Source organism: Microbacterium sp. UBA7513 (assembly GCF_002478345.1).
Lineage (GTDB): Bacteria > Actinomycetota > Actinomycetes > Actinomycetales > Microbacteriaceae > Microbacterium.
Genome location: NZ_DLNJ01000007.1, coordinates 248,521 through 303,789 on the forward strand (window position 1 = coordinate 248,521; position 55,269 = coordinate 303,789).

A 55,269-nucleotide genomic window follows, 5' to 3' on the forward strand; every position below is an offset into this window, starting at 1 on the left:
CGATCGCGACGCGCTGCTGCTGCCCGCCCGAGAGCTGGTGCGGCCGGTGGCCGAGGCGCTTGCCGAGGCCGAGCGTCTCGATGAGCCCGTCGATCCGTGCCCGCTCGATGGCGCTGGGGCGGCGGCCGTCGAGCTCGAACGGCAGCAGGATGTTGCCGAGGGCGTCGAGCGTGGGGACGAGGTTGAACGCCTGGAAGATGAACCCGACCCGGCGGCGGCGCAGGATGGTCAGGTCCAGGTCGCCGAGGCCCGTGATCTCGGTGTCGCCGATCCACGCCCGCCCCTCCGTCGGGCTGTCGAGGCCGGCCATGATGTGCATGAGGGTGGACTTGCCGGATCCGGACGGACCCATGATGGCGGTGAACTGTCCGCGGCGGATGCCGACGCTCACGTCGTCGAGCGCGCGGACGGTGCCCTCGCCCGAGCCGTAGGTCTTCTTCAGGTGCTGGACGCGGGCGGCGAGCCCGAGGTCGGTGGTCGTGATCTCCATGATGACGACGCTATTCCCGCGCTCCCGCTCGTCGCGTCGCCCGCCGGGAGCATCCCGCTACATCGGGAGGATGATCCCGCGTCCTCCCGACCCACCCCTTTGCGTTCCTCCCACCCCTCTGCGGACCGCCGCAAGGGGCCGGGGCGAACGGAAGGGGGTGGGTCGGCGTCAGGCGAGGCCGTGTTCGAAAGCGAACACGACGAGCTGCACGCGGTCGCGGAGCGCGAGCTTCGTGAGGATGCGGCTGATGTGGGTCTTCACGGTGGCCTCGCTGAGGAACTCCCGCGCGGCGATCTCGGCATTCGAGAGACCCCGGGCGGCGAGCGCGAAGATCTCCCGCTCCCGCTCCGTCAGCTCGGCGTACTGCGGCGGCACGGGCTTCGGAGCCTCCGCGAAGTGCTCGAACAGCTCGCGGGTCGCGGAGGCCGCGATCACACTCGACCCCGCGTGCACGGTCCGGATCGCGGCGAGCAGGAACTCCGGATCGGCGTCCTTGAGGAGGAAGCCGCTCGCCCCCTGCCGGATCGCCCGCGCCGCCGCCTCGTCGAGGTCGAACGTCGTGAGCATGACGATGCGCGGGGGTTCCGGGCGGGACAGGATCTCGGCGGTCGCGGTCAGCCCGTCCATCACCGGCATCCGGATGTCCATGAGCACCACGTCCGGCCGAGTCGCCGCGATCACGTCGAGAGCCTCCCGGCCGTTGCCCGCCTCCCCCACGACCTCGAGGTCCGGCTGGGAGGCCACGAGCATGCGGATCCCGGCCCGGAACAGCGCCTGGTCGTCCACCAGCGCAACTCTGATCACTGCGGGGCTCCGATCGGAAGGCTGCTCTGGACGACGAACTGCGCACCACGGCGCTCGGCTTGCAGACTACCTCCCACGAGCTGCGCCCGCTCGCGCATGCCGATGAGGCCGTGCCCTCCGGGGGTCCCCGGCATCGACTCCGGCGAGACGGTGTTGCGCACCTCGATGTCGACGCGATGCGGGAGCCACGCGAGGTGCACGTCCACCGCGCCGTCGCCGTGGCGGATCGCGTTGGTCAGTGCCTCCTGGAGGATCCGGTAGACGGCGAGCTGGATGGCGCCCGGCGGCTCCCCGGGGGGCATGGGGTCGACCGTGACCCGCGGCTCGATGCCAGCCTGGCGCACCTGGGCGAACAGGGTCTCGAGATCGGCGAGCGTCGGCTGCGGACCGTCGCCCTGACGATGACGGAGCTGGGTGAGGAGCATCCGCACGTCGCTCAGGGCCCCGCGGGCGGTCTGCGCGATCGTGCCGAGGGCCTCTGTCGCGATCTCCGGCTTCACCGCTGCGGCATAGCGGGCACCGTCGGCCTGGGCGATGACGACCGCGAGCGAGTGCGCCACGACGTCATGCATGTCCCGCGCGATGCGCACCCGTTCCTGCTCCTCGGCGGCCAGGGCCTCGGCCTGCAGCTGCGCCGAACGCGTGCGCCGGTTGCGCAGCACGACCCGCCAGAGGAGCCCGCACACCCACGCGAACCCCAGCGCCATGATGGAGGCCGCGACGAGCAGAGTGCCGCCGGTCACGAGCTCCCATCCGCTGCCGGAGCCGAGCATGGCGCCCCCGATGACCACGACCATGTACAGCGCAGCGACGATGCCGCCCACGATCACCGACCCGAACCCCCACCAGAGCACGCGGCGGGTGCCCCACGCGGAGGTCGCGTACAGCACGAGGAGGATCGCGACGTCGGTCGGCAGCGGCCCGAAGCCGGCGAGCATCTGCACGATGGCTCCGGCCCAGGCCGCGGCGAGCGCGAGACCGGGGGCCAGACGACCGATCGCCACCCCGCCGAACAGGAAGACCGACGACGAGATCAGACCGATGACGTTGACCGCGGATGACCCGGCCACGTCTGGTTGGGGCGCATAGAACACCACCCCGAGCGGCGTCAGGAGCGCGAACAGCAGCACCGCCCCGACGATGTCGAGGACGAGGCCGGTGCGGGACAGCGGACGGATCACTCCCCCACGCTACGCGAGCCCGTCGGGGGCGGCATCCGTCGCGGGATGTATCCCTCAGGCGCGGGCGAGGATCTCCCCGTGCGGCACGAGGAACCAGCCGTCGCCGTCGTCGGCCCAGCGCTTCCAGGCGTCGCTGATCTCCTGCAGGTCGGCCGCGGATGCCATCTCCTGGTCCACGAGCTGCTTGGCGAGTGCCGATTCCAGGATGCGGTCGGCCCACATCCCGCCCCACCAGGCGCGCTCGGACGGCGTCGCGTAGCACCAGGTCGACGCCGTCGCCGTCACGTCCGCGAAGCCCGCGGCGCGTGCCCAGGCCAGAAGGCGGCGGCCGGCATCCGGCTCTCCGCCGTTCGCCCGGGCGGCGGCGCGGTACAGCGCGAGCCAGCGGTCGAGCTCCGGGAGCACCGGGAACCACAGGAAGCCCGCGTAGTCGGCGTCGCGCGCGGCGACGAGTCCGCCAGGCTTCGCGACCCGGCGCATCTCCCGCAACGCCTGCACCGGATCGGCGACGTGCTGCAGCACCTGGTGCGCGTGCACGATGTCGAACGAATCGTCGGCGAAGCTCAGCGCGTGCACGTCCTCGACGGAGAAGGCGATGTTCGTGACGCCCCGCGCGGCGGCGAGGTCGCGGGAGAGGGACAGTGCGGCGTCGTCGATCTCGGTCGCCGTGACGTGCGCGACCACTCCCGCGAAGTCCACCGTGATCGACCCGGGTCCCGCCCCCACGTCGAGGAGCCGGGTCTCTGCCGTGAGGTGCGGTCGAAGGTAGGCCGCCGAGTTCGCGATGTCCCGCACGCTGTGCGAGCGGAGGACGGATTCGTGGTGTCCATGCGTGTACGAGGCCATGCCCTCAGTCTGGCACTCCCGCCGAGCCACCCCTTTCCGTGGGTCCCGGCCCCTTCCGTACGGCCGCAAGGGGCCGGGGCGGCGCGAAAGGGGTGGGTCGACGGGCTAGAGCGAGGCGACCATGCGGCGGATCGCCTCGCGGTCGGGCTTGCCGGAGGAGAGGACGTCGAGTTCGTCAACGACGATCAGGCGGGACGGACGCGCGTGGGCGCCGATCTCCCCGGCCACCGCCTCCCTGGCCTGGGCGAGCTGTTCGGACTCGCTGCGCCGCAGGGCCTCGCCGCGCGCCGCGACGATGACCGAGGCCTCCCCCCAGCGCTCGTCGTCGACTGCCACGACCACAGCCTGATGCAGCCCTGGCACGGCGCGGACGATGCGCTCCACCCGGTCGAGCGAGATGTTGATGCCGCCCGACACGATCACGTTGTCCGCACGACCGTGCACGCGCACCACGCCGTCCTCAAGGAGACCGAGGTCGCCCGTCCGGTACCAGCGGATGCCGTGCTCGTCCCGCGCGAAGGTGCGCGCGGTCAGCGCTGGGTCGCCCAGATACCCCTCCGCGAGCATGGGGCCGGCGATCCGCAGCTCGCCGTCGACCGCCCGGACGTTCACGGTGTCGAGCGGGACGCCGTCGTACACACAGCCGCCACTGGTCTCCGTCGAGCCGTAGGTCCGCACGAGACGCACCCCGAGGTCGGCCGCCCGCTCCCGCAACGGCTCCGGGAGCGCCTGGCCCCCGACGAGGATGGCCTCATACGCCTGCAGCGCCGCGAGCACCCCCGGTTCCCCTGTCGCGTCCAAGAGCGTCGCGATCTGCGCCGGGACGAGGGAGGTGTAGAGGGTGGGGAGGACGCCCGCGGTCGTGGCGTGCAGCATGCTCCGCGAGGCCTCGGCGAACGCCCGTGGCGTGAACCGCCCCTCGATCCGGGTCGGCTCGGTTCCCGCGAGGATCGACCGCACCATCACCTGCAGCCCCGCGACGTAGCCGGCCGGTAGGGCGAGAAGCCAGCGGCCGCTGCCGATGCGGGCGGCGGTGGACGCCGCGCTCGCCCGCAGGGCCTCGCCGCTCAGCGCCACCCGCTTCGGGACACCGCTGGATCCGGACGTCGCGATCACCGCGGCGATGCCGTCGTCCACCTCCGCCGGGGCGTCGGCGAGCATGCCGAAGCCGAGGGCCGGTCCCTCGTCGAGCGCCCGGAGCAGCGCCTCCCGCAGAAGCCCGGTGTCTTCGGCGTCGGTCGGGATCAGCGCGGTCACGGTCGGCTCCGTCTCTCGTGCGGACTCAGTAGTGCCAGGGGAAGGAGGACCAGTCGGGGGCGCGCTTCTCGAGGAACGAATCCCGCCCCTCCACGGCCTCGTCCGTGCCGTAGGCGAGACGGGTGGCCTCGCCCGCGAACACCTGCTGCCCCGCGAGCCCGTCGTCGACAGCGTTGAAGGCGAACTTGAGCATCCGGATCGCCGTCGGCGACTTCGTCAGCACGGTGCGCGCCATCTTCAGCGCCTCGCGCTCGAGCTCGGCGTGCGGCACCACGCGGTTCACGGCGCCCGCCTCGTAGGCCCGCTGCGCCGAGTACTCCTCGGCGAGGAAGAACACCTCCCGCGCGAACTTCTGTCCCGTCTGCCGGGCCATATAGGCGGAGCCGTACCCCGCGTCGAAGCTGCCGACGTCGGCGTCCGTCTGCTTGAAGCGCGCGTGCTCGGCCGACGCGATGGTCAGGTCGCAGACCACGTGCAGCGAGTGCCCGCCACCGGCCGCCCACCCGGGGACCACGGCGATGACGACCTTCGGCATGAAGCGGATGAGCCGCTGCACCTCGAGGATGTGCAGCCGCCCGACAGCCGCCGCGGACGCTCCGCTGACGACGGCGGTCTCCGCGTCCGAGTATTTGTATCCGTCGCGGCCGCGGATGCGCTGATCGCCGCCGGAGCAGAACGCCCACCCGCCGTCCTTCGGGCTCGGTCCGTTGCCGGTCAGCAGCACCGCCCCGATACGCGCGTCCTGCCGCGCGATGTCGAGCGCACGGTAGAGCTCGTCGACCGTGTGCGGGCGGAAGGCGTTGCGCACCTCCGGCCGGTGGAAGGCGATGCGGGCGACCCCGCCGTCGCGGCTCACGTGCGCCGTGATGTCGGTGTAGTGCTCGGCGCCGGGCGCCAGCTCCCACTCGGCGGGATCGAACAGGTCGGAGACGAAGGCATCGGTCACGGTCTTCAGCCTATTCCCCGGGCACGCGCCGTCTTCATCCACCCGTCGATGATGTCCCAGGCCGGGAAGGCCACGAGGCAGACGCCGGTGATCACCGTGAGCACGCGCATCGTCTCGGCCTCCACCCCGTTGTCCGTGAACACGAACTCCAGGAAGGCCGGGTTCAGCAGCTCCCCCTGCAGGAGCAGGGTGAGGGCCCACACCGCGAAGGCGACGGCGAGCACGGTGTTCACGACGGCCGCGGCGACGGTCCACCGCCGACGCGCGTACACGGCGACGGCCAGGACGGCCTCCGCGATCATGAGCGCGAGGAGGATGCCGATGCCCACCGGCCAGAGCGCGGGCGCCAGGATCGGGATGGGGTCGCCGCCGGTCGGGAAGAATCCGAGCGTCGCGTCCCACACGATCGCGCCGATGCCGGCGAGGAGGAACACGAGCGAGGCGATCACGTCGGTACGGGCGGCCCCGTGCTCCGTGGGCTCGGGGAGTTGGTCCACGTTCCAGCGCACGCCGGTGTCGGCGCCGGTGCGCTCCAGCACGACGAAGACGAGCGTGACCCAGAAGCACAGGTGCACGATGACGGACAGGGTGACCGAGACGACCGCGCCGATGACCTCTCCGGGTCCGCCGCCGTTGATGAGCTGCCCGATCGCGACGCCCACCGCGGCGAACGGCGGCACGATGAACAGAAGCAGCTTCAGCAGCCGCCACCAGGTGAGGTAGTAGCGCGGACCGATGAGGTGCAGCGGGCGGTCGGCGTATCCGGCGGCGAGGATGCCCGGGTCGCCGAGGTCGGTGAGGACGGCGCGCTCCGCCTCCTCCGGGCTCTCGCCCTGTTCCCGCCGCGCGTCGACGGCGTCGGCGATGGCGGCTTCGAGTTCGGCGCGGACCTCGTCCTGCGTATCCGGCGCGAGGCTGCGGATCGTGGCGCTGATGTAGCGCTCGGTGAGGGTGCTCGCGGTCATGTCAGTTCTCCTCGGGGGTGAGGGAGGCGATCGCGGTGGTGAGCGCGCGCCATTCGTCGGTGAGGGTGTCGGCCAGCCGGGTCCCGGCTTCCGAGGTGCGGTAGAACTTGCGGGGCCGGGCCTCGTCGGTGTTCCACTCGCTCGTCAGGTACTCCTGCTTCTCCAGACGACGCAGCAGCGGGTAGAGCGTGTTCGCATCGGTGGCGAAGCCCCGACTCTCGAGCTGCTCGAGCAGCGCGTACCCGTACTCCGGCGTACGCAGCAGCTGCAGGCAGGCGAGCACCACGGTGCCGCGGCGCAATTCCTGCAGATGCGTGTCGAGTGCCTCGTTCATGTCGATCACAGTAGTGTGCGTCACACACCATTGTCAACGGCACACCTTCGTGCGACATGCTGCCGAGGGTCGTGGCGCACAATGGGGTCATGATCCCCGCCGTCACGGAGCTCCTCGATTCCGCCCGCGTCGTCGCCCTGCCGATGCAGACCCGCTTCCGCGGCGTCGACACCCGCGAGGCCCTGCTGTTCGAAGGACCGGAGGGCTGGGCGGAGTTCTCGCCGTTCGTCGAGTACGACGACGCCGAGGCCGCAACCTGGCTGGCGGCGGCGATCGACTACGCGTACGCACCCCAGCCCGCACCGCTGCGTGACCGCGTCGCCGTCAACGCCACCGTGCCCGCCGTCGGCGCCGACCGCGTGCCCGAGGTCCTCGGGCGTTTCGCCGGCTGCCGGACCGCGAAGGTCAAGGTCGCCGAGCCCGGCCAGGCGCTGGCGGACGACGTCGCCCGGGTCCGGGCCGTCCGCGAGGCGCTCGGGCCGGAGGGCCGCATCCGGGTCGACGCGAACGGCCTGTGGAACGTCGACGAGGCCGAGCACGCAGTGCACGCCCTCGCCCCGTTCGACCTGGAGTACGTCGAGCAGCCGTGCGCGTCGGTGCCCGAGCTCGTCGAGCTGCGCCGGCGCATCGCCTACATGGGCATCCCGATCGCGGCGGACGAGAGCATCCGGAAGTCCGGCGACCCCCTCGCCGTCGCACGCGCGGGCGCGGCGGACATCGTCGTCATCAAGGCGCAGCCCCTGGGCGGCCTGACCCACGCCCTGCAGATCGTCACCGCCGCCGGCCTGCCCGCGGTCGTCTCCAGCGCGCTGGACACCGCGATCGGGCTCTCCCAGGGGGCCGCCCTGGCCGCCGCCCTCCCGACCCTCGACTATGATTGCGGTCTCGGCACGGCCTCCCTGTTCCAGGACGACGTCGCCGACCTCCGCCCTGCGGACGGAGCGATCCCGGTGGGACGCCTGACCCCCGACCCGGCAGCGCTCACCCGGCTCGCCGCCGCGGACGAACGCCGTGAGTGGTGGCTGGCCCGGCTGGCCCGCTGCCACCACGAGCTGCTCGCAGCCCGCAGCGCCTAGGACTCGACGAGGAGTTCCACGAGCCGCCCGAGCTCCTCGCCGCCGGAGTGCCGCAGGGCCGCGTCGTCACGACCGGCCATGGCACCGCGGACGGTCATGCCCTCCCAGAGGATCATGAGCATGCGCGCCGCATCGGTCGCGGGCAGCCGGAGACGCAGCGTGCCCGCCGCCTCCACGATGTCCTCCACGATGCGCGCGATGCTCGCGACCATCTCGCGCTCCTGGGCGAGGTAGGCCTCGCCGAACTGCGGGTCGCGCAGGGCGCGGATCCGGATCTCGCTCATCAGCATCACGCCCAGGCGGTCGTCGCTGCCGAGCTCCATGATCTGCTGGACGAGATCCTTCGGGTCGCAGTCGTCGGCGAGCTCGCCGTCCGCCCGCATCTGCTCCACGCGGGTCCGCACGGCTGCCACCCTCGCGTCGGCGACACCGGCCGCGAGGGTCAGGAACAGCTCGTCCTTCGAGTCGAAGTTGGAGTAGAACGCCCCGCGCGTGAAGCCGGCGCGCTCGCAGACGGCCTCGACCGAGGCACCGTCCAGGCCGGCCTCGGCGAACACCTGCGCGGCGGCCTCCAGCAGGCGCGCCTTCGTGTTCTCCCGGCTGCGGGTGGCGGGTGACGACATCGGAACCTCCTGGCCTTCCCTCTCGACGATTCACACCCGGTGCACAGACTCCGGATGGCGGATGACCTTACGATACATCTATGTATCGGATACACCTGTGTATCCACCCGGCACCCCACGGAGAATCGCGTGTCCACACTCCTCTCGTCCCTCGGACGCTGGTCCTTCCGCCACCCGTGGCGCGTCCTCGTCTCCTGGCTCCTCGCGCTCGGCATCGCCGGAGCCGGAGCCGTGGTCCTCGGTGCCGGCACCGACAACACGTTCTCCATCCCCGGGACCGAGTCCCAAGCCGGCCTCGAGCAGCTCTCCCGCTCCTTCCCGCAGGTGAGCGGCACGAATGCGCAGTTCATCGTCGTGGCCGCCGACGGCGACGAGATCACCGATGACGAGTACCGCGAGCCGATCGAGGACGCCGTGTCGGAGCTCGGCGACCTCGACGAGGTCCTCGCCGCCACCTCGCCGTACGACGAGATGGTCAACGGCATGATCAACGACGACGACACGGCGGCCATCGTGCGCCTGCAGTTCGACGGCGAGTCCACCGACGTCTCCGAGGAGACGAAGGACGCGCTGCGCTCCGCCGTCGACGAGCTCGCGGCAGAGCTCCCCGACGGTGCGCAGGCCTCTCTCGGCGGCGACCTCTTCGCGATCTCGATCCCCGGCGTCACACTCACCGAGGCCGTGGGCCTGCTCATCGCACTGCTCGTGCTCATCGTCACTTTCCGCTCGTTCGTCGTCGCCGGACTCCCCCTGCTCACCGCGATCCTCGGCGTCGGCATCTCCATGGCCGGGATCTTCACGGCGACCGCCTTCGCGACCGTCTCGTCCACCACGCCGCTGCTCGCCCTGATGCTCGGGCTCGCGGTCGGGATCGACTACGCGCTCTTCATCGTCGCGCGCCACCAGGACCAGGTCCGGGACGGCGTGGAACCCGAGGAGTCGGCCGCCCGCGCGGTCGGCACGGCCGGATCGGCGGTGGTCTTCGCCGGCGTCACCGTGCTCATCGCGCTGATCGGCCTCGGCTTCGCGGGGATCCCGTTCCTCACCACCATGGGCGTCGCGGCGTCCGTGGCCGTCGCGGTCGCCGTGGCGATCGCAGTGACCCTGACCCCCGCCCTGCTCGGATTCCTCAAGGGCCGCGTGGCCGGACGACCGAAGCGCGCGAAGACCCCGAAGAAGGCGGCCGCGGAGGACGCCGCCACGAAGCCCCGCGGCAGCCGTCGGTGGGTGGAGGGCGTGACGAAGCACCCCGTCCTCGTCTCCCTCGCGGTCGTCCTCGGCCTCGGCATCGTGGCCGTCCCCGCTCTCAGCCTCGACCTCGCCCTGCCCAACGCCGGCGTCCTGCCGAAGGACTCCGAGGCGCGACAGAACTACGACCTCGTCGGCGAGCAGTTCGGTCCCGGCTTCAACGGCCCGCTCATCCTCACCGGCACCATCGTCACCTCCACCGATCCGCTCGGTCTCATGGAAGACCTCGGAGACGCGGTGGCCGAGGTGCCCGGTGTGAAGGAGGTCGCCCTCGCGACGCCGAACGAGACAGCCGACACCGGCATCGTCCAGATCATCCCGGAGACGGCTCCGGACGACCCCGCGACGGCCGACCTCGTGCGCGAGCTCCGCAGCCACCACGACGAGTGGCTGGACGAGTTCGGCATCGACCTGAAGGTCACCGGCTTCACCGCCGTCGGCATCGACATCTCGGATCAGCTCGGGGCGGCTCTGCTGCCGTTCGGGATCTTCGTGATCGGCCTCTCGCTGATCCTCCTCACCATCGTGTTCCGCTCCCTCTGGGTGCCGATCACCGCCGCGGCGGGCTACCTGCTGTCGATCGTCGCCGCCTTCGGCGTCGTCGGGGCGGTCTTCGAGTGGGGATGGTTCGCCGACCTCCTGCACGTCGCGAAGGTCGGCCCGATCATCAGCTTCATGCCGATCATCCTCATGGGCGTGCTCTTCGGCCTCGCGATGGACTACCAGGTGTTCCTCGTGTCGCGGATGCGCGAGGACTTCGTGCACGATCCCGACCTCCGCCAGGGGGCGGGAGCGGTGAACCGCGCCACCCGACGGGCCGCGGCTCTGCGCGCCGTACGGAGCGGCTTCACCGGGTCGGCGAAGGTCGTCACGGCGGCCGGTCTCATCATGTTCGCGGTGTTCGTCGCCTTCGTCCCCGAGGGCGACTCGTCCCTCAAGCCCATCGCCCTCGGACTCGCCGCCGGCATCGCCTTCGACGCCTTCCTCGTGCGCATGACGCTGATCCCGGCGCTCATGGCGATCCTCGGCGAGCGCGCCTGGGAGATCCCGTCGTGGCTCGAGCGGATCCTCCCCCGCGTGGACATCGAGGGTGAGGCGGTGGAACGCGAACGGCACCTCGAGGCGTGGCCGGGCGACGGGTCGCTCGTCGCGGCCGATGACCTGGAGCTCGGCACGGGACTCCCCGCGGCGCAGGGACTGTCCCTGCGGCTCGCGCCCGGCGCAGCCCTGGTCGCGACTGGCGCAGATGCCGGAACGCTGCGGGCCCTCGCGCTCACCGTCGGCGCCCGCATCGCCCCGGCCGACGGACGCCTCCGCGTCGCCGGGCACCTGCTCCCCGGTCGTGCGGCCTGGGTCCGTTCCCACGTGGGCTGCGTGCTCGCGGGAGACGACGCCCCGGTGCTCGCCGACCTCCGCGAAGCCCTCCGCGGTCGTTCCGAGCTCGTGGTGATCGACGGCGCGGACCGGCTCCGCGGCGGCGAGCGCGACCAGGTCGCCGCGATGCTGCGCGATGCGAGGTCGCGCCGAGAGCTCGCCGTCTTCGCCACCGCCGTCGATCCCGACGCGGCCCGTTCCCTCCTCACGGACGCCGGATGGCCGTCCGCCGACGTACTCGACACGCGCGCGCCCCGCCCGAGCGCCGCAGAAACGACCGAGGTGCCCGCATGACCCTCCCCCTCGAGCGCGCCCGCTCACGCAAGCCCATCACCTGGCTCACGATCCTCGGCGTCCTGCTGCTGCCCGCCGCGATCGGCGGCATCCTCATGGCGGCGCTCTACAACCCGACCGAGCGCCTCGACTCCATGACCGCGGCGATCGTGAACCTCGACGAGCCCGTCGAGATCGACGGCCAGACCGCGCCTCTCGGGCGGCAGCTCGCGTCCGGGCTCGTCGAGGGCTCGGACGATCTCGACTCGAACCTCACGTGGGTCATCTCCAACGAGGAGGACGCCGCCGACGGGCTCGCCGACGGCACCTACCAGGCCGTCATCACGATCCCCGAGGACTTCTCGGCCGCGGCGACCTCCGCAGGTCAGGCGGTCGCGGACGGCGGCGGGGACGCGGAGCAGGCGACGATCCAGGTGACGACGCCCGACGACGGCCTCGTGGCGGACGACCTCATCACCGGGCAGATCGCCGACGTGGCGGCCTCGACGCTCGGCACCACGCTGTCCGAGGCCACGACCGAGAACATCCTCGTCGGCTTCACCACCATCGGCGACCAGATCGGCGACGCGGCGCACGGGGCCCTGGAGCTGGCGAACGGGGCGCGTGACGCGGCGACCGGCGCCGCGGCCCTCCCGGAGGGTGCGACGCAACTCGCCGCGGGCGCCGGAGAGCTGGGCACCGGGGCCTCGACCCTCGCGTCCGGCCTCGACACGATCGCGGGGCAGACGCGGCAGGCGGCAACCGGCGCAGGGACGATCGGCGCGGGACTCACCTCCGCGGCGACTGAGCTGCAGGGCCGGGTCGCCGGCGTCCAGAAGCTCACCGGTAGCATCCAGTCGGCGGGCGCGTCGGCGAAGTCGGCCGCGACGGACTCGGCCACGGTCGCACAGGGTCTCGGGACGATGGCGGCCACGGCGTGCGCTGCCGACCCGGACTCGGCGGAGTGCGGGCAGCTCTCGGACCTCGCCGCGAAGGCGGCGGCAGCGGCGAAGTCGGCGGGGACCGCCTCCGGCATCCTCAACAGCCCCCAGGTCGCGGGCGGAATCGCCGCGCTTCCGCGGTCCTTCTCCACGCTCGCCACCCAGCTCGGCGAGGCGGGCGCCGGGGCGACCGAGCTCGCCGGCGGGCTCAACCGCCTCGCTACAGAGGGTGTGGATCAGTCGGCCGCGGGAGCGCGGGCGCTGTCGTCGGGCGCGACGCAGCTCGCCGACGGCGCGACCCAGCTCGCCGACGGCAGCACGGAGCTCGCCACCGGTCTCGACACCCTCGCGACCGGCACCGGCGATCTCGCGGGCGGACTGCGCACCGCGGCCGACTCCCTCCCGTCCTTCAGCGACGAGGAGTCGACGTCGCTGGCGTCGGTGATCGCCGACCCCGTGGCGACCGACTCCTCGATGGGCTCGCTCTTCGGCCCCACCGCGATCCCGCTGCTCACCACGGTGGTGCTGTGGTTCGGCGGCCTCGCGTCCTTCCTCGTGCTCCGTGCCCAGACGGCGCGCACCCTCACCTCACGACGCTCCTCCGCCTCCCTCACCTTCCGCGCGTTCTGGCCGGCCGCAGCGATCGGCGCGGCACAGGGTCTGCTCGTCTCGCTCATCGTGCAGATCGTGGCCGACTACGACGTCGCGGAGTGGTGGGCGTTCGCGGGGACCGCCGTCCTCGCCGGGGTGGTGTTCGCCGCGGTGAACCAGGCCCTCGTGGCGGTGTTCGGCGGCGTCGGACGCTGGATCGCCGCACTGATCGGTGTCATCGCCGTGGCGACGGGACTCATCTCGACCGTGCCCGACTGGCTCGCGAGCATCGGGGCCGCCCTCCCGACCGCACCGGCCTTCGCGGGTCTCGTGGAGGCGAGCGGGGCCGCCGTCGCCGCCCTCGTCGTCTGGGGCGTGCTCTCGCTCGTCGCCACGACGGTGGTCGTCGCGGTCCGCCGCACGACCACGGCCCGCGCCGTCGTCACCGCCTGACCCCGGGCACAACTTCGGAGATCACGCACGACACGCCGCCGGGCACCCCGCTCCGGCGGCGTGTCGTGTGGCGATCTCCGAAACAGTGCACGGACGCGACGGCGACACCCCGTACCCTCGTGCCATGCGCCGACCGTTCATGGACACTCCGGACCAACTCGCGAGTCTCGACGGGCAGCAGTATCTCGTCCTCCGGCCGACCGGGGCCGTCGCCGTGGAATACCGGGCCATCCAGGAGGCCGCGCTCGGTCGTCTGGACACGCCGCTCCGGCATCCGCACACGGAGCACGTGACCCTTCGCGGCTTCTTCGAGCCGGAGCGTCGCGAGGAGCTGCGGGCCGTGATCCGGGCCTGGGCCGCGGAGCAGGGTCCTCTCGAACTCACCGCCGACGCCGTGGACGTCTTCCCCGCGCCGTGGCAGATCGTGATTCTGCGCCTCGCCCGCACGCCCGCGCTCGTGCACGCGTACGCCTCGCTGACGGAGGTGCTCCGGCCGACGGACCTCCGCCGCCTCGACGAGCTCTCCGTCGAGGACTGGACCTTCCACCTCTCGGTGCTCTACGGCACGACGCTGGATCCCGAGACATGGCAGCAGCTCGCCGCCACCGAGGTCCGTCCGCTCCTCCCCGCGCCGACGGAGGTCGTCACCGAGGCCGAGTTCGTCTGGTACGAGGGCGGCGTCGAGCACGCCGAGGTCATCCCCCTCGGCAGCTGAGCCCCGCTCCGGCGGGCACGACTTCGGAGATGGCGGACGACTCACCGACACCGAGCCCCGCCCGGCGGCGTGTCCCTCGCGACCTCCGAAGCTGTGCTCGGTGGGATCAGCTCAGGCCGGAGTAGGCGTGCAGGCCCTTGAAGAAGACGTTGACGATGGTGAAGTTGAAGATCACCGCGGTGAAGCCGACGATCGAGAGCCAGGCCGAGGGGTTGCCGCGCCAGCCACGGGTCGCCCTGGCGTGGATGTATCCGGCGTAGAGCACCCAGATCACGAAGGTCCATGTCTCCTTCACGTCGAAGCCCCAGAAGCGGCTCCAGGCGTAGTACGCCCAGATGGACCCGGCGATGAGGGTGAAGGTCCAGAGGATGAAGCCGATGATCGTGAACAGGTATGCCAGGCTCTCCAGGCGCTCCGCCGGCGGGAAGGTGCGCAGGAACCCGGGGCCGGTCTTCGCCGCCCCCTCGCCGAGCAGCCGCTCGCGTCGGGCCTGCATGAGCTGGATCACCGAGAGCGCGAAGGCGAGGGCGAAGAACGCCGTGGCGAGCGAGGCCACGAACACGTGGATGATGAGCCAGACGCTCTTCAGCGGGTCCATCAGCGGGGAGACCTCGACGTAGAAGTTCGTCGCGCCGAGGCCCAGGAGCACGACCACGAGGCCCGTGATGAAGGTGCCGAGGAAGCGCAGGTCGAGGCGGGTCAGCACCACGAGGTAGACGGCGATGATGAGGAGCGTGCCCACCATCGCGAACTCGTACAGGTTCGCCCAGGGCACCCGTCCCGCAGCGATACCGCGGGTGAGGGTCGCCGCAAGGTGGAACACGAAGCCGAGCACCGTGAGCGAGGTGCCGATGCGGGCCATGACGAACCGCTGCGGCGCCGCCGTCGGGGCTCCGGTCGCATCGAGCGGAGCGGAGACGGCACCACCGGAACGACCGGCGGCCACGAGCTCGCCCTCACGGACGGTGTGGGCGTCGGCGGTCGCCTGCGAGCGACGCGCGAGATCGAAGGCATAGGCCACGAAGGCCGCCGCGTAGATCGCGATCGCCGTCCAGAGCAGGACCGGCGAGATCACGGTGAGCTCGAGCATGGTGTCAGTCTACTTTCCGGGTGCCGGGGCCGCGGGGTCCGCGGCGGCGTCCGCGGCGTCCTCGTCGGCGTCTTCAGGGGTGCGGGCGGTCGTGCCGCCCGCGGCGTCGAGCAGCCGGGCGTGACCGGCGCGGAGGTCGTCCACGGCGCGGGCGAGCGTGGGGTCTTCCCCTCGGGCCAGGGCCGCGTACTCGAGGTCGACCGCGCCGTCCGCCGCGGTGGCCTTCACCCACACGCGCCGACGCGGCACGAACAGGGCGAGCATGAGGCCGCCGAGCGCCAGCAGTGCGAACCCGAGCACGAACACCCCGGACTCGTCGCGGTGGATCTGCAGGGAGGCGAAGCGCTTGACGGACTCCGAGGAGTCGGTGGCGCCCTCCGGCGACTCGTCGTCGAAGGTGACCGAGCCCAGGCCGTTCGGCAGCTGCGCGGTCTCACCCGGTGACAGCTCGATCGACTCGACGTCGGTGCTGCGTCCGGTGAGCTTGGTCATGTCGGAGGTGTCGAGCACGTACACCGAGCGCGGCACGCCGTCGTTGATCCCGAGGTCGCCCGTGTACACGTCGAGCGTGAGCGTCGGGTTGGTGAGGTCGGGGTAGGCGGAGAAGAAGGCGCCCGTGTCGAGCACGCCGGTGGTCGGGTAGAAGAAGCCGACGAGGCCCACCTGCTCGGCCAGGCCGTCCGGCACCTTGAGCACGCCGAGCGAGGTCATGTTGTTGTCCTGCGGGAGGAACGGCGTGCTGTTGTGGAACACCACGTTGCCCTCGGGGTCGCGCACGGTGACCGTCGGAGCGTACCCGTTGCCGAGCAGGAACACGTCGTCGTCGGCCACGCCCAGCGGCTCGTTGACCTTGACGGCGCCCTCGCGCTCCTCGCCGTTCTCCTGGATGGTCATGTTCGCGGAGAAGTTCCCGGCCTGGCCGGAGCCGGGCTCGCCGAACGGCTGATACGTGACGTCGAAGGAGTCCAGCCGCATCGAGTACGGCGCGAAGGAGTCGTCGGCCACGAAGCGCCCGCGGTTCATGGAGTCGTAGTCGAGCAGCGTGTTGGCGAAGGTCTCCCCCTCGACGAGCACGCGCTGGCCGGTGTAGGCGAAGCCGCCGCCGACGCCGATCGTCACGAGCACGCCGACGAGGGCGAGGTGGAAGAGCAGGTTGCCCGTCTCCCGCCAGTAGCCGCGCTCGGCCGACACCGAGTACGTGCGGCCGCGGTCATAGCGCTCCACGCGGTAGCCGAGCACCTTGAGCTGCTTCGTGGCGACGTCGATCGAGGCGGCGGCCTCCGCGTCGGCGTCCCCCGTCCGCGTGCCGGAGTCGGCGACCGTGTCGCGGGTGACGGCGCGGTAGTCCTCCAGGCGCCGCAGCCGCGCGGGCGTGCGCGGCGGGCGGGCCTGCAGCGCCTTGGCGTGGTGCTTGATGCGCGGGATGACGCAGCCGACGAGCGAGGTGAACAGCAGCAGGTAGATCGCCGAGAACCAGGGCGACAGGTACACGTCGAAGAGCTTGAGCGCGTCGAGCACCGGGAACAGGTCGGGGTTGTCGCGCTCCCACTGCGTCACGCCGTTCGGGTCGGCCATCCGCTGCGGGAAGATCGATCCGGGGATGGCCGCGATCGCCAGGACGAGCAGCAGGACGAGCGCCGTGCGCATCGAGGTGAGCTGACGCCACCCCCACCGCAGCCAGCCGACGAAGCCGAGGCGCGGCTGGGTGATGGTGTCGTCGCCGTCGACGTGGTCGGACGGGCGGAGCGGATCGCTGGAGTCGTTGGTCACGGCACCCTTGTTCTTCGTCATGGTCTTCTCGGAGCGGTCAGAGCGGGAGGACGACACTGCCGATCACCGCCGTCAGCCGCGACATGATGTCGGTCCACAGTCCGGTGACCATCAGCACGCCGAGCAGGATCAGCAGCACGCCGCCGAGGATGTTCACGACCCGGATGTGGCGGCGCAGGAACCCGATGGCCTTGGTCGCCCAGCCGAAGCCGAGGGCGACGAGCAGGAACGGGATGCCGAGGCCGAGGGAGTACGCGAGGCCGAGGAAGCCTGCGCGGACGGGATCGCCCGCGTTGAAGGAGAGGGCGAGGATGGCGGCGAGCGTGGGGCCCATGCAGGGCGCCCAGCCGATGCCGAGTGCGACGCCGAGGAGCGGAGCACCGACCATCCCGGCCTTCGAGTCGACGTGGAAACGGAGCTCCTTCTGCGCGAACCCGAAGAGCCCGAGGAAGACCAGGCCCATCGCGATGATGACGACGCCGAGGATGCGGGTGATGAGGTCGCCCCACTGGAGCAGGAACACGCCGGCGGTGCCGCCGAGCACCGTGTAGAGGATGAAGACCACGGTGAAGCCGAGGATGAACAGCAGCACGCCGAGGACGAGGCGGCTGCGCGTCGCCGTCTGCGTGGTGCCGCCGCCGGTCGTCGAGGTGTTCCGCGGCGTGACGGCTCCCCCGAGGAAGCCGAGGTACCCCGGAACGAGCGGGAGCACGCACGGCGAGAGGAACGAGACGAGTCCGGCGAGCATCGCCACCGGGACCGCGATCCAGAGGGCTCCGGATCCGATGATCGCGTCGGGGTTCACGACGACCTCGCGCACATCAGGAGTCCTCCGCCAGGGCGTCCTTGACGAGCGTGGAGAGCACGGAGGTGCCGTCGATCGGACCGATGATCTTCGCGGCGACGCGGCCCTGCTTGTCGAGCACGAGCGTGGTGGGGGTGGCCGAGATCGGCACGACCTTCGCGAAGGCGAGCTTGGCCTGGGCGGTGTCCACGTCGATGAGGCTCGGGTAGGTGATCCCGAACTCGTCGGCGAACGCGACAGCCGTGTCCGCCTGGTCGCGCGTGTTGATACCGATGAACTGCACGTCCGCGTCCTGGTGCTCCTGCCAGACGGCCTCCAGGTCGGGGGCCTCGACGCGGCACGGGGCGCAGCCGGCGTACCAGAAGTTCACGACCGCGACCTTCCCGGCGATGTCGGCGCTGTCGAAGTCCTCGCCGTGCTCGGTGACCCCGGCGAACTCGACCGGCTCTCCGCGTTCGGCGACGGGGATCTCGACGATCGCGCCGTCGGCGGCGACGTAGCCGGTGTTCTCGCCGTTCAGGAACGACTCGCTCACGGCGTCGGGGGCGCAGGCGCTCAGACCGACGGCGAGCACCGCAGCGAGCGCGGCTCCGCCTAGGCGGCCGAGGGGCCGAAGACGGGAGGGGCGGCCGTTGCGGATCGGGTGAATCCTGAAAGCGCGGGACACGTCTCCGAGTTTACGCAGAGCTTCCTATGCATCGGCCGGGTACCCCCGGGGGGAGTCAGAAGCGCGCGAGGACGTCGTCCACCCCGGCGCGGAACCGGGGACAGGTAGGTCGATACGACGCTCATAGACCTGCATCATCATCTGCCAGACGTCGCTCGGCACTCCGAATACCTCGGCATCGGTGCTGTGCCCGGTCTGTGCTGCGATGCGGCCGTCCGAGGACAGGTGAATGGTCGGGAAGAGACTCGTTACGCTGCCCCGAAGTGCCGCCTCGACGGCCTCTCGGATGTCCTCATAGTTCGCCAAGGATGTGGGACGGAGAAGGATGTGAACAGCCTCCCCGATGGGGCGTCCGCGGACGAGGTCGCGGACTCGATTGGCCTCCTCGGTCAGGTCTGTTTCCTCAGCAGGCAGAGCCGTGAGCATGCGTGACGCTTGTGCGGTGGCGGCGTCAATGCCGGTCTTGATCTTCGCATCGAGGTGAAGGAGCCGTCGAGCCGCGCGTTCCGGCTTCGGAATGGTACGCAGTGTTTTCAGCGCGTTCTCGAGCGCGTCCTGCGCATGCAGCGGCGCTTCGCGACAGCCGCTATCCAGCAACGCTGTGGCTTCGGCAATCAGGCTTTCGACGATCCAGACAGTCTCGTCGAACGCACCGCTCTGGTCGCCCGCTAGATACCGCCAGTTTGCCGACGCCTCGCGTAGGGTTCGCGCAGTTCCGGCGTCCGCTGTCTCGGACAGCTGTCGGAACCGGCCAGCACTATCGACGGCTCGGCTGCGGGCACGTCCATGAGCCAGAAACAGGTCCGAGATCGCGACAGCATCCGACACCGCCTCCGACCAAAGCATCCGAGTGAGCAGCGCGTCTTCGATCCGCTGCCCCTGCGCACCGACCGGCCCGCCGAACCGCAGGGCAACCATGATTGCCCTCTCGCACTGTTCGATGTCCAGACCTTCGAGCTCGATGACGTCGAGGTCATCGGCGACCGCGGTAGCCATCGCGAGGAAGCTGCCGAACCTGTCCTTCCTTTCTGCGCGAAGCGCCAACACATCGAGGGCCTGGATGCGAGCCTGCCGCGTCGGGAGAGCCGCAGCGATGGCTCGAAGGACGAGAAGCTCCTCTTCGGCAAGATCGTCCGGAACCTTGGACCGACGGTTGCCGATGGTGAACATGGGTCCGTATGGGTCTTGCCAGTCGTCGGGGCGAAGGTAGCACCCTTGGAGGAACGCGAGCATCTCTCGGACGGCGACCTCGTCGGCGCTTGGCTTATTGGTCTCCGGAGCAAGCGCCGCAGCGAGTGCGAGCCCCCAGCGTTGGTCCTGCGCTTCGGCGTCAGCGTCACTCATAGCAATCTCGGCCCCTCACCGCTTCCGCACTCTCTAGTCGTCGTTCGCGTAGTTCAAGAAGGTGCGGTGCGATCGACGGTTGACATTCCACACCCCCGTGAAGCCTGCCGGCCTGGGACGCTGGCGCGCGAGTGTAAGCACGAGTTCGGTTTTTGCCCTCGAGATGCCGACGAAGAAGATACAGCGCAGCTCCCGCTTGTTCTTTCCCCAGTAGGTCTCTTCTTCGACCCCGAGCATCACGACCTTGTCGAACTCCAAGCCCTTGGATTTGTGGATGGTGAGGACGCGCACCGCGTCGAGACCGGACAAGCGTGCGAGAGCATCTTTCTCGCTCCCTGTTTCTGCAATCGCTTCTTGGAGGGCCCTCGTCGCCCCAGCGATATCTTTCTGCAGCTTCTCGCCATGCTGGTATGCCGGCGACAAGCTCACGAGGACGGGCTCAGTCACGAGATCAAGGAACTGTTGGATGAGTTGAGGCCAGGAGTCGATATCCCACGAAGCCTCGCGGACGGCCGCGGATGCGTCGGCAAGAAACTGCTTGACGGCGCGATCTTGGCGAAGGCCGGTTTCAGCATCGTCGTCCCGCGAGTCGAAGACTTGCATCAACTCCGCATAGGCTCCGGGCTGGCGTTCTCCGACCACGACGCGCACGAAGTTGAGGATCAATGCTGACGCTGGCTCCGCGGCGAGATCCTGATGATCGGTGTCGATGCGAGCTGGGATCTCGCGAATCGCGAGAGCGTCGAGCAAAGGCGCCGCGAAGAACTCGGGCTGCTGACGCACCAGGACGACGATCTCAGATGGAGGCACTCCTTCGTCTATCCAACGCTGGATGATGTCAGCGAGCTCGTCGGCTTCATCGGCGTCGTCAGCAAATGCCAGTGTATTGACGGAGCCTTCGTCGCCAATCAGTTCATCGTCAGGTACCTCCGCGCCCGGCTCCATCACCGCGATCATGCGGTTCTGCATGCGTCGCAGCCGAGGCGCGCTGCGGAAGTTCAATCGCAGCTCGAGGATCTCTGCATCGAAGTCTTGGGCCGCATCCTGCATGATGCCTTCAACGGCGCCGGCCCATGCCATGATGCGCTGTTTGCCGTCACCCACGGCGGTGACCAACGCGTCCGAGTCCAGGAACGCGGCTTTCACAAGCGCATATTGCGACTTGGTGGAGTCCTGGAATTCGTCGAGAAAGACGTGACTGTACGTCTGCCGCAGCGCTTGCAGCGCGTACGGCGCCGCCTCCAGAACTTGCAGCCCGAAAGGGACGAGATCCGAGAAAGTGATCTGCGTGCGTGCGACGCGTATGTCTCGGTCTAGCTTGTAGTCGGCATCGAGGGCGAACTCCCCTGTCAGCGAGCTCCGATAGTTGTCGATGAGGCGCTTGGCGAACGCGTGGAAGGTGAAGCTGTCGAACCGGGACGCGAGTTGCGGACCGACTCGCGTGCGCACTCGCTCTCGGAGGTTTCGCGCCGCGTCGACCTTGAAGGAGATCGCGAGTATTCGTCGAGGGTATGGGCAGCTCCCCGTGCGCAGGAGAAAGTCTGCTCGTTGGGCGAGAAGTTCGGTCTTCCCCGCTCCGGGGCCCGCCGTCACGATGACGTGGCGGTCTTGTTTGGTTGCAGCCTCAAGGGCATTGGTCTCGAGCGTGATCCCGTCCGCGGGCGCCCACATCGGTTCGCCGGTCACTCCGGGATCCCTTCGAGCTCAACACGCACGCGGTCGAGCAGGCGCCCCAAGACCGGTGGCAATCCGTCGATGAGTCCTTGATCGTCGAGGAGCGCGAGGGCTGACAGGTGAGCGACTGGCTTGCTGCTGAGCTTGAAGTGTTGGTGGTAGCTGCCAAAGAGGTCCGCAGAATCCTCCGGTAGGAATTCGACGTTACGACGAGACTTCCCGAGAACTGACCGAAGCTGACTGGCGGTCGGTTCGGCGGGGGTTCCCACATACGCCTCCGGGTACGCCTCCATCATCATGAGGTCAAGGTCGAGCGGCGTTGAGTAGAAGACCCCGTGTTGTTCAAGTTCGGCGACCGGAGAAGCACCGAAGCCCTCTAGCTGTTCTGAGAAGGTCGGGAACTCTCTCGCCTCCCTCCAAGAGGGCACCGCATCGAGCTGTGCTTGGGTGACACTATCTGCCCGTACCTTCCTGAGTTGCTTGAGCGCGTAGCTGACTCGGCCCCATCCGCCCTGATATCGGGCGCAATCCAAGTCCAGCAGCGTCACATGGGGGATGTCGAGACCGTTCAGTAGCCGCCAGAAGTGATTGACGTGGCGGCCGCCTAGCGGGACGACCGTCACGGATGCGTCGTCCTCTGCGATCCCCGCTGCCGCAAGAATCCTCGGCAGTACGATCTGTTCGCTATCTCCTTCCCCCAAAACAACCAGACGCGCGAAGTAGAGCTCTGGGTAGGCTTCGACCGCTTCTCGAACAAACTTGGCAGCGTCACTATCACCCTGGGGCATGATGATGCTCCGCACCGTCGTCTCGCGTCGCTCGTTAAGCCGCAGGTAGCGGATCGACTCGGGTCGCGTGCGGCGGAGCATCGCAGGCGCGTGAGTGGCGACAACACCCTGCGCGTCACCGAACTCGCAAGCCGACTTGATACTCCGCATGATGCGGCCGAGGTACTGCGGCGCGAGACTGTTCTCCGGCTCCTCGATAGCGAAGATCGTGTGGACAGGCGGTCGCAGACGATTGATGTCCACCGACTTGTCCTCACCTCGCAACACCTTCCTTCCCATTGCCTGCCAGGCGAGGACAAGGGAGATGTAGAGCAGCGACTTCTGGCCGTCGCTGAGTCGTTCGAACTGCAGTGAGTCTGCCCCATGCCCTGGGCTGAAGCGAAGCGTCAACTGCCTCAGTGCGCTCTCAATGTCTTTCGAACCGAAGGCGAGCGTGGGGTCCTTGAAGAAGTCACCGCGATGAAGCTTCACCCAGTCTTCTGCAAGCTGAACCCCGATGTTCGCGACCGCAGCGTTGCTCGCGAGCGTCGTGGTCATCTGCTCGGTGAGGTCGGCGAGAAGCTCTTCCTCTGCTGTCCATGTCGCGGCCCTGAGCGTGCGCCCCAGGAGCGACGCCGAGGCATAGGAGATCTGTTCGGAAGGATCGCGCCGAGCCGGCAAGTAGTGCACTTCGATGTGAGCGCGGTCGGTTCGTGACATCCGTGCGGTACGAAGCGGAACGCCGCTCTCATCCGCATCGAGGACGTAGTCGATCTGCTCGGTGACGTTTCCGTCTGGCTCCAGTACGGCTGTGAGCCGGATGCGCATCGATGGCGGCCCCGCGGCAGTGGCGAGCGACATGTGCGCAAAGAAAGGCGGCACCGCGGGACGAACGTCGGTTTCCCCCGCCTCGGGGAACTCGAAGTCCGCCTCGATCCACAATGTCGGGGAATTGAGCGGATCCTCCTCAGGCTTCGCTATCGGCACGTGAAAGTCGAGGGCTTCGATCCGGCGCTGCGCTGCGATGGGAGAGAACAACCGAGAAAGCGCCTCGAGCACGGTCGTCTTCCCCGCCCCGTTGGGACCAAGGATGTAGGTGATCTCCTCAAACGTGATCTCTTCAGGTGTCGGCCCGAAGGCTTGGAAGTTCGATAGACGGATCGTCTTCAGGTGCACCGCATCCCCCTGCGCTGTTTCTTTGCTGTTGTCGAAACAGTATCGCGAGCAGGATGCCGGAACGCCGCTGGACAATCATCAGGCGGCAGAATTCGGCCGCATCCCGAGCGGCCCGGTACTTCAGCGATACGGTCGGCCTATGTCTGGACTTCCGTCGCGTGACCTCACCGCCCCGTGGGTGCTCAAGTTCATCCAGGACCGTCATCATCGCGATGGCATTCATCTTGATGCCGGCAGCGACTGGGAATTTCGCGTTCTTGGCGGTCTCATCGAACGAGTTCGGCGGGCCGCAAAGGCCTACCTCCTCCTTGAGAAGAACGGCTATGCCGCAGAAGGGCGCGTGATAGTCCGAAGCGCGCTTGAACACGCCGTCACCGCGCAATGGGCGTACCTGATGGTCGGTGGGATAGAGCGACTCGAGGTTTCTCTACGAGCCAAGCGACACGAGTACACCCGGAGCTCCCGTCCTGGCGATGAGGACTGGGATGATCTCCTCGCGGACCTCGAGAAGCGGATCCCTCGGCACCAGGATGACCCGAAGAGACGCGCTCCTGGCCTTCCAAAGTTCACCGGCGAGCGTGGGATTCTCGCCGACCTGGACAAGACCGGTTACTTGATGAGAGCGTTCGTCGTTCTGTCTCGCGTCAACCACGTGAGCGATGAAGCGGTCAGCGACTACTTCGTGGAGGTCGACGGTCAGACCCATGTTGCGGATTCGCCTGCATCCATCTTTGACGACGATGTCTTTCACACTCTCGCGACCGCATGCTGTCTCGCATCCTGGGTGATGGCGCGGCTGGAGAAAAATGAGTACGAGATCCGCGGGGCCCGCAGCCAGCATCTACTGTGGCGCTTGGACACTCACCTTCCCGCAGAACGGCGACGCTTCCCGGCGGAGGCGGAGTAGTCGGCTCCAGTCGCCATCCTGATTTTGCTCGATGAGCGCACTACTTGGTCGCGGCCTCGAGCATCTCCCGTAGTCCCGGATACGCCGCGTCATCCGCAAGCACCCGCTCATAGTCTTTGCGGGCCATCGCCTTCTTGCCCTCAGCGAGGTAAGTATCGCCGCGCGCGACCAGCGCGAGGTGCCGCAACTCGACCGGGCGTGAGCGAGGTCGAAGGGCTTCCTTCAACGAGTCACGTGCCGCTTCGAAGTAACCCTGCTCCCGCAAGGCAGTCCCGCGCTGTATCAGCAGGAACGTCGAAGCGACGTCCTCGTTGGTAAGCCCATTCGTGATGTCCACCACGTCCGCCCAACGGCCCGCTTCCGCATACAGCTCGGCCAGCGAGACTGCGGCGACCGTCGTCGGTTCGAGACCTTCGACGACCGTAGTCGCGCGCTCCTGATTGCCGGCAGCCTGCTCCAGCTCGGCGACGAACAGCCCCATCGCTTGGCGACCCCACGGCATCTCGGCGGTGACGCCGGTCGCAATTGGGATGCTGATCTCCGGGCGCTCCATGTACTTGATGATGAACGGGTCGGCTGAGGGGTCGTATCCCGTGTCGTAGAGCCAGCCGAGCAGGACACGAGCGCGCTCCCCATCTTTGGCGGGCCCCACCACCCGGAGAATTTCGACCATTGCCGCCGTCGCGGCGGCCACCGGGTACTGCTGACCGATGGCATGAATCGCGGCAGCGTCCGCGTTCCCCGAAACGTGCTTGAAGAGTTGCTTCTCCCACGCAGGAGCCGTAAGTCCCGGCTTGACCTTCTTGGGCGCGGGCGTGCGGACGGACTGCGCCTGTGGCTTCGAACGAGTCGACGACGACGCCGCCCGTCTGCCGGCTGTGGTCGTCGAGGTGTGCGAGATTCCGGTGCCGGGGATTCCCACCGTCCGTGTCGTACGCCCATTCGTGTTCACGCTGACACGCGCGCCGCGCACGCCCGCGGACAGACCGAGGTTCTTGTTGGAGACGTTGAGTCGAACGCCCGGGGCGATCTTGATGGACTTGCGAACCTTGAAACCCATGACTGCCTCACACGCTTGACGGACCGATCTTCTTAAGCAGAACCCTAGTGGCGTCGCATTCATTGCCGCGCACAGCGACTCTCTAATCCGTGACTGCTCCCTCAGGCACCTGAAGGTGCGTGCGATGGTTGGCGGCCGCCGGAAGACGGCATGCCCAGAGGGCCGAACTGTGTCGCAGTCTGACGGGACAGAGCAACCCGGAGTGCGAGACGACCGTGGTGTGCGGTTCCGGCTTGTCCCCCACGATGAGGCTGTGCACATCCTCAAGATCGTCGTAGTAGCCGACGGCACGCAAGACGTTGTTAAGCGAGGACGCGACTCGAACCCTCACGTCGTTGACACCTCCACGCAGATCCTGAGTGATGTCGACCGACGGGCAGGTCGTATCGAAACCGCGCGCCGGACCGTCGTTGACGTAGACCGCACCGATCCCGCTTGCGGTCGAACCAAGGTCGAGAACGTAGCGCCCCGCTCTCACTGCATCCACATTCACCACTGCTCGATACTCACCGACACCAGAGACGGAGTCACCAACAGCCGGGCGCCAGCTCCACGGAAGAAGGGGCGTTAGCCCTACCGCGAGACTCGTGACATCAGTCGTTGGGCGCGCCTCCGTCGCTACATATCCCATGCCCCGATCCTCAGTGATGAGTTCCATGGGACCGGGGCCCCAGCTCTCGACCTCGAGTTCCCAGAGGTTCAGTTCGGCCACCACCGCGGGGGCGCTTTCTGGCGCGACACCAGCACTGTGGCTCCGGTCGAGCACGAACAGTGCGCGTTCACCGGGGAGGAGCGTGATCCCGAATTCAGTGCGGCCGTCCACAACGTCCGATGCCACCCCCCCCCTGAGTGTTCCTGCGTGATCGTCGACGAGGCCAACCGTGCCGGATTGGCGAAGCACGGATCCGGAATCGCCGTCGTAGCGATCTGCATCGGGGTCGGTCAGGGCCTCGCGCTGGTGCTTGAGCGCTGACCCCGGGCACATCTCCCATCAACTCGTGACTCGGCCCGATAGCCTGACCCTGTGAGCGTCCCCGAGTCCTTGCCCCAAGTCGTGGTGTTCATCGCCATGCTCGTCCCGGGCGTGAGCTTCGTGACGGTGCGCACATGGTTCGTGGGCTGGCGATCCCCGGACTATGGGGCTGGTTCTCGGATTCTCGAAGCTCTGTACGTCAGCGCGATCTTCGTCATCGTCTATGCCGGGCTCGCGCTCGCGGGGTTGGGACTGTTCAGCGAAAAGCCGGACATGAGCACCCTGGGCAGATTCGAGCTGTGGATCACCGCGGGATGGCGCGAAGCAACATCATGGTGGACAGGCCTCCTTGCGGTGCTACTTCTCGTTGTGGTGCCCGCCGCTGTTGCTGCGTTGCTCAGCTGGAGCCGACTTATTGTCGAAGTCGACGAAAGCGGCGTCGGCAGGTTCGTTCGAAAGAAGGTCAACCGCAACCGTGCCACGCCCCGGGCATGGGACTATATGGCGTACGGCGCGGATACTCCGCGGTTCGTTCGGATCAAGACAGCGGACGGCATCTACATCGGCGGCTGGTTTGATGCGGGCGGTTACGTCAGCACCTATCCGTATGACCGCGACATCTTCATAACCCATCAGTGGCGGATGAGCCCGCAAGGTGCGTTCATGGAGCCCATAGAGGATTCGCTGGGAGTCTGGGTACCGATTGCCGACGGGTGCCACGTCGAATGGATCGCTCAACCGCCGCAGACCACCAACAATCAGGAGGTAGACAATGTCGAATGATTCACGTGATAGCGACCAGCTGTCCCACGGAGCGTCGCCCCGGAGAACGAGCGAAGGCGCTCAGCCGAAGGCCGGCAGTAAGCCGAAATTCACCGTAAAGCCGCCGAGTAGCGGCCCGTCCGGCGGCGCGGGCGACTCCGGTGCCAACAAGGGGTAACGCGGTGCCGAACGAATCAGAACTCGATAAGGCGCAGCGCTCCTCAGGCTCTACAGGCCACTTCGGCGCCAGCCCTACGATGATGAACCCGAAGACGAACCCCAAGCCGCCCGCTCAAGGACCCAAAGGCGGTGCTGGTGATTCTGGCGCGGCAGAGAAGACATCGGCCGAGTGACATGGCCACGCGCTGTCTTGCGTGTCATGACCTCCAGGCGGCGGCTTCGCGTCGGGCATCGCGGAGGACGTCTTGCAACCGTCCAGCCCGGAGGCCCTGAATCTGGGCCTCCCCGCCAGCGAGTCTGACGTTCAGGAACTGCGCCCACGTCCAGTGGCCAGCTGTTCCTGTGGCCAGGACGCGAAGGACCTCCTGCAGACCGCCGACGACTCGACCGTTGAACAGCTGAAACGCGGGGTAAAGGAGCACGCCGTCCGAGGTCCGCACCGCTAGCAAGCGAAGATCCTCACTCGCCTGAAGGACCTGAGCTTCGGTCCAACCGAGCGCCCGGGCCATGCTCGACGCGGTGTGGCAGGGGCCGACGATCTCCGCCCATCCGCCCGAGGCGCCATCTTCGTTCATAACGCGCTCCCCTTCCCTGTCGTGTCGATTCGTTCACTCAGGCTCTCCATGCCCGGGCGTCCTGTTGGGCGTCGCGGATCACTTCGGTGATGCGTCCCTCGCAGAGCATCTCGATACCGCTGGGTAAGCCTGAGTCGGGGGGCGAGGTGTTCAACCATTGCGCCCAGGTCCATGGATCAGCGACGCCCGTGTTGAGGGCCCGAAGAACTTCGGTCAGTCCGTCGACGACAGCGCCATCCTTGAGCTGAAAGGCGGGGAAAAGCAGCACGCCCTCGTCAGTGGTGAGCATGAGCAACTGAAATGACTCCCCGCCAGCGGCGACCGCCGCCTCCGTCCAACCGAGTGCCCGCGCCATACTCGAGAGCGTGTAACAGGGTCCGATGATCTTCGCCCAGGGGCTCGCTTCAGCGTCATCGACCATGACTGCCTCTGGTGTGCCGTCGAACCACATCCTCGATGATCTCGTCGAGGGTCCGTCGCCCCTCGATGTAGTCCCAGCCATCACAGATAGCGGCGCGCGATGGTTGTAAGCCATCGAGCCGACATGAGTGGAAGGCCTCAAGAACGCCGTTGAGCCGTTCCTCTCTCGAACGGGTTACGCGACCATCACCCATCAGGGAACGCCGCCGCCCGCATCTGGCGGATGCTCGGCGTCTCCAACCGCAGCGTGCGCAGGTTCAGGAAGGCGAGGCTCCCCTCCTGCGTGTCGCGCCCGAAGCTCGCCACTCGCCGGCCATCGTCCGTCGCCCCACCGCCGGCTACATGCATGTGCCCGTGCATGAGGAGCTCCGGTTTCACGGCGTCCCACACCTGCGCCACGCGTGCACGCGACTCCTTCGACTCCGCCAGAGTCTCGTCGGGGAACCCCATGGGGTTCGAGCGCAGCACCTCCCGCACAGCGCGCACAGGGGTGCGGGCCGGTGATTCGTGTGTCAGCATCAGGTCTGCAGGCACACCTGCAATGGCCGCAGCGACGTGGTTCTCTGTGATCGTCTCGTCCGGCCACCATCCCGCGCCATTGATTCGCCACAGCCGGTCGACGGAGGCAGCTCCACCGAGCGAGACGACCGTGCGTCCCGCGATGGTGAGTCTCGCTGGACGAGACAAGAGCCAGGTGACGGTGGAGACGCGCACAGCTGAGGCAGGGTTTGCGTCGAACAGCGGCGTGATATCGGACCATGGCTCGTGATTGCCGAGCGTGACGTAGATCCGGTCAATGTTGGTGTCGGCGAAGATCTCGTCCGTGACAGCCGGGTCCAGCCACCAGTCTCCGAGTTGAAGGATGGTCGTCACATCGGGCGCGAGCGCCGAAATCACTCGCGCCAGCGTTCTCAGCCAGCCAACGTTGCCGTGCCAGTCGCCACACACCGCGACGCGCGAGTCGTCCAGCGCAATGTGTTCTTCGTACTCGAGCGCCTTCATTGCTCCCCTGTCGTGGTCGTCGCCCGAGCCTAGCAATAATACGGACTAAATTCCGCATAATCGGCACATCGCAGGAGAAAGGGCCGGCCGTTACGGCCGACCCTCCTCCCGACACTCAGCCCTTGCCGAGTGTCGACCCGGCCTTCGACTTGGCCGCCTTGCTCGACGAGTCAGTCCCGAGGACTCGACCCGCCTTGCTCAGCTGCCCCTTCGAAGGCTTTCCGGACGACCGTGACGATGACTTCGCCATGATGCGCTCCTTCCTGCTCGAGGCGGAGGCAAGCCGCGCATGTCGCGAAGCGCTACACGAGCGTCTAGAGTCAAGAAGTCCTACCAAGACAACTCAGCCCCGGCTTGCCGCTTTGAGAGCTCCTCTCCGAACTGGCAGATCGGGGCTCTGTTTGTAGATCTAGGCGAATCAGCGAACGAGGCTGAGCTTAGGCTCCTCCAGGTCGATGCTTGCGAGCAGACGGACGTGCCGCGGCGTCATCTGAACCTCACGGGCGATGTCCACCAACGAGATGTCAATCGTCGCCAGCAGCTCAATGGCATTACGAAGAAGCTCCGGCTTCTCTCCAGGGAAATCATCGATGGTCAATGGCGTACGCGGCAACGAATTGAGCGTGATGTACCCGCGGCGCGCGGTCGACTCCGAGATTCGCTCGAGGTCGCGCGAACGTCGGATGAGCATCTTCACGGATACGCCCCACAGCGAACTCAGCTCCTCAAGTGCTCCAATATTCAGCCGGGTGGGAAGTGCGTCTCGGATGACGTCGCGCGGGGTCAGGAACTCCGAGGCAAACAGGTCCGCCTGACGTTCCATCTCGACATCCGACCCCAGACGCCCGTGGTGAAGAACGATATGCCCGAGCTCGTGAGCTGCTGTGAATCGGTGACGAAGGACATCGTTGGCCTTGTCGGGCGTCAGGATAATCATCGGTCGGGGAAGTGCCCTGGTAGAGAAGGCATCAATCTTGCTCTTCTCCTCCAGCGTCGGGTCCTGCTTCATGGAGAAGTAGACAGTGAGGATGCCGTGCTGCTCGATCTCATATACGAGGTGCGGAATCGGGCCGGAGCCCAGCTCCCAATGTTCACGCAGCTGCTGCGCGGCCGTGATGGGGTCGGGAATGTACTTCGCGTCTGGAGACGCCCAGGCTGGCAAGTCCAGCTCAGGGAACTCGACCCGGGATTCGAGGTACCGACTCAGCTCCCACGCCTGTTCCACGTACGCAGTGGCCTGCTGCTGTTGCGCGACGCTCGTGGAGCGTAGCCGCCGGAACGACGCCTCCGCGATCTCCACCTTCGCGCGTGGTCGCCCGTAGGCGAAGAACCCCACCGGAACCCCGAGCGCCGTGGCCAGCGCAGAGACTGTGTCCGGCCTCGGGCGCTTCTCCCCTCTTTCGTACTGACCAATCGCAGCAGCAGAGACGCCGACGAGGCGGTGGAGTTCGGTCTTCGTTATCCCTCGAACTCGTCGCGCCTGAGTGAGGCGTCCGGGGTCGAACGCGCGAGCTATGGCGAGAGGATCGCTATCTTCACTCATCGCGGAGCTTCGCAGTCGTACGCGGCCGCTTTCCCGCAGCGAACTTGCGTGCGTCACTGGACGTGTCCCGCGACGCCGTAGAGGTCGTGTCGCCGGTACGACGGAAGTGGAGAGTCTCCGGGTCGAAGAACTCGAGGTAGTTGCCGGAAAGCTGTGCGGGGGCGAGATAGATGCTGCCGACCGCCTGCGGAGTACTACTGAAGTACGCCACGAACAGACTGACGGTTCGCAAGTCCGCAGCCGCCTGCTCGACATCGTCCCACGTCGCGACCTTCGGCTCGTCGTGATCCGCCATGTCGAACAGAGTGGCCTCTTGCGCCGGAGCGTACTTCTTGCTGCTCGCTTGGTCGAAGCTTTCGCGCCGCGACTCAGAGATGTAGCTCAGACGGACTCGCAGGTGGTTCTGCGGCATGCGCGGTCCCACTCGCTGAACGTGAATGAGATGCTTCCCCAGATGCATCGTCACTCTCGATGATCTCGGCACGGGACGTTCCGAGTAGCCATCCAGCTGCTGCAACTGCGCACGGCAGTCCTTGGCAGCCGCCCGCGACATGCCACTGCCATAGAGGTGCATGTCGTCCGGATCCTCGTATGCCACATGCGCACGTGCCGACCGCACCTGTGCCGAGTCGATTCCTAGAGGTACTCCCGTCCGCAGAATCGTCAGTTCCCCCGCCGTGAACTCAGAGCGCCAGTCCTTGCGCTCGTTCTCAGTGTCAGCCATCCCAGTCCCCTTTCGCTGTCATCACGATACCCCCGGGTTCAGAAAAGATCAAGGATCATTCACTTTAGAACTCAGCCAGATCGCAGAATCGGCAGAAAAGAGGGGTAGTCCAGGTCTCTCTCATCAGTATGCGCGGTACCACGGACATCTCGGGCAGCTACAGCCGTGAGCGGTATCGGCGTTCGCAGCCGCCGCGCATAGAAGGTGCATGACCATCCTGAACAGCACGCCTTTCCCCTCTTCCTCACTTACGAGGAGGTGGCCGCGTACCTTCCTGACGTTCCGCTCGACGAGACGCTCCGCATCGGCGGTCAGCGCATCCTCCCTATCCGAGTGCTGGCACCTGACCTCGGATACGACGAGATCCACGAGGCGGTCCACCTCACGGAGCGAGACAACGTCGACGCGCTGCGCACCACCGACGGCGAGCTTCGTTTCGAGTACGCCTGCACCCAGCTCGAAGTCATCCTCGCGCTGGCCGAGGAGCAGGGAGTCCGTGCGTGGGACGCGGTGGCGTTCATCGCCCAGCAGGTCTTCCCCGAGCTCACCGTTCTGGATTCAACCAAAGCCCCCATCACCACGCTCGATGCTCTGCCCCACCACGATGGCGTCGACCAGCGCTCGTTCCACGGCATCTCCAACTTCCCGCTGAGCGTTGCGCCGCCGGCGTGGTTCCCCAGGGGCGGGATGCCGAACGTGGTGTTCAGCTTCGCGTAGACAGCGTTGGCCATGGGGCGCACCGCTGCCCGGGACCGCCCCCCCTAGAACATCGCATAGCCGCTCTGCAATGTCATCACCACAAGAGCGACCTGGGCCGCAATCAGCAACGAGATGACGACGATGGATCGCGCTCCAATCGCGCCGCTATCGACGGCTTTCAAGAGGTCAGGGCGCTCTTCATCGCCAGCTTCACGTACTCGTTGATACGCAGACAGGAGCTCTGGCGTCCGCGACGCCGCGTACGTGATGCCGAGCGGTGACCCCTGAGCCAAGATCAGTTCGTTCGCGTAGATCACGTATCCGACTGGGACCAGGTGACGATGGATGCTGACCGAGCTCACAAGTAGTGCTACGAGCACGAGAATGCCAAACGCTAGCGGGCCTGCGAGCCTGATGTATAGCCCGTAGGCAACCAGCAGCACGTCCGTTGCCGCGAACACCGACCACGCCTGCCGTTCGAGACTTACGAGCGCCCGAAACGTCTCGAGCGCTTCGCGGTGATGCACCATAGCGACTTCAACCTGGTCTCGGTTCCTGCTGCGCATGCCGACATGCTATCCACGCACAGCGTCTCGCCTCGGTCAGGCAGTTAGCGCGAATCGTGCACGCCAGTGCGCGATTGTCCGCATCGACCTAGAATCGTGCCATCACATCTGCCACACCGTCGCGGAAACGCGGGCATGTCGCTATGTCGTGCGACCGACAGTTCATCGCGTGCTCTGTCATCGCACGAGAGCGACGCATGTCTTCCATGCGGCGGTCGATGTCGTCGAAGTGCTGCTGCAGCACTTCGTGACGCTCTCTGGCCCCGTCGTCGAGCATCACACCGATCTGTGCCAGCGTCATCCCCGCGCCCTTACTGCGCTGGATGACCGCGATACGAACAATCTGGTCCTCGTCGTAGCGGCGTCGGCCCGCCGTTTCCCTTTCCGGGGACAGAAGCCCCTCGGTCTCCCAGTGCCGGAGGACGTTGGTGGGCAGCCCCATCACATGAGCGACGTCGCCGATGCTCTTGGGGTTCATAGGCGTGCGCCATCATCCGAGCGCGAAGGCCACAGCGCGACGCCTAGAGCTTCCTCCAGCCGGACAATCGTTCGTAGATCGGGCCACCGCGAACCCGACACGATGTTGCGGATCGTTCCCTCATCGACGCCCGCAATGTCGGCGACCTTCCGTACGCTTCGATAAGGAATCGCCGCGTCCAACCGGAGAGCCAACAGCCGTGCGACCTCCCCATCTGGCTCGGCAGACGGGGAATCGGGCCAGGAAGGGGACAGATCTGCGGGCGTAGCTCGCTGCGACTTAGGCATGACACTTTCCAGTGGAGAGTGTCGAATCCCCGAGATTCCGGGGGTCAACTAGGTTCTTTTCGGTCATGTCACTTCCACCGGTGCAGGTTGAAGGTACAAAAACACCGGGTCGTATGACGAATGACAGGTCGAACCGCGCGGCGACCTCGCCGACGGACCAGGGATGCGGGTCGCTTGACTTCATGTTGACATGAAGTCACAGACTGGTGCCGAACGCAAGACGCGAGAAGGGAACCCCCATGTACGACGCGATCGTGATCGGTGCCGGTCCGGCCGGACTCCAGGCGGCGCTGACCCTCGGACGGATGCATCGGCCCGTGCTCCTGCTCGACTCCGGCGAGTACCGCAACGGCACCGTGCAGCACATGCACAACATGATCGGCGCCGACGGGAAGGCTCCGGCCGACCTCCGCGCGCAGGCCCGCACCGAGCTCACCGCGTATCCGGACGTCGAGGTGCGAGATGTCGCGGCGCAGCGGATCTCGGGCGACGCGGAGACGGGCTTCTCGGTGGACCTCGCCGACGGGTCGGTGACCGACGCCCGACGGGTGATCCTGGCGACCGGCGTCGCGGACGACCTCCCGCCGGTGCCGGGTCTCGCCGAGCTCTGGGGCGTCCGGGTCTTCAGCTGCCCGTTCTGCGACGGACACGAGCACGCCGGGAAGCCCATCGCGATCGTCGGGGCGGCTCCCCGGGCGGCCCATCTGATCGGGCTGCTCGGCCGTATCGTCGGCGAGATCACGGTGGTCCCGGTGGGCGAGCCGTTCGCCGCGGAGGACCGTGTCGCGCTGGAGGAGCTCGGGGTGCGGGTGGCCTCCGCTCCGGTCGAGGCTGTCGCCGCGCACGGAGACGGGGTGCGGGTGCGCAGCGCCGAGGGCGACCTCGACGTCGCGGGGGTGTTCGTGGCCTCCGGCACGATGCGGCACCGGGCGCCGTTCGCCGCGGACCTCGGGCTGCGGCTCCTGGAGTCGGGGTCCATCGAGATCGACGAGTTCGGGAGGACGTCGCTTCCGGGGGTCTTCGCGGCGGGCGACCTCGCCCATCGCGCGACCCTCCCCGGCCCGATGGCCTCGGTCCTCCTCGCCGCCTCCGCGGGACAGCTCGCCGCGGTGGGGGTGCTCCAGTCCCTCTGACTTCGAATCGCCCGATTGGTCCCATCTCCCGGCGGGATGGGGCCATTCAGGCGATTCGAAAGGGAGTCAGACAGCCCCGACGTCGACAGCACCGCCGGTCGCGGCGGGCTCGGCGTACGAGACCTCGCGCCAGACGTCGCCGACGCGCGCGAACGAGGTCACACTCGACAGGGCGCAGCGACGGGTCCGCGGGTCGTGCTGCAGCGGGAGGCCGGCGACGCGGAGGTGCGTGATCCAGATCGGCGCCTGATGCGACACCATCACGATGTCCCCCGCGGTCGGGATCTCGGCCGCGGCCGTCCACGCCTCGTCCATCACCCCGAGCATGCGCTCCGCGATCGACGCGTACGGCTCCCCCCAGCTCGGCAGCGACGGCTGACGCAGGTGCCACCAGTTCATCGGGTTCATCAGCGACCGCCGCATCCGGGTGCCCTCGAACACGTTCGTCGGCTCGATCAGACGGATGTCGGTCTCGGGTTCGAGGTCGAACACCTCCGCGAACGGGGCGGCCGACTCCTGCGCACGCTCCAGCGGCGACGCGAACAGGGCGGTCACCGGATCGCCGAGCCCCGCCACGTGCTCCGCCGCCGCCTGCGCCATCTCCTCCCCCGCAGTGCTGAGGTGATAGTCGGGCAGCCGTCCGTAGAGCACGCGGGACGGGTTGTGCACCTCACCGTGGCGAACGAGGTGCAGAAGTGATGCCGCCACGTCAGACCTCGCGGTAGCGGGAGTCGCCGAACCCGAGGATCAGATAGCCGATGTAGGGGAAAAGGAACAGCAGGAAGAAGGAGAACACCCCGCCCTTGCCGAAGCGCGCGCCGAGCTTGAACGCGACGATGACCCCGAGGATGAAGTTCGCGATCGGCACGAGGTAGAGCAGGGCGAACCAGCCCGACATCCCGGCGATCTTCACGAGGAACACGACATTCACGATCGGGATGATCGCGAGGATGCCGGGGCACCCCGCCTTCGTGAAGACCTTCCACAGTCCCACCACGACGAGGATGTAGAAGATGAGGGCGATGAGTCCCGTCGTGCCCGAGAAGATCGCGCCGAACAGGTCGGGAAGGCCGTTGCCGTCCGAGATGGAGAGGTGCATGGGGGTCCGCCTTTCGTCGTGGCGATCCTACTGAGGTGCCGCTGCTCCGCGCTGGTGACCCGGCCGGGAAGGGCCGGGACGCCCGCGTAGACTGGGCGGGTTCATCTTTTCCCCGGATCAGGAGGAATCCTCCGTGCTGCGCACCCACTCCGCAGGCTCCCTGCGCGCCGAGAACATCGGTCAGACCGTCACCCTCACCGGGTGGGTCGATCGTCGTCGTGACCACGGAGGCGTCGCTTTCATCGATCTGCGGGACGCGTCGGGCATCGCCCAGGTCGTCATCCGCGACGAGGAGATCGCCCACCCGCTGCGCAACGAGTTCGTCCTCAAGGTCACCGGCGAGGTGTCGCGACGCCCCGAGGGCAACGCCAACCCGAACCTCCCCTCCGGCGAGATCGAGGTCATCGCGGCCGACGTCGAGGTGCTGAACGAGTCGGCCCCGCTGCCGTTCCAGGTCTCGACCGCTCTGGCCGACACCGAGACCGTCGGCGAGGAGGCGCGCCTGAAGTACCGCTACCTCGACCTCCGCCGCCCGGCCGCCGCCTCCGCGCTGCGCCTGCGGTCCGACGTCTACAAGGCGATCCGCGACGTGCTGCACGCCGAGGACTTCACCGAGGTCGAGACCCCGACCCTCACCCGTTCCACACCGGAGGGCGCCCGTGACTTCGTCGTCCCCGCCCGCCTGCACCCGGGCAGCTGGTACGCCCTGCCCCAGTCGCCGCAGCTCTTCAAGCAGCTGCTCATGGTCGGCGGCGTGGAGAAGTACTTCCAGATCGCCCGCTGCTACCGCGACGAGGACTTCCGCGCCGACCGTCAGCCCGAGTTCACGCAGCTCGACATCGAGATGAGCTTCGTCGACCAGGAGGACGTGATCGCCCTCATGGAGTCGCTCATCGTGGCGATGTGGAAGACGATCGGCGTCGAGGTGCAGACCCCGCTGCCGCGGATGACGTACGCCGACGCCATGGCGAAGTACGGCTCCGACAAGCCCGACCTCCGCTTCGGGCTCCAGCTCGTCGAGGCGACCGAGTACTTCAAGGACACCCCGTTCCGCGTGTTCCAGGCCGAGTACGTCGGTGCGGTGCGCATGCCCGGCGGTGCGAGCCAGCCGCGCAAGCAGCTCGACGCGTGGCAGGACTGGGCCAAGCAGCGCGGCGCGCGCGGTCTCGCCTACGTGCTGTTCAACGAGGACGGCCCCCTGGGCGGCCCCGCCGCGAAGAACCTGTCCGAGGCCGAGCAGGCGGGCCTGGCGGAGTTCGTCGGCGCCGAGCCGGGCGACTGCGTGTTCTTCGCCGCCGGTGCCACCAAGGAGAGCCGGGCGCTGCTCGGCGCCGCACGGGTCGAGATCGGCCGTCGCCTCGGCTACCTGAACCCGGACGAGTTCGCCTTCACCTGGGTCGTCGACGCTCCCATGTTCGAGCCGGCCGCCGACGCGGTCGCCTCCGGAGACGTGGCGGTGGGCGCTGGTGCCTGGACGGCGGTGCACCACGCGTTCACGGGCCCGAAGCCCGAGTTCGAGGACACGTTCGACACCGACCCCGGATCGGCCCTCGCCTACGCGTACGACATCGTGTGCAACGGCTCGGAGCTCGGCGGCGGGTCCATCCGCATCCACCGCGAGGACATCCAGAAGCGGGTCTTCGAGGTCATGGGCATCAGCGACGAGGTGGCGCAGGAGCAGTTCGGCTTCCTCCTCGATGCGTTCAAGTTCGGCGCTCCCCCGCACGGCGGCATCGCGCTCGGCATGGACCGCGTGCTCCAGCACCTGACGAAGACCGAGTCGATCCGCGACGTCATCGCCTTCCCGAAGTCCGGGAACGGCTTCGATCCCCTCACCTCCGCTCCCGCGCCGATCACCCCCGAGCAGCGCGCCGAGGCCGGTGTGGACTTCACCCCCGAGGACGAGGCCTGACCCGCCGAGACCCCGTCTTACCGACGAGACCCCGGGACGCTGCCGCTGGCAGCCCGGGGTCTCGTCGCGTATCCGGGGTCTCGGCGAAGAATCAGGCGAAGAGGGGGGCGAGGTTCTCGTTCCACACGTCGACGCCGAGCTTCGCGATGAGAGCCACCACGACGACGAGGAACACCACGCGGATGAACGTCGTACCGCGGGAGATGGCCATCCGCGAGCCCAGGTAGCTGCCGCCGACGTTCGCGACCGCGAGGATGCCCCCGAGCAGCCACAGCACTGAGCCGTGCGGGATGAAGAGGAGCAGCGCCCCCGCGTTCGTCGCGAGATTGACGATCTTCGCCTTCGCGCTCGCCTGCAGGAAGTCGTAGCCCAGCAGCGCGACGAGAGTGATCACGAGGAAGGTGCCCGTCCCCGGGCCGATCATCCCGTCGTAGAACCCGATGCCGAGCCCGGCGAGCCCGGCCATGATGTGGTGCTTGTGCCCGTGGAACCGCAGCTGCGTCGCCGCCCCGAGCTGCGGCCGGAGCGCCGTGAACAGGGCCACCGCCAGCAGCGCGATCACGATGATGGGCTTGAAGGCGGCCGGGGGCAGCACCGTGGCGACCGCCGCACCCCCGAACGAGCCGATCAACGCGATCACCGCCATCGGCAGAGCTGTGCGGAGGTCGGGCTTGGCCCGGCGGTAGTAGGTGATGCTGCTGGTCGCGGTCCCGAACACGGAGGCGAGCTTGTTCGTCGCGAGCGCCTGGACCGGGGCGATGCCGGGGATGAGGAGCAGCGCCGGGAGCTGCAGCAGCCCTCCGCCGCCGACGACCGCGTCGATCCACCCGGCGCTGAACGCCGCCACGATGATGAGGATCAGCATCCCCCAGGTGAGCTGCTCGAGACCGAGGAGGCTGCCGATATCCACTCCGCCATGATTCCAGACCCGCGGGCGCCGTCCCGCATCCACCGCTGGCAGACTGGGCTCATGCTCGCCGCTCTCCCGCTTCCGCATCCGTTCGCATCGAGGAGCGGGGACGCCGTGCTGCGGCGGGCGACCGAGGCCGACGCCGACGCCGTCATCGCGCTGCTCGCCGACGACCCGATCAGCGCCGCCCGCGGCGATGTGGCCTCCGACGAGGACCGCCCGGCGTACGAGCGCGGCCTCCGCGAGATCCTGGCCGACCCGTCGAACGACCTCCTCGTGATCGAGCTCGACGGCGCGGTGGTCGGCACCCTCCAGCTCACCTCGATCCCCGGGATGGCACGCCGCGGCGCCCGGCGGCTGCTCGTCGAGGCGGTCCGGGTCCGCAGCGACCTGCGGTCCTCGGGCATCGGCTCCGCGGTCATGCGCTGGGTCGGCGACACGGCGGCGCCCGCCCTCGGTGCGGCCATGGTGCAGCTCACCTCCGACGCCGCCCGCGCCGACGCCCACCGCTTCTACGAGCGCCTCGGCTACGTGGGCTCGCACCGCGGCTTCAAGTACACCGTCCCGCAGCGCTGAATCGCGGCGCATCCCCGCGCCACCCGCGCGACACCGAGCGTTCACCGGAGCCGCTCCCTGCGGCTACCTCCCCCTCGTAGTGTCCTCTCGCAACCCGACACCGGCGCACAGCGCCGGACACCGAGAGGACACTCATGGCACGCTCCATCCGCCGCGCACGCATCGGCGCCGGCATCGCCCTGGCCACCACGGCCGTCATCGCTCTGACCTCCTGCGCCTCCGCGACCGACTCCCCGGCCGCCGGTGACGACGCCGTGGACGCGGCGAGCGCGACCTCCGTCGAGGACTTCGGCTCGTTCGCCGACCTGGAGGCGGCCGCGAAGGAGGAGGGTCAGCTCAACGTCATCGCCCTCCCCCGCGACTGGGCGAACTACGGCGAGATCCTCGACCTGTTCACGGAGAAGTACCCCGAGATCACCGTCAACGAGGCCTCGCCCGACGTCTCCAGCGCCGAGGAGATCCAGGCGGCCGAGACGAACAAGGGCCTCGACACCGCCCCCGACGTCTTCGACCTCGGCCTGACCGTCGCCCTGCAGAACACCGACGCCTTCGCCCCGTACAAGGTCCAGACCTGGGACGACATCCCCGACGAGCTGAAGGAGCCCACCGGCCTCTTCGTCGGCGACTACGGCGGCTACATGTCGATCGGCTACGACTCCTCCGCCTTCGAGGCGCCGGCGGAGCTGTCCGACCTCCTCTCCGCCGACTACAAGGGCGCCATCGCCATCAACGGCGACCCGACGCAGGCCGGCGCGGCTTTCGCCGCCGTCGGCCTGGCGACCGTGCAGTCGGACGGCACGCTGGACGACTTCCAGCCGGGCATCGACTTCTTCGCCGACCTGCAGAAGGCCGGGAACCTCCTCAAGGTCGACGTCACGACCGCGACCGTCGCCAGCGGCGAGACCCCCGTCGTCTTCGACTGGGACTACCTGAACGCGGCGCACACGGCCGACAACCCGGACTGGAAGGTCGTGGTCTTCGACGGCACCGGCTACGCGGGCTACTACAACCAGGCCATCAACGTCGACGCTCCGAACCCGGCGGCCGCGCGTCTGTGGCAGGAGTTCCTCTACAGCGACGAGGTGCAGAACCTGTGGCTGAAGGGCGGCGCCCGTCCGGTGCGCATGGAGGCGATGACCGAGGCCGGCACGATCGACGAGAAGCTCGCGGCCGCTCTCCCCGACGCTCCGGAGCAGACCGTCGTGCCGACCGAGGAGCAGTCCGAGAACGCCGGCACGCTGCTCGGCGAGAAGTGGGCAGCGGCGGTCCAGTGACCTCCGTCGTCGCACCGGGGGTGGATGCCGCGGCGTCCGCCCCCGCCACCGCCGCCGGACCCGCGTCGCACACGCGGGCCCGACGGTCGGCGCCGTCCGTGGCGTGGCTGGGACTCGTACCGTTCGCCGCCTACGTGCTGCTCTTCCTCGCCGTGCCGACCGTGCTCGCGATCGGCTCCGGGTTCTTCGACGGCGACGGCGCTTTCACCTGGACGAACGTCGCCGCCCTCGGCGACCCGGTGGTGCTCACGACCTTCGCGAACTCGGCGGGGCTGTCGCTGCTCACCGCGGCGGTCGGCGCCCTCGTCGGCGCCCTCGTCGCCTACGCTCTCCTCGGCATGAACCCGGACGGCGTCGTGCGGCGCTCCGTGGACGCGGCCGCCGGGGTCCTCGCGCAGTTCGGCGGGGTCATGCTCGCCTTCGCCTTCATCGCCACGATCGGAATCCAGGGCGTGGTCACGGTCTTCCTCCGTGACACGTTCGGCGTCGACATCTTCGCCGAGGGCACGTGGCTGTACGAGCTGCCCGGCCTCATCCTTCCGTACATCTACTTCCAGGTGCCGCTCATGGTCATCACCTTCCTACCCGCCCTCGCCGCCCTGAAGCCGCAGTGGGTCGAGGCGAACCTCACCCTCGGGGGCAGCAGGGCGAGCTTCTGGCTGCGGATCGGCCTCCCGGTGCTGGCGCCGTCGTTCCTCGCCAGCCTGCTGCTGCTCTTCGCGAACGCGTTCTCCTCGTACGCCACGGCCGCGGCGCTCGCGAGTCAGGGCTCCCAGATCGTCCCGTTGCAGATCCGTACCGCGCTCACGAGCGAGACCCTGCTCGGCCGGGAGAACCTCGCCGGCGCTCTCGCCCTCGGCATGATCATCGTGGTCGGGGTCGTGATGGCGCTGTACTCGCTCATCCAGCGACGTGCCGCGCGGTGGCAGGCATGAACGGCCTCGCCCCGTCGCGCGCGACCCGTGCGGTGATCGGCATCGTCGTCGGGGCGTTCTTCGCGGTGCCCCTCGTGTCGACGTTCCTCTTCACGCTCCGAGGCACGGACGGGCTCTCCTTCGCGCACTGGACCGCCCTCTTCGACCCCGCGGCGTCGGCAGCCCTGAAGCCCCTCTGGACGGGTCTCGGGAACTCGCTGGTCCTCGCGGTCGTCACCGTGGCGATCGTGCTGTTCCTCCTGGCCCCCACGATGATCCTCGTGAACCTCCGCTTCCCCCGGCTCACGGCAGCCTTCGAGTTCGTCGCGCTTCTGCCGATCTCGATCCCCGCGATCGTGCTCGTGGTGGGGCTCGCGCCGATCTACCTGCAGATCGGTCGGACCGTGGGCACCGGCACCTGGACCCTCGCCTTCGCCTACGGCGTCACCGTCCTCCCCTTCGCCTTCCGCTCGATCCAGGCCTCGATCGATGCCGCCGATCTGCGCACGCTGTCCGAAGCGGCGCGCTCGCTCGGGGCGGGCTGGCCGACGGTCGTGCTCCACGTTGTCGCGCCGAACCTCCGACAGGGCCTGCTCGCCGCCTCGCTGATCTCCATCGCGGTGGTGCTCGGAGAGTTCACGATCGCGTCCCTCCTCAACCGGCAGGTCTTCCAGACGGCGATGGTCGTGGTGCAGAAGCAGGACCCGTATGCGCCCGCGATCTTCACACTGCTCGCCCTGTCGTTCGTCTTCCTCCTGCTCCTGCTCATCGGCCGCGTCGCCCGCGGTCCGCGAAAGGCCCGCTCATGACCCTCGATCACGCACTCCCGCGCACCAAGGACAACCTGCTGCTCGCCCAGGCCGGCGACGGCACGCGGGTCGAGCTCCACGGCATCGTCAAGAGCTACGGCGGTACGAGGGTGCTGCACGGCGTGGACCTCGACATCGCCCCCGGGGAGTTCGTCTCGCTGCTCGGTCCCTCCGGCTGCGGCAAGACGACGCTGCTCCGTGTGCTCGCGGGACTGGAAGGCGCCGACGAGGGAACCGTCCTCCTCGGCGGCGGGGACGTCTCGCGAGTGCCGACGAACCGGCGCGACATCGGGATGGTGTTCCAGTCGTACTCGCTCTTCCCGCACCTCCGCGTCGTCGACAACACGGCCTTCGGGCTCCGTCGTCGAGGTGTCGGCAAGACCGAGGCGGCGCGGCGTGCCCTTGATGCGCTCGCCCTCGTGGGCCTCGCCGACCTTGCCGACCGGTTCCCGCATCAGCTCTCCGGCGGACAGCAGCAGCGGGTCGCCCTGGCTCGCGCCCTCGTCACGGAACCCCGGGTGCTTCTGCTCGACGAACCCCTGTCGGCTCTCGACGCCAAGGTGCGCGTGCAGCTCCGCGACGAGATCCGGCGCATCCAGCTGCGGCTCGGCATCACGACCGTCTTCGTCACGCACGACCAAGAGGAGGCCCTCGCGGTGTCGGACCGGATCGCGGTCATGAACGCCGGTCGCATCGAGCAGATCGGCTCCCCGGAAGAGCTGTACACGACTCCCGCGACCGCCGAGGTCGCCGCGTTCGTGGGCCTCTCCAGCGTCGTTTCCGGCGTCGCGGACGGCGAGCACGTCGTCGTGTGGGGGCAACGTCTCCCCTTGCAGACCCCCGCCGACGGCCCCGTCGACGTGTACCTCCGTCCGGAGAACGTGCGCTTCACCACCGCGGAGGACGCCGCCACCGATGCCCTCGTGGAGGAGAGCACGTTCCTCGGCAGCATGCGGCGGACCCTCGTGCGCACGGAGTCGGGCGAGCTCGTCCGCGTGCAGCACGATCCCGCCCTGCACCCGTCGTTCGGTGACCGCGTCCGCATCGCGGTGACCCCTGTCCCGGTGGTCGCGCGCCCCCGCGGCTGACGAGACCCCGGGTTGACGTCGAGACCCCCGGCTGCAGACGTCTGCAGCCGGGGGTCTCGGCGAATGCCCGGGGTCTCGGCGACACCCGAGGCGAGAACTACAGGACGCGGGAGAGGAAGTCCTTCGTGCGCTGGTGCTGCGGATTCGCCAGCACCTCGCGGGGGTCGCCCTCCTCGACGATGTGTCCGCCGTCCATGAAGATCAGCCGCGAACCGACCTCGCGCGCGAAGCCCATCTCATGCGTGACGACGAGCATCGTCATGCCCTCGTCGGCCAGCGACCGCATGACCTGCAGCACCTCGCCGACGAGCTCGGGGTCGAGGGCCGATGTGGGCTCGTCGAACAGCATCATGTCGGGGTTCATGCACAGCGCCCGGGCGATGGCCACCCGCTGCTGCTGCCCACCCGAGAGGTGCCCGGGGTACGCGTCGGCCTTCTCCGCGAGGCCGACGCGCTCGAGCATGGCGCGGGCGACCTTCTCCGCCTCGGCCTTCGAGCGCTTCTTCACCCGCTGCTGCGCGATCGTGAGGTTGCCGAGCACGCTGAGGTGCGGGAAGAGGTTGAAGCTCTGGAACACCATCCCGATACGGGTGCGCACGCGGTCGATGTCGATGTCGGGATCGGTGATGTCGATGCCCTCGATGAGCACCTTGCCGCCCGTGGGCTCCTCCAACAGGTTCACCGAGCGGAGCAGCGTCGACTTCCCGGAACCGGACGGGCCGATCACGCAGACGACCTCGCCCGCCAGAACCGTCAGATCGATGCCCTTGAGCACCTCGTTGTCGCCGAAGCTCTTGTGCAGGTCCTGGATCGCGATCGCCGGGGCCTGTACGTCGATCAGGTCGGTGCTCATCGTGTCCTCGCCATCCGACGCTCCAGCCACGCGCTGAGACGCGTGAGCGGGATCGTCACGATCAGGTAGAGGATCGCCGCCATGATCAGCGGCGTTCCGTTGGCGTTCTGCGTCGCTGCGTCGCGGGCGAAGTTCGTGAGCTCCTTCGACCAGATGAAGGAGCCCGCGACGAACAGCAGCGACGTGTCCTTCAGCAGCAGCACGAACTCGTTCGTCAGCGGCGGGATGATGATCCGGAAGCCCTGCGGGACCACGATCCAGAAGGTCGTCTTCATGGGCGACATGCCGAGCGAACGCGCCGCTTCGGTCTGTCCCTTCGGCACTGCCTGGATTCCGGCCCGAATGGTCTCTGCCATATAGGCGGAGGCCACGAGGATCAGACCGATCAGGCCCAGGACGACCGGCCCGCCGAGGCGGGTCGCCGGCACACCGAGGCCGATCGGCAGGATGAACGCGATCGCGAAGATCGTGAGGATCGCGGGCAGACCGCGGAACAGCTCGATCCACGCCGTCGCGATCCACCGGAACGGCGCGATCACCGAGAGCTTCATCAGCGCCAGCAGGATGCCGAGCAGCAAGCCGCCTGCGAACGCCACCGCCGTGAACCACAGGGTGTTGACGAGCGCCGTGGTGATGATGCCCGGAAGCATCTTCGCCGCGACCTCGGGGTTGAAGTAAAGCTGCGCGATCCGCGCCCAGTCGGTGCTGACGATCGCCCAGACGACGATCGCGAGCAGCACCGCGTAGATCGAGTACCGGTACAGCTTCTGTTTCGTGGTGCGCCTCAACGCCATTGTCAAGGTCCTCCCGACCGACTCAGCTCTCGACTCAGTTGGCCGTGAAGTACTCGTTGTAGATGGTGTCGTACTCGCCGTTGTCCCGGAGCTCCTGCAGAGCCTCGTTCACGGCCTCGCGGAGTTCGTCCTTCTCCCCCTTGGCGAACGCGAAGCCGTAGGACTCGTCGGTCTCGTAGGTCTCGACGATCTTGTAGGCGGAGTCAGCCTTCTCGTGCTCGAGGTTTACGGGCTGATCCTGCAGGATGGCGTCGATCTGCCCGGCCTGCATCGCGGGCCACAGTTCGCCGTCCGACGGGTACTGCACGAGCTGCGCGCCCTTCGCGTTCTCCGTGGCGTAGGCCTCGCCGGTCGTGCCCTGCTGCACGCCGACGTTCTTGCCATCGAGGTCGTCGATGGACTCGATGCCCGAGTCGGTGCGCACGAGCAGCGACTGCAGCGAATCGTAGTACGGGTCCGAGAAGTCGATGTTGGCTTTGCGCTCGTCGGTGATCGTCATGGCCGAGGCACCGATGTCGCACTGGCCGGCGGCGAGAGTCGTGCCGGACTGCAGCGCATCGAAGCCCACATCCTGCACCGAGAGCTCGAGGTCGAGCTGCTCGGCGATCGCACCGAGGAGGTCGATGTCGAAGCCGGTGTACTCACCGTTGTCACCCTCGAACTCGAACGGCGGGTAGGGGATGTCGGAGCAGACAGTGAGCTTGCCCGCCTCGATGAGTCCGTAGTCGTCACCGGCAGCGGACTCGCCGCCACTGCCCGCGTCGGAAGAGCCGGTGGCGCATCCGGCGAGCGCGAGGGTGGCGGTGGCCGCGATCGCGAGGCCGGCGAAGAGGTTACGACGGGACATGTCGGCTCCTGGGAGTCGGGGGGCGGGTGAGCCCACGGACGGGTAGGAGTTCATCTAAACATGCGGCTCGTCGCGTGACCAATGACATCCCCTCGCGCCGCATTACGTTTGTGTTTCGGTGCCGGGGGCCACGGCTCGACGCTCAGAGCTCGGCGTCGACCGCCACACGGCCGGAGACGACCGAGCGGATGTATGCGGCGACCTCCTCGTGCGCGGGGTGCACCTGGTACTGCTCCAGGTCCGCGACGGAGTCGAAGTCCGCGACCAGGGTCACGTCCCAGTTCGCGTCGGGGTAGACGTCGTTCGCACCGGCCCAGATGCTGCGCAGCTGCGGCACGACCCCGTCGAGGGCGTTGAGGCGGCGGGCGACCTCGGCCGCCTGGGCCTGCCGCTCCTCCGCGTCCTCCGCGGCGAGCTTCCAGGTCACGACATGGCGGATGGTCATCGCAGCTCCTTCTGGTCGGCACGGGCCTCCGCGCCGACGGCTTCCTCCAGCGCTTCGCGCAGCCGGTCGGGGGACACGCGCCAGTGCGCATGCAGTCGTCCGTCGATGAGGACGACCGGGATCTTCTCCCACCACTGCTCGTACAGGGCAGGGTCGTCCTGGATCGACGCCTCGACGATCTGGATGCGCTCCGCGGCGGCGTCCGGCAGTTCGGCGACGACCGCGTCGACGACCTCGGAGGCCACGGCGCACAGATGGCAGTCGGGCTTGCCGATGAGGGTCAGCGTCGTCACGACGACGGGACCTCCACCTCGCGTCCCTGGGCGATCCACTCGCCGGTGCCGCCCTCGACGTTGGTGGCGTCGTAGCCGCGGGCCTCAAGCGCCTCGACCACACGGGCCGAGCGGCCGCCGGCCTGGCAGATCACGTCGAACGACTCGGCGGGAAGCTCGTCCAGGCGGTTGCCGATCTCGGACATCGGGATGTTCACGGCGCCGGGGACGTGGCCGGCCTGGAACTCGTGCACCTCCCGGACATCGATGAGGGGCGTGCCGGAGCGCTCGGCGAGTTCGGCGACGGTGATCGACTTCATGACATCCTCTCGGCGGTGCGGAACGGCGCGCAGAGACACAAAGCGCCCGTCCGAAGACAGGCGCTCGGTGTCTGGCCGCTTACTTCTTGTTGCGGCGCTGGTGGCGAGTCTTGCGAAGCAGCTTGCGGTGCTTCTTCTTCGCCATGCGCTTGCGGCGCTTCTTGATGACAGAACCCACGGAAACCTCACTAAGTCAGGGGCTGGGTGTCGCCGGAATCGGACACCCGGGTACGAGCACGAAAAATGCCTCGGATCATCCTAGCAAACTCAGGAGGGTGCCCCGCGCCCTCCGTCAGCCGGCGTCGGCGATGGGCCGCTGCAGAGCCTCCGCGACGGCGGATTCCGGCACGCGGTAGCTCCGTCCGAATCGGATGGCGGGGAGGTCACCGGCGTGCACGAGCCGGTACACGGTCATCTTGGACACGCGCATGAGCTCGGCGACTTCGGCCACCGTCAGGAATCGGACGTCTGGAACCTCGGGCATCCCACGTACCCCTTTCTCGATGAGCACACTCTATGGGGTCGCTGGGACGCGTGTAAACCCGCGTGGCTGTTGTGATCAGTGGGATGTAGGCACGGTCGCGAACGCCCGGACCGGGAACGTGCCGAACCCGCGGATCGCCGGAGGGGCCGCGGTGAACCGCGCCCCGCGCGCGGGGAGGTGATCCAGAGCGGTGAGGTGCTCGACGACGTGCACGCCCGCCGCGAGGAGGATGCTGTGCGCCGGCCGCTCCCCGCCGCTCTCCGTGTCGTCGATGTTGAGCGCGTCGATGCCGACCAGACTCACCCCCGCGTCCACGAGGAAGCGCGCGGCGTCCTCCTCGAGAAAGGGCGAGCCGGTGCCGTAGGCGGGCGTGCCGAACAGCCGGCTCCAGCCGGTATCCAGGAGCACCGCGCTGCCGCGGAGCTCGCGGTCGGCGAGCGTCGGCGCCTTGATACCGCGGCGTTCGGACGTCCAGGCGTCGCGGAGGTGGAAGACCTCGGCGGGCAGGTCCACGAGAGTGTCGAGGTCGAGCGCCGCGCGGGTGAGGTGCGGGGTGATGGTCGGCGCCGGCAGCCCGGGATAGGCGACCATGCCCTCCGCGATCGGGTGGCTCAGGTCGACGACCCGTTCGGTGCGGTCTGCGGGGGCCGGAGCCGTGACGCCGCGACTGCCCCTGTGCGGCTCGGCGACGATCCGCAGGTCGCGGAGCTCCACCTCGCCTACGAGGGCCAGACCGAGGTGCGACACGAGCAGACCGGAGACCTCGGCAGCGGTCACGTCCTTCCGCGGCAGGTCGAGCCGGAACCCCTGCCCCTGCAGTCCGCCGCCGTTGGCAAAGGTGATCGCGAAGTCGAAATGCGCGCGGTACTCGTCCGTCATGCGCTCATCCTGCCGGAGACAGCCGAGACCGTGATGTGCGCGCCCGCCCTGCTCGAACCGGCACACCGGCGTCCAGCCCGCTCATAGCCCGCATTGCCCGATCGCTCAGACAGCCCTGCCAGTGTCGGTGCAGGACCCGTGCCGGCACCTGCCGAGTCCGCGCGGATCTGGGGTCCGCACACCGCCCCCGACGGCATCCCCCCTGCTGTCGGGGGCGGTTCTCCGCCGGTGCGAGGCGCGGTATCAGGCGCCGAGGCGCTTCAGTGCGTTCGTGACGACGTGCTTGGCGGAGGCGGCCGCACGCCCGACGACCTCGGCCGCGTGTGCGGCTCCGTCGGGGATCGGGGCGCCGGGGTACGCGATGTCCGGCGCCGCATCGCCGAACGCGTCGACGAGGAACGGGACCAGCCAGTCGTCGACGGCTTCCAGCGGCGCGACGGAAAGGCTGTAGAAGCGGCGCTGGCCGTCTTCGCGGACGGTGACCAGCTCGGCGTCGCGGAGCACCTTGAGGTGCTTCGAGACGGTGGGCTGGCTGATGCCGAGGTCGGCCACGATCTGGCTCACGCTCGTGCCGGACTCGCCTTCGGACGTGCGTCGGAGCAGGAGCTGGAGGATGTCGCGCCTCGTACCGTCTGCGATCACGTCGAAGATGTCCGTCATGTGATCAGGGTAGTGCGCCCCGGCACGGAGTACCATGACGAAGGCTCGGCGAGAGGCGCCGTGGTGCGGCCGTGGAACGGACGGCGCAGAAGAAGGGGGCAGCGATGTCGGGCATCGTTTCGGCGTCGTCCCCCCGCACCGGTCTCCCCGGAGCCGCCGGCCGGGTGAAGCACCTCATCACCTCGTCGCCGTCCCGGTTCGCCATCGCCGTCTTCGCACTGCTGATCCTCGTGTTCACGGTGCTGTTCTCGCTGCCGATCGCGTCCGCCAGCGGCACGGTGACACCGCTCAGCGACGCCCTCTTCACCGCCGTCTCCACGATCTGCGTGACGGGCCTCGCGACCGTCGACATGGCCAACCACTGGTCACCCTTCGGACACGTCGTCGTGTTCATCGGCGTCAACATCGGCGCCCTCGGCGTGCTGACCCTCGCCTCCCTCATGGGGATGCTCATCTCGAAGCGCCTCGGGCTCCGGGCGAAGCTCATGGCGGCGGGCGACACGAACCCGCTCCGCGCGCACGGCGGTGTGGTGAACGAGAGCCAGACGGTGCGGCTGGGCGAGGTGGGCCAGCTGCTCACCACGGTCGCCGTCTCCGCCCTCTTCATCGAAGCCGCCCTCGCCGCCCTCCTCTACCCGGCGCTGGTGATGGCCGGGGTCGACCCGATCGCCGCGCTTTGGGAGGCCCCGTACTTCGCGGCGATGGCGTTCACCAACACCGGCTTCGCCCCGAACGACGGCGGGGTGGCCGTCTTCGCCGACGACTACCTCGTGCTGTCGCTGCTCATGGTCGGCGTGTTCCTCGGGAGCATCGGCTTCCCGGTGATCTACACGCTCGCGAAGCACGTCTGGCACGTCAAGCGGTGGTCGCTGCACTCGAAGCTGACCATCGTCACCACGGTGCTGCTCTTCATTCTCGGCGCCGCCGCCTTCCTCATCCTCGAGTACGACAACCCCAAGACCTTCGGGTCCATGGACGCGGCGGACACGACCTTCCAGGCGTTCTTCCTCTCCGCGATGACCCGCTCCGGCGGCTTCAACGTCATCGAGATGGACGATCTCAACGGCTCGTCGCTGCTCGCCGCCAGCATGCTCATGTTCGTCGGCGGCGGGTCCGCGTCGACGGCGGGCGGCATCAAGGTGACCACGCTCGCAGTCCTCGCGATCGCGGTCTGGTCCGAGGCGAAGGGCCGCCAGTCCGTCGAGGCGTTCGGCCGCCGCATCCCCAGCGACGTGCAGCGCGTCGCCCTCAGCGTCGTCGCCTGGGGCGCCACGATCGTGGCCCTGTCGACCATCGTGATCGCACAGATCACCAAGGCCGACATCAGCCACGTGCTCTTCGACGTCATCTCCGCGTTCGGCACGGTCGGGCTCTCGACGGGCCTCACCGGGGAGCTTCCGGATTCCGCCTCGTACGTCATGGCCGCGACGATCTTCATGGGCCGCGTTGGTACAGTGACTCTCGCTGCGGCAGTCGCCGCGACATCGCGCACGCAGTACTACTCACTGCCCGTGGAAAGGCCGATCGTTGGTTGAAGTCCTTCGGGGGGACGCTCCCGTCCTCGTCATCGGTCTCGGCCGGTTCGGCGCCGCCTGCGCCGGCGAGCTCGACCGCCTCGACCGCGAGGTGCTCGCGATCGACGACAACCTCGAGCTCGTGCAGAAGTGGTCGGACCGCGTCACGCACACGGTGCAGGCCGACGCCCGCAACATCGATGCCCTCCGCCAGATCGGCGCCCAGGACTTCCAGGTCGCGGTCGTCGCCGTCGGCTCCTCGATCGAGGCGTCCGTGCTCATCACGGCCAACCTCGTCGACCTCAAGGTGCCGCAGATCTGGGCGAAGGCGGTCTCGCAGTCGCACGGCAAGATCCTGGCCCGCGTGGGCGCCAACCACGTCATCTACCCCGAGCGCGAGGCCGGCGAGCGCGTGGCCCACCTCGTGAGCGGGCGCATGCTCGACTTCATCCGCTTCGACGACGACTTCGTCCTGGCCAAGATGTACCCGCCGAAGTTCATCCGCGGCGTCGGTCTGAACGAGTCCGGTGTGCGCTCGAAGTACAAGGTCACCGTCGTCGGCGTGAAGAGCCCGGGCAAGCCGTTCCGCTACGCGGAGGCCAACACGATCGTGACCAACCACGACCTCATCATCGTCTCCGGGACGAACAGCGACATCGAGCGCTTCGCCGCCCTCGACCGCTGAGCCGGGTCCTCACCGCGGCGGGAGTCCTCCCCGCGGTGGATGCGGCCTCTGCGACGCCCGTGGTGGGATGGGGGCATGAGCGATCACGCCCCCGCACCGCCCGTCCTCGCCCTCCGCGGGCTCCGCAAGCAGTTCGGCCAGAAGGTCGCCGTCGACGCGCTGTCGCTGGACGTCCCCGCGGGCTCGATGCTGGGGCTGCTCGGCCCGAACGGTGCGGGCAAGACGACGACGCTCGCGATGACCACCGGGCTCCTGCGCCCAGACGCCGGGACGGCCTGGGTGCTCGGCGCCGACGTCTGGCAGGACCCTGCCGCCGCGAAGGCGCGGATGGGCGTGCTCCCCGACGGTATCCGGATGCTCGACCGGCTCAGCGGCGCGGAGCTGCTGCGCTACACCGGCCTGCTGCGCGGCATGCCGGAGGCGGAGGTCGTCTCCCGCTCCGGCGAGCTCCTCGATGCCCTTGGCCTGACGGAGGCGGGCGACACCCTCGTCGTCGACTACTCGGCCGGCATGAAGAAGAAGATCGGCCTGGCCTGCGCGCTCATCCACGCGCCCCGGCTGCTGATCCTCGACGAACCCCTCGAAGCCGTCGACCCGGTCTCCGGGCAGACGATCCGGCAGATCCTGCGCTCCTTCGTGGACGGCGGCGGCACGGTCGTCCTCTCCAGCCACGTCATGGAGCTCGTCGAGTCGCTGTGCGACCGCGTCGCCATCGTGGCCGAGGGGCGTCTGCTCGCCCACGGCGCCCTCGACGAGGTTCGGGCCGGACTCACGCTGCAGGAGCGCTTCCTCAGCCTCGTCGGCGCGCACGACCTCGGAACGGAGACCCTCGCGTGGTTGCGCTCCTCGTAGGTCTGCGGCTGCGACAGCTCGGGCATCAGCTCTCCCGCAACCCCTGGATGATCGTGACCCTCGTGATCGTGGGTCTCGTCGCGCTGAGCATGCTGGGACTGCTGACCGTCGGTCTGATCGCGCTGCGGGTGGGCGCTCCGGACGTCGCCGTGACCGCGATGGTGCTCACCGGCGCCATCGTCGTGCTCGGGTGGTGGATCGGGTCGATCCTCGTCAGTGCGGACGACTCGCTGGCACCCGAGCGGTTCGCCCTGCTTCCGGTGACCGCCCGCACCCTCCTCCCCGGTCTCGTCGTGGCGGGGATGACGACGATCGGCGGCATCGGCACCGCCCTGGCCCTGCTGCTGATGCTCGTGGGATGGTCGGTCAGCGTTCCGGCCCTCCTGGTCGCGGTGCTCATGGTCCCCGTGGCTCTCGCGACCTGCGTGCTGGGCGCCCGCGTCGTCAGCGGACTGCTCGCGGGATGGCTCGCCCGCCGGCGGACGCGCGACCTCGTCCTCACCCTCGGCGTGGTCCTGCTCGCCTCGTCCGGCCTCCTCCTCAACATCGGGTTGCAGGCGCTGTCGACCGTGCGCGACGTCGGTGGCGCCTTCGCGGCGGTCGCCGAGATCGCCGCGTGGACGCCGGTCGCCGCCGTGTTCGGAGTCCCCGCCGCCGTGGCACAGGGCGACGTCGTCACCGCCGTCCTGCGGCTGCTCGTCGCCGCCGCCACCCTGGCGGTCTTCTGGGTCGCCGCGCGCCGGATGCTCGCCGCGCGCCTCGTCGCACCCCTGCAGTCGAGCGGGGGCGGACGCGTGCGCTCGGGAGGCGTGCTCGACCGCCTGCTGCCCGCGGGACCCGTCGGCGCCATCGCGGGACGGACGCTCCGCTACTTCCGCCGCGACCCGCGTCAGGTCGTCAACATCGTGATGCTCCTGCTGCTCCCCGCGATCTTCCTCGGACTCGCGCTCATGAACGGACTGCAGCAGGACAGTACCGGCTTCGCACCCGCGATCACCCTCATCCCGGCGATCAACGCCCTGCTCGCCGGGAGCATCGTGCAGATGGCGATCGCGTACGACAACGACGCGGTCGCGCTGCACATCCTCACCGGGGTGAGCGGGACGGCCGACCGCGTTGGACGGCTGCTCGGGTTCGCGCTGGTCGCCGTGCCGATCACGATCCTCCTGTGCGTGGTGACCTGTCTGCTGGCCGGACGTCCGGATCTGCTTCCGGGCAGCCTGGGCGCCGCGCTCGGGCTCATGGCGGTGTCGGCGGGCGCGGGCTCCTGGGTGGGAGCGTTCCTGCCGGGGCGCGCTCCGGCACCCGAGGCCAACCCGTTCGGACGCGGCTCCTCCGGCGGCGCGCAGTCCTTCCTCGCGATGCTCATCATGTCGCCGATCACGCTGCTGCTCGGCGGTCCCGCCCTCGGCTTCGCGATCGCGTCGATCTGGATCCCGCCCTTGGGCTGGGCGAGCCTCGCGGCCGCCGTCGTCCTCGGGGGTGCCGCGATCTGGGGTGGCACGGTGCTCGGCGGTCGCGTCCTGCAACGGCGCTGGCCCGAGGTGCTCGCCGAGGTCGGCAGCGACGCCTAGCCGCCCGGCCCCTCGCCGCAACAGGCACTCGCGCGGGTTCAGGCTCCAGGGCTGCTGGCTGCCTGAACTCGCGTGATCGCCTGCTCTCGCGAGGTCGCCTGCTCCCGCGACGCCTCGCCGCAACAGGCACTCGCGGGAGTTCAGGCTCCAGGGGTCCTGGCTGCCTGAACTCGCGTGATCGCCTGTCCTCGCGGGGTGGGAGCGCGCGGGAACAGGCAGGTGGGATCAGGCGCCGGCGGCAAGCTCCTTCGCGCGAGCGAGGGCGGCGGCAGCGGCAGTGGCGAAGGTGTCGGACAGGTGGGCGTCCTGGAGCACGGCGACCGCGCGCTCCGTCGTCCCCTTCGGGCTCGTCACCCGGCGGCGCAGCTCGGCGGGGTCCTCCCCCGTCGAGTCCAGCAGAGCCGTCGCGCCGATGAACGTCTGCTCCGCCAGCAGACGGGCGTCCGCGTCGGCGAAGCCCATCTCCCGCGCGGCCGCGGTGAACTCCTCGATGAGGAGGAAGACGTAGGCGGGACCGGAGCCCGAGATCGTCGAGAGCGCATCGATCTGCGACTCGGGGACCTCCACCACCGCCCCCACCGTCTCGAACAGACGGCGCACGAGCGCGAGGTCGTCGGGAGTCGCCGCGGCGCCGGTCGCGAGCCCGGTGACCCCCTTGCGGATCGTCGACGGGGTGTTCGGCATCGAGCGGATGACGCGGGCCTCCGGGCCGAGGACATCCGCGAAGGTCTGCAGCGTGACCCCCGCGGCGAGGCTCACCACGACGGTCTCCGGGCTGAGGTGCGGCGCGATCTCACGGAGGAGATCGGGGACCATCGCCGGCTTCACCCCGACCAGGACCACCCGTGCGCCGGCCACCGCGTCGGCATTGCCCTCCGGCCGCTCGGACAGCGCGATGCTGGTGACGCCGTCGAGGCCCGCGAATGCCTCCGCCTTCTCCGGCGTGCGGTTCGTCGCGGTGATCCCTCCGTCCACAGGGACCCCCGAGGCGAGCACACCGCGGAGGATCGCTCCCCCCATCGAACCGGCACCGAGGAACGCGAGGGACGGGAGCGCATCAGCCATGTCGTCATCCTACGGCGGGCGCTCCTGTGACGGCCGTGTTGCCGTCCTAGACTCGTCGCATGAGTGCATCCGGAGGCAGCAAGGCCATCGTCGCGGCGTTCCTGGCGAACCTGGGCATCGCTCTCGCGAAGTTCCTCGCGTGGGCTCTCTCCGGCTCGGCCTCGATGCTCGCCGAGGCGATCCACTCCGTCGCCGACTCGGGAAACCAGCTCCTGCTGATGCTCGGCGGGCGCAAGGCGAAGCGCCACGCGGACCGCTCGCACCCGTTCGGCTACGGACGCGAACGCTACGTCTACGCGTTCGTCGTGTCGATCATCCTCTTCTCCGTCGGCGGACTCTTCGCGATCTACGAAGGCGTGGAGAAGCTCACCCACCCGCATGAGATCGACCAGACCTGGTGGTGGCTCCCGCTCGTCGTGCTGTTCATCGCGATCGGCCTGGAGTCGTTCTCGCTCCGCACCGCCGTGCGCGAGAGCAATGTCGTCCGCGAGAAGGGCCAGTCCTGGTTCTCCTTCGTCCGGCGGTCCAAGGCACCGGAGCTCCCTGTGGTCCTCCTGGAAGACGTCGGGGCCCTCACCGGCCTCACCTTCGCCCTGCTCGGCGTCGGCCTCACGCTCCTCACCGGCAACCCCGTCTTCGACGCCCTCGGCACGGTGATGATCGGTGTCCTCCTCGTGCTCATCGCGATCGTGCTGGGGGTCGAGACGAAGAGCCTGCTCGTCGG

59 protein-coding genes (1 of these 59 only partly in view) are annotated in these 55,269 nt (G+C 68.5%); 19 read left to right on the top strand and 40 right to left on the bottom strand.

Annotated elements, in window-relative coordinates:
• From B2W79_RS04030 to B2W79_RS04065, 8 genes are all read right to left on the bottom strand, one after another.
• On the bottom strand, positions 1–490 hold a 490-nt coding region (locus tag B2W79_RS04030), incomplete at its 3' end, for an ABC transporter ATP-binding protein (protein WP_292787350.1).
• Positions 491–658: 168 nt separating this feature from the next.
• Complete coding sequence (locus B2W79_RS04035; RefSeq protein ID WP_083391605.1) at positions 659–1,294, bottom strand: response regulator; 636 nt, start codon at positions 1,292–1,294, stop codon at positions 659–661.
• The gene (locus tag B2W79_RS04040; RefSeq protein ID WP_292787356.1) at positions 1,291–2,475 is read right to left on the bottom strand and encodes a sensor histidine kinase; all 1,185 of its coding nucleotides are present in this window, start codon (positions 2,473–2,475) and stop codon (positions 1,291–1,293) included. Before B2W79_RS04040 ends, B2W79_RS04035 begins: the two co-directional genes overlap by 4 nt.
• A gap of 54 nt (positions 2,476–2,529) precedes the next feature.
• Positions 2,530–3,321, bottom strand: a complete 792-nt coding sequence (locus tag B2W79_RS04045; RefSeq protein ID WP_292787359.1) for a class I SAM-dependent methyltransferase — start codon at positions 3,319–3,321, stop codon at positions 2,530–2,532.
• Between the two features lie 105 nt (positions 3,322–3,426).
• Positions 3,427–4,578: an AMP-binding protein gene (locus B2W79_RS04050; protein ID WP_292787362.1), complete on the bottom strand. Its 1,152-nt coding sequence runs from the start codon at positions 4,576–4,578 to the stop codon at positions 3,427–3,429.
• A gap of 25 nt (positions 4,579–4,603) precedes the next feature.
• Complete coding sequence (locus tag B2W79_RS04055; RefSeq protein WP_071327564.1) at positions 4,604–5,524, bottom strand: 1,4-dihydroxy-2-naphthoyl-CoA synthase; 921 nt, start codon at positions 5,522–5,524, stop codon at positions 4,604–4,606.
• A gap of 5 nt (positions 5,525–5,529) precedes the next feature.
• Complete coding sequence (locus B2W79_RS04060) at positions 5,530–6,489, bottom strand: permease prefix domain 1-containing protein (protein WP_292787367.1); 960 nt, start codon at positions 6,487–6,489, stop codon at positions 5,530–5,532.
• A 1-nt stretch (position 6,490) separates the two neighbouring features.
• Positions 6,491–6,823, bottom strand: a complete 333-nt coding sequence (locus tag B2W79_RS04065) for a PadR family transcriptional regulator (RefSeq protein WP_071328049.1) — start codon at positions 6,821–6,823, stop codon at positions 6,491–6,493.
• An 89-nt stretch (positions 6,824–6,912) separates the two neighbouring features.
• Between B2W79_RS04065 and B2W79_RS04070 the strand changes: the two genes are divergently transcribed.
• Positions 6,913–7,899 carry an o-succinylbenzoate synthase gene (locus B2W79_RS04070; RefSeq protein ID WP_292787370.1) on the top strand — a complete coding sequence of 329 codons (987 nt, stop codon included), beginning with the start codon at positions 6,913–6,915 and terminating at the stop codon, positions 7,897–7,899.
• Here the strand turns inward: B2W79_RS04070 and B2W79_RS04075 are convergent.
• A complete protein-coding gene (locus B2W79_RS04075) occupies positions 7,896–8,522 on the bottom strand; it encodes a TetR/AcrR family transcriptional regulator (RefSeq protein WP_071327567.1) in 627 nt (208 codons plus the stop codon). The genes B2W79_RS04070 and B2W79_RS04075 overlap by 4 nt on opposite strands.
• 129 nt (positions 8,523–8,651) lie before the next feature.
• Between B2W79_RS04075 and B2W79_RS04080 the strand changes: the two genes are divergently transcribed.
• The 3 genes from B2W79_RS04080 (at position 8,652) to B2W79_RS04090 (ending at position 14,117) form a co-directional block, all read left to right on the top strand.
• Positions 8,652–11,438: an MMPL family transporter gene (locus tag B2W79_RS04080; RefSeq protein WP_292787373.1), complete on the top strand. Its 2,787-nt coding sequence runs from the start codon at positions 8,652–8,654 to the stop codon at positions 11,436–11,438.
• Positions 11,435–13,402: a YhgE/Pip family protein gene (locus tag B2W79_RS04085; RefSeq protein ID WP_292787376.1), complete on the top strand. Its 1,968-nt coding sequence runs from the start codon at positions 11,435–11,437 to the stop codon at positions 13,400–13,402. Before B2W79_RS04080 ends, B2W79_RS04085 begins: the two co-directional genes overlap by 4 nt.
• Positions 13,403–13,526: 124 nt before the next feature.
• Positions 13,527–14,117 carry a 2'-5' RNA ligase family protein gene (locus B2W79_RS04090; RefSeq protein ID WP_292787378.1) on the top strand — a complete coding sequence of 197 codons (591 nt, stop codon included), beginning with the start codon at positions 13,527–13,529 and terminating at the stop codon, positions 14,115–14,117.
• Positions 14,118–14,223: 106 nt separating this feature from the next.
• Here the strand turns inward: B2W79_RS04090 and ccsB are convergent, their stop codons facing one another.
• Genes ccsB through B2W79_RS04125 form a run of 7 tightly spaced genes read right to left on the bottom strand, consistent with a single transcriptional unit; the run spans position 14,224 to position 23,410 of the window.
• Complete coding sequence (ccsB, locus tag B2W79_RS04095) at positions 14,224–15,207, bottom strand: c-type cytochrome biogenesis protein CcsB (protein WP_292787379.1); 984 nt, start codon at positions 15,205–15,207, stop codon at positions 14,224–14,226.
• Positions 15,208–15,216: 9 nt separating this feature from the next.
• Positions 15,217–16,998, bottom strand: coding sequence for a cytochrome c biogenesis protein ResB (gene resB / locus B2W79_RS04100; RefSeq protein WP_292787381.1), 1,782 nt, complete (start codon positions 16,996–16,998; stop codon positions 15,217–15,219).
• Positions 16,999–17,014: 16 nt separating this feature from the next.
• Positions 17,015–17,782 (bottom strand): cytochrome c biogenesis CcdA family protein, encoded by a 768-nt coding sequence (locus tag B2W79_RS04105; protein WP_292787457.1) that lies wholly within the window; start codon positions 17,780–17,782, stop codon positions 17,015–17,017.
• A 16-nt stretch (positions 17,783–17,798) separates the two neighbouring features.
• Positions 17,799–18,449, bottom strand: a complete 651-nt coding sequence (locus B2W79_RS04110; protein ID WP_292787383.1) for a TlpA family protein disulfide reductase — start codon at positions 18,447–18,449, stop codon at positions 17,799–17,801.
• Between the two features lie 24 nt (positions 18,450–18,473).
• Positions 18,474–19,793 carry a DUF7380 domain-containing protein gene (locus B2W79_RS04115; protein WP_292787385.1) on the bottom strand — a complete coding sequence of 440 codons (1,320 nt, stop codon included), beginning with the start codon at positions 19,791–19,793 and terminating at the stop codon, positions 18,474–18,476.
• A 33-nt stretch (positions 19,794–19,826) separates the two neighbouring features.
• Positions 19,827–21,479 carry an ATP-dependent helicase gene (locus B2W79_RS04120; RefSeq protein ID WP_292787387.1) on the bottom strand — a complete coding sequence of 551 codons (1,653 nt, stop codon included), beginning with the start codon at positions 21,477–21,479 and terminating at the stop codon, positions 19,827–19,829.
• On the bottom strand, positions 21,476–23,410 hold the full coding sequence (locus B2W79_RS04125) for an ATP-dependent nuclease (protein WP_292787389.1): 1,935 nt from the start codon (positions 23,408–23,410) through the stop codon (positions 21,476–21,478). The genes B2W79_RS04120 and B2W79_RS04125 overlap by 4 nt, the downstream gene beginning before the upstream one ends.
• Before the next feature lie 139 nt (positions 23,411–23,549).
• On the opposite strand from B2W79_RS04125, the gene B2W79_RS04130 reads away from it, so the two are divergent.
• Positions 23,550–24,317 carry a hypothetical protein gene (locus tag B2W79_RS04130; protein WP_292787391.1) on the top strand — a complete coding sequence of 256 codons (768 nt, stop codon included), beginning with the start codon at positions 23,550–23,552 and terminating at the stop codon, positions 24,315–24,317.
• 40 nt (positions 24,318–24,357) lie between these two features.
• Here the strand turns inward: B2W79_RS04130 and B2W79_RS04135 are convergent, their stop codons facing one another.
• Together B2W79_RS04135 and B2W79_RS04140 are read right to left on the bottom strand one after the other, a co-directional pair.
• Positions 24,358–25,377 (bottom strand): DUF4236 domain-containing protein, encoded by a 1,020-nt coding sequence (locus tag B2W79_RS04135; RefSeq protein WP_292787393.1) that lies wholly within the window; start codon positions 25,375–25,377, stop codon positions 24,358–24,360.
• An 82-nt stretch (positions 25,378–25,459) separates the two neighbouring features.
• On the bottom strand, positions 25,460–26,215 hold the full coding sequence (locus tag B2W79_RS04140) for a hypothetical protein (RefSeq protein WP_292787395.1): 756 nt from the start codon (positions 26,213–26,215) through the stop codon (positions 25,460–25,462).
• Positions 26,216–26,401: 186 nt separating this feature from the next.
• On the opposite strand from B2W79_RS04140, the gene B2W79_RS04145 reads away from it, so the two are divergent.
• Positions 26,402–27,133, top strand: coding sequence for a DUF6338 family protein (locus B2W79_RS04145; RefSeq protein WP_292787397.1), 732 nt, complete (start codon positions 26,402–26,404; stop codon positions 27,131–27,133).
• Between the two features lie 771 nt (positions 27,134–27,904).
• Here B2W79_RS04145 and B2W79_RS04150 read toward each other — a convergent pair.
• The 5 genes from B2W79_RS04150 to B2W79_RS04165 form a co-directional block, all read right to left on the bottom strand.
• Positions 27,905–28,288, bottom strand: coding sequence for a hypothetical protein (locus B2W79_RS04150; protein WP_292787399.1), 384 nt, complete (start codon positions 28,286–28,288; stop codon positions 27,905–27,907).
• A complete protein-coding gene (locus B2W79_RS17625; protein ID WP_396654725.1) occupies positions 28,278–28,481 on the bottom strand; it encodes an antitoxin VbhA family protein in 204 nt (67 codons plus the stop codon). The genes B2W79_RS04150 and B2W79_RS17625 overlap by 11 nt, the downstream gene beginning before the upstream one ends.
• On the bottom strand, positions 28,474–29,289 hold the full coding sequence (locus B2W79_RS04155; RefSeq protein ID WP_292787401.1) for a metallophosphoesterase family protein: 816 nt from the start codon (positions 29,287–29,289) through the stop codon (positions 28,474–28,476). The genes B2W79_RS17625 and B2W79_RS04155 overlap by 8 nt, the downstream gene beginning before the upstream one ends.
• A gap of 418 nt (positions 29,290–29,707) precedes the next feature.
• Positions 29,708–30,832 (bottom strand): helix-turn-helix domain-containing protein, encoded by a 1,125-nt coding sequence (locus B2W79_RS04160; RefSeq protein ID WP_292787403.1) that lies wholly within the window; start codon positions 30,830–30,832, stop codon positions 29,708–29,710.
• The gene (locus B2W79_RS04165) at positions 30,825–31,556 is read right to left on the bottom strand and encodes a hypothetical protein (RefSeq protein ID WP_292787405.1); all 732 of its coding nucleotides are present in this window, start codon (positions 31,554–31,556) and stop codon (positions 30,825–30,827) included. Before B2W79_RS04165 ends, B2W79_RS04160 begins: the two co-directional genes overlap by 8 nt.
• 258 nt (positions 31,557–31,814) lie before the next feature.
• On the opposite strand from B2W79_RS04165, the gene B2W79_RS04170 reads away from it, so the two are divergent.
• Positions 31,815–32,273 (top strand): hypothetical protein, encoded by a 459-nt coding sequence (locus B2W79_RS04170; protein ID WP_292787407.1) that lies wholly within the window; start codon positions 31,815–31,817, stop codon positions 32,271–32,273.
• Between the two features lie 44 nt (positions 32,274–32,317).
• On the opposite strand, the gene B2W79_RS04175 is transcribed toward B2W79_RS04170, so the two are convergent.
• The 3 genes from B2W79_RS04175 to B2W79_RS17630 all read right to left on the bottom strand — a co-directional run bounded on the left by B2W79_RS04175 (position 32,318) and on the right by B2W79_RS17630 (position 33,586).
• Complete coding sequence (locus B2W79_RS04175) at positions 32,318–32,821, bottom strand: hypothetical protein (protein ID WP_292787409.1); 504 nt, start codon at positions 32,819–32,821, stop codon at positions 32,318–32,320.
• 88 nt (positions 32,822–32,909) lie between these two features.
• On the bottom strand, positions 32,910–33,299 hold the full coding sequence (locus B2W79_RS04180; protein ID WP_292787411.1) for a MerR family transcriptional regulator: 390 nt from the start codon (positions 33,297–33,299) through the stop codon (positions 32,910–32,912).
• Positions 33,296–33,586 (bottom strand): helix-turn-helix domain-containing protein, encoded by a 291-nt coding sequence (locus B2W79_RS17630; protein WP_396654724.1) that lies wholly within the window; start codon positions 33,584–33,586, stop codon positions 33,296–33,298. The genes B2W79_RS04180 and B2W79_RS17630 overlap by 4 nt, the downstream gene beginning before the upstream one ends.
• Before the next feature lie 239 nt (positions 33,587–33,825).
• Between B2W79_RS17630 and B2W79_RS04185 the strand changes: the two genes are divergently transcribed.
• Positions 33,826–34,719 (top strand): NAD(P)/FAD-dependent oxidoreductase, encoded by an 894-nt coding sequence (locus B2W79_RS04185; RefSeq protein ID WP_292787413.1) that lies wholly within the window; start codon positions 33,826–33,828, stop codon positions 34,717–34,719.
• A 66-nt stretch (positions 34,720–34,785) separates the two neighbouring features.
• Here the strand turns inward: B2W79_RS04185 and B2W79_RS04190 are convergent, their stop codons facing one another.
• Entirely contained in the window at positions 34,786–35,427 is a 642-nt protein-coding gene (locus B2W79_RS04190) for a histidine phosphatase family protein (RefSeq protein WP_025104448.1), read from the bottom strand.
• Position 35,428: 1 nt separating this feature from the next.
• A complete protein-coding gene (locus B2W79_RS04195) occupies positions 35,429–35,818 on the bottom strand; it encodes a DUF5684 domain-containing protein (protein WP_292787415.1) in 390 nt (129 codons plus the stop codon).
• 133 nt (positions 35,819–35,951) lie between these two features.
• Here B2W79_RS04195 and aspS point away from each other — a divergent pair, with 133 nt between their 5' ends.
• Positions 35,952–37,730 (top strand): aspartate--tRNA ligase, encoded by a 1,779-nt coding sequence (gene aspS / locus B2W79_RS04200; RefSeq protein ID WP_292787417.1) that lies wholly within the window; start codon positions 35,952–35,954, stop codon positions 37,728–37,730.
• A gap of 91 nt (positions 37,731–37,821) precedes the next feature.
• Here the strand turns inward: aspS and B2W79_RS04205 are convergent, their stop codons facing one another.
• Positions 37,822–38,595, bottom strand: a complete 774-nt coding sequence (locus B2W79_RS04205) for a sulfite exporter TauE/SafE family protein (RefSeq protein ID WP_060921721.1) — start codon at positions 38,593–38,595, stop codon at positions 37,822–37,824.
• Positions 38,596–38,700: 105 nt separating this feature from the next.
• On the opposite strand from B2W79_RS04205, the gene B2W79_RS04210 reads away from it, so the two are divergent.
• From B2W79_RS04210 to B2W79_RS04230, 5 genes are all read left to right on the top strand, one after another.
• A complete protein-coding gene (locus tag B2W79_RS04210) occupies positions 38,701–39,216 on the top strand; it encodes a GNAT family N-acetyltransferase (RefSeq protein WP_071328052.1) in 516 nt (171 codons plus the stop codon).
• Positions 39,217–39,350: 134 nt separating this feature from the next.
• Entirely contained in the window at positions 39,351–40,490 is a 1,140-nt protein-coding gene (locus B2W79_RS04215; RefSeq protein ID WP_292787420.1) for an ABC transporter substrate-binding protein, read from the top strand.
• Complete coding sequence (locus tag B2W79_RS04220) at positions 40,487–41,425, top strand: ABC transporter permease (protein ID WP_396654723.1); 939 nt, start codon at positions 40,487–40,489, stop codon at positions 41,423–41,425. The genes B2W79_RS04215 and B2W79_RS04220 overlap by 4 nt, the downstream gene beginning before the upstream one ends.
• On the top strand, positions 41,422–42,213 hold the full coding sequence (locus B2W79_RS04225; protein ID WP_071327578.1) for an ABC transporter permease: 792 nt from the start codon (positions 41,422–41,424) through the stop codon (positions 42,211–42,213). The genes B2W79_RS04220 and B2W79_RS04225 overlap by 4 nt, the downstream gene beginning before the upstream one ends.
• Positions 42,210–43,301 carry an ABC transporter ATP-binding protein gene (locus B2W79_RS04230; RefSeq protein WP_071327579.1) on the top strand — a complete coding sequence of 364 codons (1,092 nt, stop codon included), beginning with the start codon at positions 42,210–42,212 and terminating at the stop codon, positions 43,299–43,301. The genes B2W79_RS04225 and B2W79_RS04230 overlap by 4 nt, the downstream gene beginning before the upstream one ends.
• A 97-nt stretch (positions 43,302–43,398) precedes the next feature.
• Here the strand turns inward: B2W79_RS04230 and B2W79_RS04235 are convergent, their stop codons facing one another.
• The 10 genes from B2W79_RS04235 to B2W79_RS04280 form a co-directional block, all read right to left on the bottom strand.
• A complete protein-coding gene (locus B2W79_RS04235; protein ID WP_060921706.1) occupies positions 43,399–44,154 on the bottom strand; it encodes an amino acid ABC transporter ATP-binding protein in 756 nt (251 codons plus the stop codon).
• Positions 44,151–44,948, bottom strand: coding sequence for an amino acid ABC transporter permease (locus tag B2W79_RS04240; protein WP_060921705.1), 798 nt, complete (start codon positions 44,946–44,948; stop codon positions 44,151–44,153). Before B2W79_RS04240 ends, B2W79_RS04235 begins: the two co-directional genes overlap by 4 nt.
• A gap of 34 nt (positions 44,949–44,982) precedes the next feature.
• Entirely contained in the window at positions 44,983–45,795 is an 813-nt protein-coding gene (locus B2W79_RS04245; RefSeq protein WP_292787426.1) for a basic amino acid ABC transporter substrate-binding protein, read from the bottom strand.
• A 142-nt stretch (positions 45,796–45,937) separates the two neighbouring features.
• Positions 45,938–46,240 carry a Dabb family protein gene (locus B2W79_RS04250; protein WP_071327581.1) on the bottom strand — a complete coding sequence of 101 codons (303 nt, stop codon included), beginning with the start codon at positions 46,238–46,240 and terminating at the stop codon, positions 45,938–45,940.
• Positions 46,237–46,533, bottom strand: a complete 297-nt coding sequence (locus B2W79_RS04255) for a glutaredoxin family protein (RefSeq protein ID WP_102208046.1) — start codon at positions 46,531–46,533, stop codon at positions 46,237–46,239. Before B2W79_RS04255 ends, B2W79_RS04250 begins: the two co-directional genes overlap by 4 nt.
• A complete protein-coding gene (locus B2W79_RS04260; protein ID WP_025104462.1) occupies positions 46,530–46,832 on the bottom strand; it encodes a rhodanese-like domain-containing protein in 303 nt (100 codons plus the stop codon). Before B2W79_RS04260 ends, B2W79_RS04255 begins: the two co-directional genes overlap by 4 nt.
• A 79-nt stretch (positions 46,833–46,911) precedes the next feature.
• A complete protein-coding gene (locus B2W79_RS04265) occupies positions 46,912–47,010 on the bottom strand; it encodes a 30S ribosomal protein bS22 (protein WP_003792170.1) in 99 nt (32 codons plus the stop codon).
• A 114-nt stretch (positions 47,011–47,124) separates the two neighbouring features.
• On the bottom strand, positions 47,125–47,316 hold the full coding sequence (locus tag B2W79_RS04270; RefSeq protein ID WP_025104463.1) for a helix-turn-helix domain-containing protein: 192 nt from the start codon (positions 47,314–47,316) through the stop codon (positions 47,125–47,127).
• Between the two features lie 75 nt (positions 47,317–47,391).
• The gene (locus B2W79_RS04275) at positions 47,392–48,195 is read right to left on the bottom strand and encodes a cyclase family protein (protein WP_292787431.1); all 804 of its coding nucleotides are present in this window, start codon (positions 48,193–48,195) and stop codon (positions 47,392–47,394) included.
• Between the two features lie 243 nt (positions 48,196–48,438).
• Positions 48,439–48,855, bottom strand: coding sequence for an ArsR/SmtB family transcription factor (locus B2W79_RS04280; protein WP_025104468.1), 417 nt, complete (start codon positions 48,853–48,855; stop codon positions 48,439–48,441).
• Between the two features lie 104 nt (positions 48,856–48,959).
• Between B2W79_RS04280 and B2W79_RS04285 the strand changes: the two genes are divergently transcribed.
• The 4 genes from B2W79_RS04285 to B2W79_RS04300 all read left to right on the top strand — a co-directional run bounded on the left by B2W79_RS04285 (position 48,960) and on the right by B2W79_RS04300 (position 53,480).
• Complete coding sequence (locus B2W79_RS04285; RefSeq protein WP_071327584.1) at positions 48,960–50,390, top strand: TrkH family potassium uptake protein; 1,431 nt, start codon at positions 48,960–48,962, stop codon at positions 50,388–50,390.
• Positions 50,383–51,054, top strand: coding sequence for a potassium channel family protein (locus B2W79_RS04290; protein WP_025104470.1), 672 nt, complete (start codon positions 50,383–50,385; stop codon positions 51,052–51,054). Before B2W79_RS04285 ends, B2W79_RS04290 begins: the two co-directional genes overlap by 8 nt.
• 75 nt (positions 51,055–51,129) lie before the next feature.
• The gene (locus B2W79_RS04295; RefSeq protein WP_071327585.1) at positions 51,130–51,906 is read left to right on the top strand and encodes an ABC transporter ATP-binding protein; all 777 of its coding nucleotides are present in this window, start codon (positions 51,130–51,132) and stop codon (positions 51,904–51,906) included.
• Positions 51,888–53,480, top strand: a complete 1,593-nt coding sequence (locus tag B2W79_RS04300) for a hypothetical protein (protein WP_292787434.1) — start codon at positions 51,888–51,890, stop codon at positions 53,478–53,480. Before B2W79_RS04295 ends, B2W79_RS04300 begins: the two co-directional genes overlap by 19 nt.
• 225 nt (positions 53,481–53,705) lie before the next feature.
• On the opposite strand, the gene proC is transcribed toward B2W79_RS04300, so the two are convergent.
• Positions 53,706–54,545, bottom strand: coding sequence for a pyrroline-5-carboxylate reductase (gene proC / locus B2W79_RS04305; RefSeq protein WP_292787436.1), 840 nt, complete (start codon positions 54,543–54,545; stop codon positions 53,706–53,708).
• Between the two features lie 59 nt (positions 54,546–54,604).
• Between proC and B2W79_RS04310 the strand changes: the two genes are divergently transcribed.
• Positions 54,605–55,269 carry the 5' portion of a cation diffusion facilitator family transporter gene (locus B2W79_RS04310; RefSeq protein WP_292787437.1) on the top strand. 307 nt of this gene lie beyond the right edge of the window, so 665 of the gene's 972 nt are visible here — the first part of the coding sequence; its start codon is at positions 54,605–54,607; its stop codon lies beyond the right edge, outside the window.

Bases quoted from the DNA above. Each gene is read 5' to 3' on its own strand.
- B2W79_RS04045 (WP_292787359.1), bottom strand. From the start codon at position 3,321: ATGGCCTCGTACACGCATGGACACCACGAATCCGTCCTCCGCTCGCAC.
- B2W79_RS04060 (WP_292787367.1), bottom strand. From the start codon at position 6,489: ATGACCGCGAGCACCCTCACCGAGCGCTACATCAGCGCCACGATCCGC.
- B2W79_RS04065 (WP_071328049.1), bottom strand. From the start codon at position 6,823: ATGAACGAGGCACTCGACACGCATCTGCAGGAATTGCGCCGCGGCACC.
- B2W79_RS04070 (WP_292787370.1), top strand. From the start codon at position 6,913: ATGATCCCCGCCGTCACGGAGCTCCTCGATTCCGCCCGCGTCGTCGCC.
- B2W79_RS04075 (WP_071327567.1), bottom strand. From the start codon at position 8,522: ATGTCGTCACCCGCCACCCGCAGCCGGGAGAACACGAAGGCGCGCCTG.
- B2W79_RS04085 (WP_292787376.1), top strand. From the start codon at position 11,435: ATGACCCTCCCCCTCGAGCGCGCCCGCTCACGCAAGCCCATCACCTGG.
- B2W79_RS04090 (WP_292787378.1), top strand. From the start codon at position 13,527: ATGCGCCGACCGTTCATGGACACTCCGGACCAACTCGCGAGTCTCGAC.
- ccsB (WP_292787379.1), bottom strand. From the start codon at position 15,207: ATGCTCGAGCTCACCGTGATCTCGCCGGTCCTGCTCTGGACGGCGATC.
- resB (WP_292787381.1), bottom strand. From the start codon at position 16,998: ATGACGAAGAACAAGGGTGCCGTGACCAACGACTCCAGCGATCCGCTC.
- B2W79_RS04115 (WP_292787385.1), bottom strand. From the start codon at position 19,793: ATGAGTGACGCTGACGCCGAAGCGCAGGACCAACGCTGGGGGCTCGCA.
- B2W79_RS04130 (WP_292787391.1), top strand. From the start codon at position 23,550: ATGTCTGGACTTCCGTCGCGTGACCTCACCGCCCCGTGGGTGCTCAAG.
- B2W79_RS04135 (WP_292787393.1), bottom strand. From the start codon at position 25,377: ATGGGTTTCAAGGTTCGCAAGTCCATCAAGATCGCCCCGGGCGTTCGA.
- B2W79_RS04150 (WP_292787399.1), bottom strand. From the start codon at position 28,288: ATGGTCGATGACGCTGAAGCGAGCCCCTGGGCGAAGATCATCGGACCC.
- B2W79_RS17625 (WP_396654725.1), bottom strand. From the start codon at position 28,481: ATGGGTGATGGTCGCGTAACCCGTTCGAGAGAGGAACGGCTCAACGGC.
- B2W79_RS04155 (WP_292787401.1), bottom strand. From the start codon at position 29,289: ATGAAGGCGCTCGAGTACGAAGAACACATTGCGCTGGACGACTCGCGC.
- B2W79_RS04160 (WP_292787403.1), bottom strand. From the start codon at position 30,832: ATGAGTGAAGATAGCGATCCTCTCGCCATAGCTCGCGCGTTCGACCCC.
- B2W79_RS04165 (WP_292787405.1), bottom strand. From the start codon at position 31,556: ATGGCTGACACTGAGAACGAGCGCAAGGACTGGCGCTCTGAGTTCACG.
- B2W79_RS04175 (WP_292787409.1), bottom strand. From the start codon at position 32,821: ATGCGCAGCAGGAACCGAGACCAGGTTGAAGTCGCTATGGTGCATCAC.
- B2W79_RS04180 (WP_292787411.1), bottom strand. From the start codon at position 33,299: ATGAACCCCAAGAGCATCGGCGACGTCGCTCATGTGATGGGGCTGCCC.
- B2W79_RS17630 (WP_396654724.1), bottom strand. From the start codon at position 33,586: ATGCCTAAGTCGCAGCGAGCTACGCCCGCAGATCTGTCCCCTTCCTGG.
- B2W79_RS04185 (WP_292787413.1), top strand. From the start codon at position 33,826: ATGTACGACGCGATCGTGATCGGTGCCGGTCCGGCCGGACTCCAGGCG.
- B2W79_RS04195 (WP_292787415.1), bottom strand. From the start codon at position 35,818: ATGCACCTCTCCATCTCGGACGGCAACGGCCTTCCCGACCTGTTCGGC.
- B2W79_RS04205 (WP_060921721.1), bottom strand. From the start codon at position 38,595: ATGCTGATCCTCATCATCGTGGCGGCGTTCAGCGCCGGGTGGATCGAC.
- B2W79_RS04210 (WP_071328052.1), top strand. From the start codon at position 38,701: ATGCTCGCCGCTCTCCCGCTTCCGCATCCGTTCGCATCGAGGAGCGGG.
- B2W79_RS04215 (WP_292787420.1), top strand. From the start codon at position 39,351: ATGGCACGCTCCATCCGCCGCGCACGCATCGGCGCCGGCATCGCCCTG.
- B2W79_RS04225 (WP_071327578.1), top strand. From the start codon at position 41,422: ATGAACGGCCTCGCCCCGTCGCGCGCGACCCGTGCGGTGATCGGCATC.
- B2W79_RS04230 (WP_071327579.1), top strand. From the start codon at position 42,210: ATGACCCTCGATCACGCACTCCCGCGCACCAAGGACAACCTGCTGCTC.
- B2W79_RS04235 (WP_060921706.1), bottom strand. From the start codon at position 44,154: ATGAGCACCGACCTGATCGACGTACAGGCCCCGGCGATCGCGATCCAG.
- B2W79_RS04240 (WP_060921705.1), bottom strand. From the start codon at position 44,948: ATGGCGTTGAGGCGCACCACGAAACAGAAGCTGTACCGGTACTCGATC.
- B2W79_RS04245 (WP_292787426.1), bottom strand. From the start codon at position 45,795: ATGTCCCGTCGTAACCTCTTCGCCGGCCTCGCGATCGCGGCCACCGCC.
- B2W79_RS04250 (WP_071327581.1), bottom strand. From the start codon at position 46,240: ATGACCATCCGCCATGTCGTGACCTGGAAGCTCGCCGCGGAGGACGCG.
- B2W79_RS04260 (WP_025104462.1), bottom strand. From the start codon at position 46,832: ATGAAGTCGATCACCGTCGCCGAACTCGCCGAGCGCTCCGGCACGCCC.
- B2W79_RS04270 (WP_025104463.1), bottom strand. From the start codon at position 47,316: ATGCCCGAGGTTCCAGACGTCCGATTCCTGACGGTGGCCGAAGTCGCC.
- B2W79_RS04275 (WP_292787431.1), bottom strand. From the start codon at position 48,195: ATGACGGACGAGTACCGCGCGCATTTCGACTTCGCGATCACCTTTGCC.
- B2W79_RS04280 (WP_025104468.1), bottom strand. From the start codon at position 48,855: ATGACGGACATCTTCGACGTGATCGCAGACGGTACGAGGCGCGACATC.
- B2W79_RS04285 (WP_071327584.1), top strand. From the start codon at position 48,960: ATGTCGGGCATCGTTTCGGCGTCGTCCCCCCGCACCGGTCTCCCCGGA.
- B2W79_RS04295 (WP_071327585.1), top strand. From the start codon at position 51,130: ATGAGCGATCACGCCCCCGCACCGCCCGTCCTCGCCCTCCGCGGGCTC.
- proC (WP_292787436.1), bottom strand. From the start codon at position 54,545: ATGGCTGATGCGCTCCCGTCCCTCGCGTTCCTCGGTGCCGGTTCGATG.